Genomic DNA, 57671 nt, shown 5'->3' on the forward strand with positions numbered 1-57671 from the left:
GTCTTGCGGATCCACCCGGAGTCGTCGATACCGGTACCTCGACCCACGACCGCCACGGGTTCGCTGTCCGTCAGGGCGGCGATGAGCACAGTGGCGGGTGTGGTGTTGCCGATGCCCATGTCGCCGGCGATGAGAAGGTCTGCGCCCCCGTCGATTTCCTCGTCCGCGATCGCTCGGCCGGCAGCGATGGCCTGGAGGGTTTCCTCGTTCGACATGGCGTCTTCGCGGTCGATGGACCCGGAAGACCTGCGTACCTTGTGGTTCGAGACGGCCGGATCGGTATCGCCGTCCACCGCGATGTCGACGACGCGAACGGTGGCGCCGGCAACCTCGGAGAGGACGTTGACTGCCGCGCCGCCCCCGAGGAAGTTGGCGACCATCTGTGCGGTCACTTCCGGGGGATAGGCGGAGACACCGTTGCGGGCGATTCCGTGATCACCGGCGAAGACGACGACGCGAGGTCGAGCGAAAGCATGTGGAGGACAAACTCCTTGGCATGCCGATGCCCAGCCGGCCAGAGCCTCCAGTCGGCCCAGTGAGCCGGCCGGCTTGGTCAGGTCACGCTGACGTGCGTCGGCCTGCGCGCGCACGTCGCGGTCGGGCGGGGTGACAGGTTCGAAGTCGGCGCTACTGGCAGGCGCGACGTCAGGGTTGGATTCTGGGTCGGCAACTGGATTCGCCCCTGAATTGGCCCCTGAATTGGCGTCGGTACTCACATCGTGCCTTCCGGTTGTGCAGCAGTATCTTTCAAGACGAGCGGTAACCCTGCAACCACTAGTACGACACGATCGCACACCGCGGCGATACGAGCGTTGAGAGTGCCGATCTCGTCGCGGAACAATCGTCCTGACCGGGTCTCGGGAATCACGGCCAAACCTACTTCCGGGCTGACCAGTACCAAGGATCCGCGGTAGTTCTCGACGCCGGCGACAAGGCTGTCCGCAGCGGGCGTGATGGTGCCGCGCGGTGCGTCCCAGGCGCTCTGACGGTCCAGTTCCGTGGTCAGCCACGTTCCCAGATCGTCGACCAACGTCGCTGTGTGTGAATCGCTTTCGAGCTGCGCCGCGAGGTCACCTGCATCCGCGGTCTCGACGGTCGACCAGTGAGAAGGCCGTCTGCTCCGGTGCTGATCGATCCGGCTTTCCCAGTCGGCGTCGGAGTTATCGCGCTTCGCTGTCGCCAGGTACCGGATCGGTGCCGAATCTTCGGGTAAGTGGCCTGCACAAACCAAATCCTCGGCGTGCGCGGACTTACCAGACCGCGCGCCGCCGAGGACCAAAGTTCTATACGTGTTCGTCACACTCAGATTGCGTCGCCCGGCCCCACACGAGGCTTCGGTGCGCGCAGCTTACGGATCTGCGACGCGCGAACGAACGCGTACCAGCCGAGCTTGAATCCGCCGTCGGTGCTGTCGGGGAAGCGCTCGGCGACGCGGTTGTTGATCATGCGTCCGAGCCAGATGCCTTCACCGACCATGAAGAGCATCATCACGAGCATTGCCAGCGTGACGATCTGCTGGAGTGCGGGCGTGACGAACATCGTCATGATGAGGATCAATGCGAGCGGCATGAACAGCCCGACGAGGTTGCGGCGAGCATCGATGAAGTCGCGGACGTAGGCGCGAACCGGGCCCTTGTCGCGGGGGAGCAGGTACTTGTCCTCGCCGGCGAGCATGCGGGCGCGGCGGTCTGCCGACGATGCGCGACGCTCGGCGGCTTCGGCCTTGCGGTCCTCCTTGGATCCGCGGGTCGCCTTGCGGCGGGCGCGGGCTTCCTTCGCGGTCAGCGGGGCAGGCGCAACCGGGCCACGCCTCTTCGCCTCGGCGTCACGACGCTTGGGTGTTGGGCGGCCCTTGCCCACCTGCTCGATGGGCGCCTCTTCGGAGGCCGAGGATGCCTCAGTGCCCTCGACGTCACGTTTGTCGGAGTTGTCTGAGTCACCGCGGCGTAGCAATTTCACACCTCCAGGCTATTGGATAAGTGCACGGTCTGGGAAACCGACCTCGGTCTTTCTGAAAATCACAATCGCGCAAGACGCTCAAACGCTCGAGAAACCGAAACATCGGGGTCATTCGGCACTCTTAGACTTCGGCTATGCGAGTAATAGTTGCTCCAGATTCATTCGGCGAGACCCTGACCGCCGTCGAGGCGGCCGAGTCCATTTCTGCCGGTTGGCGACGCGGCCGACCCGATGACGACGTCGTCACCGCGCCACAATCCGACGGGGGACCGGGATTTGTCGACGTCTTGGCCGCGGCAGGGGGCGACATCCGGTCCGCGCGGGTGTCCGGTCCGTTGACCGCGGGCGTCGACGCGAAGTGGCTGCTCGATTCGGGCACGGCGTACATCGAGTCGGCCGAAGCAGTCGGGCTCGGCCTGCTCGGAGGTCCACCGACGCGTGCGAGCGCACTCGCCGCGCACAGTCGCGGTGTCGGAGAACTGATCGCGGCTGCGCTCGAGGAAGGCGTGAAGACGATCGTCGTCGGACTTGGTGGGAGTTGCTGCACAGACGGGGGACGTGGACTGGTGGAGGCGTTGGGCGGCCTGGAGGCTGCAACGGCGGCTGCGGCGGGCGTTCAGTTGGTCGCGGCCACCGACGTCGAACACGTACTTCTCGGCGAGCACGGTGCGGCAGCGGTGTTCGGCCCGCAAAAAGGCGCCGACGCCGAGGCAATCGCCGTCCTCGAAGCGAGAAACGCGATGTGGGCAGAACAGTTGGAGTCCATCAGCGAGAAGGGAGTGTCGGATCTTCCTGGCGCCGGCGCCGCAGGTGGTATCGGTGCTGCGCTGTTCGCGCTCGGTGCGCAGCGGCGATCCGGGGCCGACGTCGTCGCCGATCGGACCGGGCAGGCAGCGCTATTGGCGTCTGCCGACCTGGTGATCACCGGCGAAGGCAAGTTCGACCACCAATCTCTGCGAGGCAAACTCGTCACAGCGCTCGCTTCGGCCGGGGCAGCGCACGGCGTTCCGACGCTCGTCTTTGCCGGCCAGGTGACGCTCGACGAGGCGGACTATGCGTCGACCTCGATAGTCGCGGCGGAATCGGTGACAGAGTTCGCGGGTTCGGTGGAACGCGCGATGAACGAAGCGTCGGCGTGTCTCGAGGGACTCGCCGAACATACGGCGCGCGAATGGAACATCTGGCGCGGTCAACAGAGCGCAGGATCCACCAGCGTCGACGCGCCGTTGCCGTGACGGGAAGACCGGATAGGATGAAGACGAATCGCACCCGGTAAGGACTGGCGGGAATAAGTCGGCAGCGGCGTACCGTTGAAGCGTTCACGGGTTGGTACGAACATTAGGGAGAGCCCATGACTGTGCAGAACGAGACCGCCACCCACGGCGTCAAGATGACCGAGGCCGCATCCGCCAAGGCGAAGGCACTCTTCGATCAGGAGGGTCGCGACGACCTCGCGCTGCGTATCGCAGTGCAGCCCGGCGGCTGTGCCGGACTGAAGTACCAGCTGTTCTTCGACGACCGCACGCTCGATGGTGACCTCACCGTCGACTTCAACGGCGTCAACCTGGTTGTCGACCGGATGAGCGCGCCGTACGTCGAAGGTGCGTCCATCGACTTCCTCGACACCATCGAGCAGCAGGGCTTCTCGATCGACAACCCCAACGCAACAGGCTCCTGCGCCTGCGGTGACTCGTTCAACTGAGTCCGTCGATCACAACTCAATTCGCAAACAACTGACGCGGAACCGACATTCGGTTTCGCGTCAGTTGTCTGTGGTGACTCGTACCCAGGCGGTTCCGATCTGACGGCTCGGGTGCCAAAGACGGCGCTACGGGCAGTAACGTGAACTTTTGCTCCTCTTTCATTCTTGTACTCACTTCGCTGAAAGGCCACGATCCGTGACTATTGCGGTAACCGGTTCCATTGCCACCGACCACTTGATGCGCTTTCCCGGCCGCTTCGCCGATCAGCTCCTCGCCGATCAGCTCGCCCACATTTCGCTGAGCTTCCTGGTGGACGACCTCGTGATCCGCCGCGGCGGCGTCGGCGGCAACATCGCCTACGCAATGGGCGTGCTCGGTGGGTCGCCGCTGCTCGTCGGTGCGGTCGGCGCGGACTTCGCCGAATACCGCACCTGGCTCGAGGACAACGGCGTCGATTGCAGCGCGGTCCGCATCTCGGACAAGGCACACACCGCGCGTTTCGTGTGCACCACCGACGAGGACATGGCGCAGATCGCGTCGTTCTACCCCGGTGCGATGAGCGAGGCCCGCGAGATCGAACTCGCAGCAGTGGCCAAGACCGCGGGTGCACTCGATCTTGTACTGGTCGGCGCAAACGACCCCGAAGCAATGGTTCGCCATACCGACGAATGCCGCCTGCTCGGAATCCCGTTCGCAGCTGATCCGTCGCAGCAGCTTGCCCGCCTGTCCGGTGACGAGGCCAAGGCCCTCATCCACGGTGCGAAGTACTTGTTCACCAACGAGTACGAGTGGGGTCTGCTTCAGCAGAAGACGGGTCTGAGTGAGGAAGAGATCCGCGCACAGGTCGGCATCCGCGTCACCACCCTCGGCTCAAAGGGTGTGGAAATTGTTGATGCCGAAGGTAATTGGGTGCGTGTCGACGTAGTGCCCGAGACTGGCAAGGTTGATCCGACGGGTGTTGGCGACGGCTTCCGCGCGGGCTTCCTGCTCGCACACGGCGCTGGTCTGAGCTTCGAGCGTGCCGCACAGCTGGGATCTCTGGTTGCTGTGTTGATCCTCGAGACCGTCGGAACCCAGGAGTGGGTGTTCAATCGCGACGAGGCCCTCAAGCGCCTCACCGAGGCGTACGGCAGCGCGGCAGCGGACGAGATCGCGACGATTCTTCCGAAGTAGGGGCTCCGCCCCGTGAGTGGTTGAGGAGTCCGGAGACTCCCTAACCGCTCACGGGGCCGAAGGCCTAGATATTGACCGGGTACACCGGTTCCTGGATCTGCGGCACGATGCGCTTCTCCACGAAGATTCCGTGCCAGACCATGAAGGTCAAGACGGTCCACAGGCGTCGGCTGTGGTCCGAAACGCCCTCGCGGTGATCGTTGAGCATCTTCACGACGGCCTGCTTGTCGAAGATGTGGTCGGTTCCCGACTCTTCGATCTGCAGATGTGCCCAGTCGAAGAGTTCGGTGCCGCGAAGCCAGTGGCGCAGGGGAACCGGGAATCCGAGCTTGGCGCGGTGCAGAACATGGTGCGGCACAATGCCTTCCAAGGCCTGACGCAGCGCGTACTTGGTTGTGTCCTTCGTGATCTTCTGATCGAGCGGAACGCGTGAGGCGACGTCGAAGACCTCGGGATCGAGGAACGGCACACGCAGTTCCAGCGAGTTGGCCATCGTCATCTTGTCGGCCTTGACGAGGATGTCGCCTCGCAGCCACGTGAACAGGTCGAGATGCTGCATCCGGGCAACCGGATCCCAGTCCCGAGACTGCGCGTAGATCGGCGCGGTGACGTCCTGGTGAGTCCATTCGGGTCGGAAGTCGCGCAGGACGGCGCGAAGCTGAGCGTCGTTGAAGCTACGAGCGTTGCCGTAGTAGCGCTCCTCGAGCGTCAAGGAACCGCGGTTGAGCAGACTCTTGCCGCGAGTGCCGTCCGGGATGCGTTCGGACAACTTGCCCGCGGCCCGACGCAATCCCTTGGGGAGGTACTCGAAAGGCTTGAGCGACAACGGTTCACGATAGATCGTGTAGCCGCCGAACAGCTCGTCGGCGCCCTCGCCGGACAGCACCACCTTGACGTGCTTGCGAGCTTCCTTCGCGATGAACCACAGCGGAATCAACGCCGGATCGGCCACCGGGTCGTCGAGGTACCAGACGATCTCGGGAATGGCAGCGGCGAACTCGGCGGGGGAGACCACCTTGACGACGTGCTTCGCGCCGATCGCTGCGGCGGATTCTGCAGCAACGTCGACCTCGGAATAGCCCTCACGTTCGAAACCTGTCGTGAAGGTGATCAGGTTGGGGTTGTGACGCATCGCCAGCGCCGCGATGGCAGTGGAGTCGATACCGCCGGACAGGAACGAACCGACGGTGACGTCGGCGCGCATGTGCTTGGCAACCGAATCTTCGAGTGCCTCGGCGATTTCCTGGTAGCGCGCCTTCTCCGTGCCCGGCGCAAAAGGCTTGGCCGGGAACTTCGGCGTGAAGTACCGCGTGAACGTGGGCTCCTCGCCCGGACGCACTCGAGCGAAGCTGCCCGATTCCAGGCGTCGGATCTGCTTGTGCAGTGTTTCCGGCTCCGGTACGTACTGCAGAACGGTGTAGTGCTCGATGGCGCGCGGATCCAGTTCGGTACCGATGCCGATCAGATCGGTGAGTTCGAGCAGGCTCTTCTTCTCGCTGCCGAACGCGGTGCCGCCGGCGCCGGTCGCGATGAACAGCGGCTTGATACCGAACGGATCGCGCGCGATGAACAGCTCACGTGTGTCGGTGTCCCAGATCGCAAACGCGAACATTCCGCGCAGGCGCCGGACTGCATCTTCACCCCAGTAGTGGAATGCAGCGACGATGGCTTCCGAGTCGCCCTCGGTGAAGAACTTCGCGTCGTGATCCTTGACCAACTCGGCGCGAATCTCCAGATAGTTGTAGATCTCGCCGTTGAACGTGAGCGCGTAGCGCTCCGGATTCTCCGGCGGGCCCCAACGCAGCGGCTGGTGGGAATGAGCGATGTCGATGATCGCCAGGCGGTTGAACCCGAAGACGAGGTGGTCGTCGTTCCACGTCCCGTGTTCGTCCGGCCCGCGGTGACGAAGGCAATGCATCGCCTGGTCGACCCGCGAGACGGCGTCCTCGCTGGTTCCGCCAGATGTCAGTAGCCCGAGCAGTCCACACACAGCGTCCGGTTCCTCGATTCAGAATTTTTTGTACAGAAGGCTCCCGGACACGAGTGTCGGGGAGAGGTCAACGAACTCTTGTCGAAAGTATGCCGCAGATCGACGTCTCTGCCGATCGCGGCGGAACGAATCGACGTGATGTGCGTCGCCCAAACGACCTGAGCCGTTCCTGAGCAGCACCTGAGAGAGCTGTGTGACGTCCGCCGCGACACGGGCGAGGACCCGAGGATGGATAGCGCCCGGCTTTGGTCTACGCTGCGTAGTAATTGGGCCTTCCCTCCGGGCATGCCCTAGTTGAATTTTGTGGCGATCAGGAAGGCGTGAACGTGGCGCAAGGTCGGATCCTTCGGCGAGCGGGGCTGGCAGTATCTCTGGGCATTGCTGCCTTGCTGCTGTCGGGTTGCTCCATCGACAACGAAGTGCTTCGTTTCGGGTGGCCTTCGGGCATCACCCCGGAGGCGACGCGCATGCGTGAGCTGTGGACGTGGTCGGTTGTAGCCGCCCTCGTCATGGGTGTGCTGGTGTGGGGGTTGGTCTTCTGGGCCGTCATCTTCCACCGTAAGAAGAAGGACTCGCCGGAATTCCCGCGTCAGACGGCATACAACGTGCCGCTCGAACTCGGTTACACGGCAGTTCCCTTCGTCATCATCGCGGTTCTCTTCTACTTCACCGTCATCGTTCAGAACCATGTTCTGGATAAGACGGACAACCCTGACGTCGTCGTAGACGTCACGGCCTTCCAGTGGAACTGGAAGTTCGGCTACCGCTCCATCGAGTTCGGTGACGGTTCCGCCAAGTACAACGGAATCGACGTCGAGGCCGAAGAGGCTGCCAAGACCGAGGGCTCCACTGTCAACGATCACGGCGAAGAAGTTCCCGGCCCGATCCACGGCAACAGCACCGAGGACCTGAGCTACCTGCACTACGACAAGATCGAGACCGTCGGCTCCAGCCAGGAGATCCCGATCCTCGTTCTGCCCACCGGCAAGCGAATCCAGTTCGAACTCGCTTCCTCGGACGTCATCCACGCATTCTGGGTGCCCGAGTTCCTGTTCAAGCGTGACGTTCTCCCGAACCCCAAGGAGAACCACTCGGACAACATCTTCCAGATCAGTGAGATCGAGAAGGAAGGCGCGTTCGTCGGGCGTTGTGCAGAAATGTGTGGCACGTTCCACGCGATGATGAACTTCGAGGTTCGTGCGGTTTCGCCGGAGGACTTCGCCAAGTACATCGAACTGCGCAAGGGTGACGCGGAGGGCAATGGTGGTCTGACGACCGCTGAGGCTCTGCAGGCAATCGGTCAGTCGCCGGTGGCTACGTCGACCACGCCGTTCAACACCGACCGCGAGTACCGTCAGGCAACCGTCGCCACTGCAGGCAACTGAGCCGGCCAGCCTCTTCACTGAACAAGGACAAGTGCTGATATGAAGATCGAAGCCAAGCTCTTCGAGATCCTGACGATGTTCTTCATTCTCGTCGCGATCATCTACGGAGTGTTCACCGCTCTGTCACGCACAGGTATCGAGTGGGCCGGACTGACGGCCATCGTCCTGTCTGCAGGTCTGACGCTCATCGTGGGTACCTACTTCCGCTTCGTTGCTCGTCGTCTGGACACCCGTCCCGAGGACTACGACGACGCTGAAATCTCGGACGGTGCAGGAGAACTGGGCTTCTTCAGCCCGGGTAGCTTCTGGCCGATCCTGCTGGCCGCCGCTGCTGCACTCGCGGCAGTGTCGCTGGCGTACTTCCAGCCGTGGCTCATCGCAGTCGCAGTTGTCTGTGTGCTGGCCGCAGCTGCCGGCCTCGTGTTCGAGTACTACACCGGACCCGAGAAGCACTAGTTTCACCTGCACTCGAACAGAGGCGCCGAATCCATCCGGGTTCGGCGCCTCTGTTGTCGTTGATGCAGGGTTGTCGTTGGTGCAGGGTTGTCGTTTGTGCGGGTGTAGGACGAGCGTGCGAAGTATCAACCGCTGTCTGTCAGTCGTGGAGCAGGTATTCGAGGTCGTAGCGGTGTAGACCATCGACTACCTCGAGCTCGAGAGTGCCCGAGATACCCTTCAATTCGCCGGTTCCGGAGCCCGGCACGATCTCGTACAGGAGCTTCTGTGTTCCGTCGATCATCTGACCGAACTGCTGCAGGGCGAACGACCCCACCGCTTCCTCGACTTGCCCGGTGACAACTTCCAACGCGACGTAGCCGGCTTCACCGTGTGTCGGGTCGCCGGCGGACAGCATGAGGCCGGACGACGTACCTTCGATGCCGCCGACGAATGTCTTGTCGAACTCGAAGCGGCCGACGCGTCCGGCGAGCTCAGGATCGGCAGGGCGGAGATCGATCTCGAAGGTGCCGCGCGCATGGGATGTCATGGTCCGAGTATCTCACCAGGCGGCAACGCCTCGTGGGGACTCTCGAGAACGTGCAACACTTCGCCTATGATCCTCGAACATGCCGTCCTGCAGGTCGATCCGGCGCAGTCGGCGCAATTCGAGTCCGCGTTCGACGTGGCCCGCGCCATCATCTCCGAGGTTCCCGGATTCATCAGGCTGCGGCTCTCGCACTGCGTGGAAGCGCCGGAACGGTACCTCCTGCTCGTCGAGTGGGAGGACTTGGAGTCACACACCATCGGGTTCCGTCGGTCCGCGGGTTACGAGAAGTGGCGAGAACTTCTCCATCACTTCTACGAACCGTTCCCGACGGTCGAGCACTATTCGTCCGTCTTCGAGGTCTGAGATTGGGCGTACTGCCCTTCATACCGGCCGCACACGGCGAACTGGGGGAGTGGTAACACACTTTAGTGGTTCTCCAAACTGAATCGCGCAGAGAACGAGTGAGGCCCCGAACCGGAATCCGGTTCGGGGCCTCACTGGTCAGCTGTCGTTCTTAGTGGAGTTCTCCACTGGAACCATCGGACTTGCCGTTGGTTCGGTTCTGGTAGTCCAGAAGGATCTGAAGCTGCTCGTGCTCAGCTTCGTGATGAGCGGCTTCGAGAGCCTCGCTCTCCTCGACCGGGTCAGCGGTGATCAGGCTACCGCTACCGGGCTTACCGGCGAGGCCGAGCTTGTTCATCTTCTTCGGGACAGCTGCACCCTGGTACTCGAGCGGGATCGGGTGTCCGTGCTCGTCGACGGGGCCGAGCGGCTGGTGGATCTCGATGTACTGGCCGTTCGGCATCCGCTTGATGATGCCGGTCTCGATGCCGTGCTCGAGGACTGCACGGTCACTGCGCTGCAGGCCGATGCAGAACCGGTACGTCACGAAGTACGCGATGGGCGGAAGGAGAACCATGCCGATACGGCCGATCCACGTCATTGCGTTCAGTGAGATGTGCAGGTGGTACGCGATGATGTCGTTGATGCAGGAGATCGTGAGCACCAGGTAGAACGCGATGGACATTGCACCGATAGCGGTACGGACCGGCACGTCGCGCGGGCGCTGCAGGATGTTGTGGTGAGCGTCGTCTCCGGTGAGGCGCTTCTCGATCCACGGGTACGCGATCAACAGTGCGAAGACGAGGCCCATGATCAGGGCGACGGCGAACACAGCGGGGATCGTGTAGCGGTTGAACAGGTAGATCTCCCACGCCGGCCACAGTCGAGCAAGGCCGTCCGTCCACATCATGTAGATATCGGGCTGGGAACCAGCCGAGACCTGAGACGGGTTGTACGGACCGATGTTCCACACGGGGTTGATCTGGAACAGACCACCGAGCAGTGCGAGCACACCGAAGGTCATGGCGAAGAACGCGCCACCCTTCATCGCGAAGACCGGGAGAATACGAACGCCGACGACGTTCTGTTCCGTGCGGCCGGGGCCGGGGAACTGCGTGTGCTTCTGGTACCAGACCAACGCGAGGTGGCCGGCGATCAGGGCCAAGATGATGCCCGGGAACAGCAGCACGTGCGCGACGTAGAGGCGCGGAATGATGAGGTCGCCGGGGAAGTCGCCGTCGAAGATCAGCCAGTGCATCCAGGTACCGACGATCGGGATACTCATCGTGATACCACCGAACGCAGCGCGGAGGCCGGTGCCCGAGAGCAGGTCGTCGGGGATGGTGTAACCGAAGAAGCCTTCGAACATCGCCAGGATGAGCAGCAGGCAGCCGATGACCCAGTTCGCTTCACGCGGGCGACGGAATGCGCCGGTGAAGAAGATGCGAGCGAGGTGAACGATGATCGACGCCGCGAACATCAGTGCAGCCCAGTGGTGAATCTGGCGAACGAAGAGACCGCCGCGCACCTCGAAGGAGATGTTGAGGGTGGTCTCGTAGGCGCGAGACATCGTGACACCGCGTAGCGGCTGGTATGCGCCCTGGTAGACGACGTGTGCCATCGACGGATCGAAGAACAGCGTCAGGAACACACCGGAGATCAGCAGGATCACGAAGCTGTAGAGCGCGATCTCGCCGAGCATGAAGGACCAGTGCGTCGGGAAGACCTTGTTGATCTGCCTGCGCATGCCTGCAGCGAGGTGGTAGCGGGAGTCCATAGCCTCCGCTTGTCCAGCCGCTGCCGCGCTGATCTTGGACGGTTTGGTTGTTGTTGTGGTCACGGTCGACGCTCCCAAAATGCCGGGCCGAGTGCTTCGATGAAGTCACCGTCGGCGACCAGGAAGCCCTCTTCGTTCACTGTAATAGGCAACTGCGGAAGTGCGCGAGCAGCGGGACCGAAGATCGGCTTGCCGTAGGTCAGTGCGTCGAACTGCGACTGGTGGCAGGGGCACAGAATACGGTTGCTCTGCTGTTCGTAGAGCGAGGTGGGGCAACCCAGGTGGGTGCAGATCTTCGAGTACGCGAAGTAGTCGCCGTAGTTGAAGCTTTCCTGGCCCTTGCGCTTGGTGACACGCGCGGTGTCTTCCGTGCGCAGGCGGATGAGCATCACCGAGTTGCGAATGCCGCGAAGTGCTGCGAGCAGAGCATGCTCGTCGCCACGATCGGACTCGCGGAACGGGAAGACCGTTTCCATCGATCCGGCATCGAGATCTTCCGGGCGAACGAGGACGATGTCCTCGGGACGGCCGGTGTCACGACGCAGGTAGATGGTCTCGCCCGGGTAGTTGGGGGTCCAGCCGGACACCCACAGGGGTGAGTCGTCGCCCTTGGCCCACGGGTTCTTGATGAGTCCGCCGAGAGGCATGACCATCATGACGCCGAGTGCGCCACCACCGAACATCAAGCTGCGCTTGATGGCCTTGCGGCGGGGGAGGGTGGACGTATCGAGGGTGTCGCCGAGTTCGGCAACGATCGTGCGACGATCGACCTCTGTGGAACCACCGTCGTGGCGGTCCTGGATCGAAACCTCTTCGGGGATGAACTTCTTCGTGAACTGAACGGCACCGATACCGACGCCGAGGATCGCCAGACCCATGGTCAAGCCGATCAGCGGGGTGTACAGGCTGTACTTGCCGTAGTTCTCGTCACCGGCGCCGGCGTACTCCCAGGGCCAGAACAGGTAGATCGCGATGAACGCGATCGCCGAAACGCCGGCGAGGCCGAACCAGAAGGCGACGTTGCGCTCTGCGCGCTTCTCCGCCCTGGTGCCCTTTACCGACCAACGATCACGGCGGTAGACGACGTCGACGCCATCGAGATTGGTACCCAGCTTGACCAGGTCGTCGCGTGACATCGCGTCGAGCTCTTCATCTGTGTACTTCTTAGGCGTATCGCCGCCATGCTGGCCAGCGTCGCTCATGACCTTGCTCCGATCCACAATGCTGCACCGACGACAGCGATGATTCCGACGGCCCACATGGCGAGACCCTCAGAGGCCGGACCGAGGCCACCGAGCCCGTACCCACCGGGGTCCTTCGACTCGCCCGACGACTTGACGTAGGCGATGATGTCCTTCTTCTCCTCGATCGTCAGCTGACGATCCGAGAACTTCGGCATGTTCTGGGGGCCGGTAACCATGGCAGCGTAGATCTGCTGCTCGCTGGCCGGATCCAGGACCGGGGCGTACTTGCCCGAGGACAGTGCGCCGCCGCGGCCGGTGAAGTTGTGGCAAGAAGCGCAGTTGAGCCGGAAGAGCTCACTGCCGCGTCCGATGTCGCCACCGCGCAGCGAGGACTGGGCGATTTCGCCGTTCTCGTCGCGGATGAGCGTCGGGCCGCCGCCGTTGGCCTGGATGAAAGCGCCGAGGGCATCGGTCTGCGCAGCATCGAACTTGGGGTCCTTGCGTGCAGCCTGGGCCTCGTTGCGAGCTGCGGGCATACGACCAGAGGAGACCTGGAAGTACACGGCTGCTTCGCCGACGCCGATGAGGCTGGGACCGCGGTCCTGCACGCCCTGCAAGTTCGCGCCGTGGCACGTGATGCATGACGTGTCGTAGAGCTGCTTGCCTTCACGAATCAGAGCTGCTGAATCGTCACTGGCGGTCGCAACCTGCGGAGCTGGTGTCAACGCCGAAGCGAGGAAACCTGCGCTGATCAATCCCATCATCAATACGAGCGCGCCGGTAACGCGCCGGCGGATTTTCCGCTGGCGACGCGACTTCGCGGCATTCGCTGAGTTATCGGATGCGGGAGGGGGGGATGAACTCATCTGTATCCCTTTGGTATGTCGGGACGGAACTGGACGTCAGGGGCTGCCTGGGGCGTACAGCTGATTAACGGATGAAATAAATCGTGGCAAACAGCGCGATCCACACGATGTCGACAAAGTGCCAGTAGTACGAAACAACGATCGCGGCGGTGGCCTGGGCGGGCGTGAACTTGCTGACCCGGGTACGTGCGATCAAGAAGACGAAGGCGATGAGACCGCCGATGACGTGCAAACCGTGGAAGCCGGTGGTCATATAGAACACCGAGCCGTACACGCTGCTCGAAATCGTGGTGCCCTCGTGCACAAGGTGGTAGTACTCGTAACCCTGGCCGGAGACGAAGAACGCCCCCATGATCAAGGTGATGGTGTACCAGCGACGAAGTCCGAAGACGTCGCCACGCTCAGCCGCGAAGACACCCATCTGGCAGGTGAACGAAGATGCGATCAGCACCAAGGTCACCGGCACGGCCAGATACAGGTTCAATTCGGTTGGCTCCGGCGGCCAATTTCCGTTCGCCTGAGCTCGTGCCACGAAGTACATGGCAAAGAGCCCTGCGAAGAACATGAGCTCACTTGACAACCACACGATGGTGCCAACGCTGACCATATTCGGCCGGTTCAGCGAGTGCACGCGTTGGGTGATTGCCGATCCTGAAGTCCCTACTGCGCTCGTCACAGACAGAAGTATGACGCTTCGTCGTAAGAGACGACCACTCGGGTCCACCATCGGCGCGTCGCTCGGCTCGAGTTCGCGGGATCGGGCGGCGAACGCGCTGGTGGCGTGGTCGGAATATGCTGGCGCGATGGCAGCTACACACAAGAGTAGACCGTGGTTCCTGAGAATTTTCGGCACAAAGATTCCGACGCCGCTCGACGCGGGGCGGTCGGATCTGGTCGTCGTCGCCGAGGGCTTCGACGACGCCGAGGCGAGTTCGACCGCTCTCGAACGTGCCGGCTCCACCGAGCCGAAGTTCCGGGCGGAGTCCGAAGTGGTTCTGCGGCACCATCTGGACCTGCCGGAGGGTGCCGTTGTCGATGCCGAGAACATCGTCGCCCAGGACGGCTATGTGCGAGGCGTGAGTCGGCCCGAGGACGTGGCGCAGGCGGCCGAGAATTCGGTTCGCGTCATCTTCGAGCGTGTCCAGGTGCTGGACGCCCTGCATTGCTCCCAGGAGCGATCTCGAATGGCCGGTCTGGCCCAGCGACTGGGTGGTTCGGTAGCCGGGTGGGATGCGCTTCAGCCCCCAGCCCTTGCGGAGGCGACACCCAAGCGCGGCCGCCGAAAGTCCTGAGCGGCCCTATTCGGTGTCCTCGCTACCTCACTGACTAGGCTGCGAGGGTCATCGGCAGCACAAAATGACAGCACGTAATGACAGCACAAAAAGACAGCACGAAACGACAGCACGAAATCCAGCCCACATGAACGACAGGGGACCAAGGCACTATGGCCGGCACCGACGCATCCAACGCCGTGAACGTCGATTCGAGTGCAGTGGTGCGGTCCTGGCCGATGATTCTCGGATTGCTCACGGACGGCAGTGACTTGTCGGAAGCGGACTCCCGTTGGGCGATGGGCGAGATCATGTCGGACAACGCCACTTCCGCTCAGATCGCAGCTTTCGGCGTCGGGCTGAAGATGAAGGGCGAAACTCCCGCGGAGTTGGAAGGGCTCGCTGCCGCGATGCTCGAACACTCCCGGCGCGTGCCGGTCGATTCCGACGTCGTCGACATCGTCGGTACGGGTGGTGACCGCTCCAACACCGTCAACATCTCGACGATGGCCTCGATCGTGGTTGCCGCGTCCGGTGTGCGAGTTGTCAAACACGGCAACCGCGCTGCTTCATCCAAGAGCGGCGGAGCCGACGTGCTCGAGGCGCTCGGCGTTCGCATCAACCTCGGGCCGGAGCAGGTGGCGAGGTGCGTCGAAGAGGTCGGCATCGGCTTCTGCTTCGCGCCGGTCTTCCATCCCGCACTGCGCTTTGCAGCGGTGCCCCGCAAGGAAATCGGCATCCCGACGGCGTTCAACGTGCTCGGTCCACTGACCAATCCGGCTCGCCCGCGCGCCGGCCTGATCGGGTGCGCATTTCCGAAGCTGATCTCGGTTGTCGCGGGAGTACTTGCGCAGCGCGGCAATTCGGCGTTGGTGGTGCGCGGAGACGACGGACTCGACGAGCTGACCACCTCCACGACTTCGACGGTCCACATCGTCGGCGGCGGAAGTGTGCGAACCGTCACGTTGGATCCGCGTGATCTCGGAATCGACCGCGTTCCTCTCGAGGAGTTGCGCGGAGGAGACGCCGAAGTCAACGCCACGGTCGCGCGAACGCTGCTCTCCGGGCAGAAGGGCCCCGTCCGGGACGCGGTCTTGCTGAATGCGGGAGCAGCCATCGCGGCATTCAACGGTGTCGGCGACGACCTGGAGGGTGCGATCTCTGCCGGGATGGACGCCGCCGCTGCCGCGATCGACAGCGGCGCGGGCGCTGAACTGCTTCACAAGTGGGCGGCACTCACCGCCGATCTGGCTGACCGAGCCTGATCGACGTCAGTCGAAAAGGCGTCGATCAGGCTCGGTCGACGGGCTACTCGCCCAGAGAGAAACCGGCTTCGACGTCAGCGCTGGAGAACGACTGGAATGCAATGTGTGTGGCGGTTCGGAGAACGCCGGGCACCTTGTTGATTCCCCCGGTGACCACGTCGGCGATCTGGGCGTGGTCACGTACTTTCACGATGGCGATCAAGTCGACGTCACCTGCGCACGAGTAAACCTCGGTCACTCCGGACAGGTCGGCGACGGCCTGAGCGGTTTCCGGGATCCGGGCGGACTCGGCGTGAATCATGACGATGGCGTTGATCATTTCTCTCCTCGATTTCCCGGCGGGTTGTGATGACCCGGTGGTTTCGATCGAGCTTAGGGGTGCCGCCCCGCCGTTACGTCATCGATGTTCGGATTCGGTACCGGCTCGCGCGAGTCGGCACCAGGCTTCCCACTTGCCGGCGCCGCCCACCGGTTCGACGTAGCCGGATGTCGCCGACACGATTCGGACACCGTCCGATCCGAGCCATCTGGCGATCAGTCCCAGTTCTTCGGGCGAGGCGCCGCGAAACGGGGCGTCGTCCGGCAACACGGTTTCGGCCGCCGCTGTGATGGCGTCGACGACGGGCATCGGGTGTGTTCCGCGCCCGGCGAGTCCCGCGGAGGCGAGCCGTCCGGAGCGGATCACGGACAGCTCCCAGCCGCCGTCCCCCGTGGGGCGGGCGAGAACGAGTTGTTCGATCGCCGCGACTGCGGCGAGCCGCTGTGTGCGCCGCACTGCGGTAGCGACTGCGACGGTTCGGTCACGCAGACGAGCAGCATTCTCGAACAACGCGTGTGCGGACAGCTCGTCGATCCGCGCCTGCATCTTTTGTAGAGGAGCGTCGTTGGTCCCCCGGAAGAAACCACGCACAGCCTCAGGGGCCGCCGCGTAGTCCTCTGCAGTGATTTCCGGGGCCCAGGAGGCCGGACACGCTCCCAATTCGCGAGCGGGGCAGTCAGGGCCGTGGACGGCGCCGCGCCCCAGTCGCTTGGTGCAGGTGCGTAGACGACTGAACTCTGCGACCGTTTCGGCGACGTCTACTGCATCGGCGCGAGAGGTGAACGGGCCGATCGAATCGGCCGTCGGCGTGCGAACCACGGACAATCTCGGGAATGCCTCGTCCGTGATGGTGATCCACCAACCGCGCTTGGGAAACTTGGAGCGGCGGTTGTACGGCGGCGCATGCGCGCTCAGCAGGCGCAGTTCGCGGACCCCGGCTTCCAAAGCATGCGCGCACTCGACGTGGTCGACGCGAGTGGCCAGCGCGACCATTTCCTTCATACGGCCGCGCGTCTCCGAACCGGTGAAGTAGTTGCGGACGCGGCGTCGTAGATCGGTAGCAGTTCCTATATAGAGGGCTTCGTCCGAAGGACCTCGGAAAAGGTAGACGCCGGGGTTTCTCGGCAGGTCGGCGGCAAAGGACCGTTTGGCCCGTTGATGCGAGGAAATATTGGGCAGGTAGTCGACGAGTTCGCTGTAACTGTGGACGCCCTGGTTCCCGACCCTGTCGATCAGTCCGTGGAGGACGTCGACGGTCGCACGCGCGTCGTCGAGAGCCCGGTGCGTCGGCTGGGTGGTCACTTGGAAGAGATGGGCGAGTGCGGAGAGCTTCACCGAAGGTGCTTCGTCGCGCGTGAGTACCCGTCGGGCGAGTTTGACGGTGCACAGGACACGGAATGCCGGCCACGGGCGTGCGCTGCGTGACGCCGCTGCTTTGAGGAAACCGATGTCGAACGGCGCGTTGTGTGCCACCAGCACCGCGCCCTCGGCGAACTCGAGAAATGCAGGCAGGACACGCTCGATCGGCGGTGCGCCGATCAGCATGGCCGTGGTGATTCCGGTCAGCTCGACGATGTACGGCGGAATCGACCGGCCGGGGTCGACGAGTGTGGCCATTTCACCGAGGACCTCGCCACCCCGGATCTTGACGGCGCCGATTTCGGTGATGGAGTCCTGGTCGGCGCTTCCACCTGTGGTCTCGAGGTCGACGACGACAAATGTTGTCTCGCTCAGCGGTGTGTCCAACTCGTCGAAGCTCAGTTGCCGCCCGACGTCGAATTTCTCCCCGTCGGAGAACAGGGGCGGAGACGGAAATTCTCGGGCCGAGGCGGGACTCACATCGCAGACAGTAGAAGGACCCCCCGACAGGAATTGGCGAGTGCTGACGCGGAATCCGGCTCACTCCGACTTCCATTGGGAAAGCAGCGGATTGACCCCCGACAAAAGTATGAGAGACGAGGATCACACTTGCGGTGGGAACTCGCGAATGCGGCCTCGCACCTACTTGCCGGTAGGGCGATTCGTGAGGTTGTTGCTACGACGATCAGCCGCCGGAAATGCTGGATTGATCGAAACAGGTTCTAGTTTCAAGTAATCGGCGTTGAACTGCATGGAAGATCGGATTGTCGGGTTTGGTGACCCTTGCCAGTGGGTAGCAAGCGCAGGTTTGCGGGCCAGGTGAGCCTCGCCGAACAGACCTGTTGTTATCTCTTCGTGACCCGTTGGGAGTATCGCGGGCGCGGCAGCACGATTTCCGGCGAATCGGGCGCGATTGTCACGAAGCGGTCGACATCGTCGCGATCATTTCGTAACCTTCCTGAGACCTAACGAAGTCTTGCCGGACCAAACAGGACCGGCATCGTCAGGAACCGCCTAATCGGGATCTCCGCGAGGAACCCGAACCGGGAACCCAAGTTTCCACTGGGGTGAATCCCGCCTGGGGTGCAGCACGCACGATCGCTGCAGACCACGCGGGTAGGGCTGATCTTCCCAGCCCGAACCCGTCAGCTAACTCGGTCGGCGGATGAATGGAAGAAATGGAGCACCCCTTAAGTGGCGTCACAGAGTTTCAAGCGTTCAGCGCAGTTGGCAGTAGCCGGCGCGCTCGCAGTCGGTGCATTTGCTGCCACCGCTGCACCTGCCTCGGCAGACCCCATCACGATCCCCGGCGTCGGCACCTTCGAGGTTCCGGGCGTTTCTATTCCTCAGTTGCCGGTCATCCCGGGCATCACCGACATCGCACCGGCCGCACCGGCCGCTCCCATCTCCAGTGTTGGTGAGCAGGCAGTTCGCGCCGCAGAGAGCAAGCTGGGCTCCCCGTACGTGTACGGCGCATCGGGCCCGGACGCATTCGACTGCTCCGGTCTGGTCCAGTGGGCATACAAGCAGGCCGGCCTGAACCTGCCTCGCACGAGCTACGACCAGGCTGCAGCCGGCGTTGCCGTTGCACAGTCCGATCTCCAGGTCGGCGACGTGATCTCCTTCTACGGCGGATCGCACTCGGGCATCTACGCCGGCAACGGCAATGTCATCCACGCGTCGACCGCTGGTCAGCCCGTGAAGCTCGCACCGGTGTCCTCGATGCCGTACGACGGCGCTCGCCGTTACTGATTTCTGATCACGCTCGACGGCTGTCTCCGGTAGGCAGTCGGAACGATCCGCCGCTGCAAGGCGGCGGAGCTCGGGGGAGCTCCGGATCTTCGAATGTGGGCCTCGAATCTTCTGATTCGAGGCCCACATTTTTGGTTTCTCGACAATCCGCCGGTACTTCACCCCGACACGCCTACCGGCGAGTAGACACAAACGTATGCCGTTCCGTAACCTTACCGAGACATTGCGCGGCCGAGACAGGTACTGTGGATAGTTGACAGCCAGCTAACAGATCGTCGACCGGTCCCGGTCGACGTCGCTTCATCGAGACGGAGAGTTGCATTCCGTGGTTTCATCGAAAAACAACAGTCGAGTACGCGCCGCATTTACAGTGGGAGTGCTGGCGTTCGGACTCGTCGCAGGGCCTTCGATGCAGGCCGGTGCCGACCCCGTCATCACCAATCCGACCGAGGCACTCGACAAGCTGGGTGAGCTCTCCCGGGTATCCGAGCAGACCAACGAAGCGCTGCACAACGCGCAGATCGATCTCGACGCGAAGCTGGGCGTCGCAAACGATGCGGACGCGCGATCGGCAGCCGATCAAGGCCTTCTCGACGCGGCTTCGGCACGCGTCGCCGAGTTCGCTCCGGCGGTAAACCGCATTGCCACAGCGAATTACCAGGGTGCGCGGACCAATCGCCTATTTGCTTTGATGGTGAGCGATTCGCCGCAGCAGTTGCTCGATCAGATGTCCGCGCTCGACGTGATCTCGAACGACGCCGCAGTGCAGGTCTCCCAGTTCAACCAAGCTACTGCCGATGCGCGTGCTGCCTCGGAAGCGTCGAAGCGATCGGCCGAAGAGGCTCGAACCGCCGCCGATCAAGCCCGTGCACTCAGTGACGACTTGCAGCGCAAGCAGAGTGAACTGCAGACGCAGATCGCCGATGTGACCAAGGCATTCCAGAACCTCACCGATGCCGAGCGTAACCAACTGAGCGGTACGCCTTTCCCGCCGGACGTCGATCTCAGCAAAATTCTAGCTAACTTGACGCCAGGTTCCGGCGCCGCGGCGCTCCAGGCAGGCCTGACCCGTATCGGTGATCCGTACGTCTGGGGCGCAACCGGCCCGAACGAGTTCGACTGCTCAGGTCTGGTGGTCTGGGCCTACAAGCAGATCGGGAAGTCTCTGCCCCGTTCGAGCCAAGCGCAGGCGCAGGGCGGTGTTCCGGTCTCGAGGGACCAACTACAGCCCGGTGACGTCGTGACTTTCTACAGCGACAACTCGCATGTCGGTATCTACGCCGGCGACGGAAACATTCTGCATGCGTCGACGTTCGGCGTCCCGGTAAAGGTTCAGTCGATGGCAGGCATGGAGTTTTCCACTGCGCGTCGTTACTGACGGCTTGCTACGTCCAGGCGACGTGTGGCCAGCCGCCGTGAAGCGTCGAGTCCAGTTCTCCTACACTCGGCACCGTGCCGACTGAACCGATGACGACGCCCGACGTCGGCGCAGATCGAAAACGCCGTTGGGAGTACCCAGCTCTAGTGGCACTCGGTGTTGCCGTGGTGCTCGTTCTCGGATTGACGATCTTCCTGACGAACAGGTCCGATTCCGACGAAAATGCAGCCAGCGAGCAGGATGCCGAACGAACCGCTCAGGTACAGGCCTTTCTCGATGCCTGGGCTGCGGCGCAGATGTCCGACGATCCATCAGGGCTGGCGAAGTTCGTCGACGATGCCGCCGCACCCGGTGTGCTCGAAGCGGAAATTCGACGAGCCACCGCAGCGGGAGCGCTCGACTTCTCCGACTGGGGATACGAGATTCCCAGCGGCGGCCTGACTCCGGCGCCGCGAACCGGTGCGCCGGACGGAGACGTCGAAGTATGGAATGCGCAAGTCCTGTTGCGGTACGCCCTCGACGGCGTCGACGCGTTACCCACTCGCAAGGGCGTGTCCATGACGCTAGCGAAACGCGGTGATCAGTGGTCGGTTCTTGCTGACGGGGCGATCGTCGGACTGGACGGAGCCCGAACGACGGGCGAATCCTGGAACGGCCCTTGGGACTTCGGCCCGCTGGCCGTCGCCGAAAATTCTGCGGGTAACGCGCTGGTGATCGGGCATCCGGGTCAGCAGGCGTTTGTCGATGCCTTGGCGTCCGATGTGGACTCGGCCATCGAGAACACGACGCAATTGTGGGGTCCATGGTGGTCCGAGCGAGCGGTGCTCATGGTGGCTGGATCGGCGGAGGAATTCACCGCACTGGTCGGCTCCCATCACGACGGCGCTTCGATTGCCGCAGTGTCGGTCGCGGATGCGACGGCGGACGGGTCTTCCGACGTGAGCGGCCAGCGGGTGGTTTTCTCGCCTGCCGCGGCTTCGAGGTTGACCGACATCACCAGGCGAACGGTGTTGCGCCACGAACTCATGCACATAGCCGCCCGATCGAAAACCCGTGACGGGTCACCGATGTGGGTGTTGGAAGGGTTCGCCGAATACGCGGGCAACCGCGGATCCTCGCGGGCCTGGGGCGAGATCGCGCCGACTCTGGCAGCAGCGGTACGCGCCGGCGACACTCCTACTGAGTTTCCGGACGACACGCAGTTCGGCGGTGTACCGGTCGTGAGTTCACTGGCGTACGAATCGGCGTGGTCGATCAACGCGTACATCGCTGATCGATTCGGAGAGGCCAAGCTGACCGACCTCTTTCGGGCCCTGGCCTCCGGAAAGATGACGGCCGAAGACCTCGACTCGCGGATCCGAGCGGTGCTCGGCGTCGGAACCGAGGAACTACGAACCGGATGGGTCGACTGGACCAACAGCCATCTGGGCTGAGTAGTCGGCGGTTCGGTCGTTCGCGGCGCTGTCGTCCGTAACTGCGAGGTGACCTTGTCACGTCTCGACGAACCGGGTGCCCTACGGTGGACGGATGCGCCGGACCCTCTTGGTGACCAATGATTTTCCTCCTCGCCCCGGAGGTATTCAGTCCTATCTCCACACGTTCGCAGGGCACCTGCCGGCGGACAAGTTGGTGGTGTACGCGCCGCGGTGGCGGGGCGACTCGCACAAGAAGTTCGACGCGGCACAGCCTTTCGAGGTCGTTCGGCACCCGACGACGCTGATGCTGCCCTCGCCTTTTGTCGCTCGTCGGGCCGCGAAGCTGGTCAAGAAGCACGACTGTGAGTCGGTCTGGTTCGGTGCGGCGGCGCCGTTGGCATTGTTGGCGCCGGTTGTTCGGCGCGCCGGGGCGAGCCGAGTGATCGCGAGCACCCACGGCCACGAGGTCGGATGGTCGATGATTCCCGGTGCGCGGCAGTCGTTGCGCGTGATCGGTGACCACACGGATGCGGTGACGTTTGTCAGCAAGTACACCCGTGGACGGTTCTCGGCGGCTTTCGGCCCGCAAGCGGCACTCGAGCACCTGCCGTCGGGCGTCGACACGTCGGTGTTCCACCCGGACTCGGTCGCCCGGCCAGAACTGCGCAAGCGATACGGGCTGGGGGAGCGGCCCACGATCTTGTGCTTGTCGCGGCTCGTGCCCCGCAAGGGACAGGACATACTCATCAAGGCGCTTCCGGCCATTCGCAAGAGCATCGACGGGGCGGTACTGGTGATAGTCGGCGGTGGGCCCTACGAAGACCACCTCCGTCAACTGGCGCGTAAAACCGGGATGGACGATCACGTCGTCTTCACCGGCACGGTGCCCGCCGCGGAGTTGTCGGCTCACCACACGATTGCCGACGTGTTTGCGATGCCGTGTCGTACCCGAGGCGCCGGCTTGGACGTCGAAGGATTGGGAATCGTCTACCTCGAGGCTTCGGCGACCGGCGTTCCGGTCATCGCCGGGCGCAGTGGTGGCGCCCCGGAAACGGTGCAGCAGAACAAGACCGGGCTCGTGGTCGACGGCACCTCGGTTCGTGACGTGGCCGAATCGGTGATCGAGGTTCTGTCCGATCGTGATCGAGCGGCCGCGATGGGAGCAGCCGGCCGGGCGTGGGTTGCCGAAGAATGGAAGTGGGACACGCTCGCTTCGAAGCTGCGCAATCTCCTCGGCTGAGCTACGGCGGACTCGAACGCCAACGGCCCGCACCGAATCCGGTGCGGGCCGTTCACTGCGGCGGAGACCTACTTGCCGGAAAACTACTTGGCGTAGATCTTTTCGATGTCGGCGGCAAAGCTCTCGTGCACGACGTTGCGCTTGAGCTTCATCGTGGGCGTGAGTTCGCCTGTGTCCTCGGAGAAGTCGACCGGAAGAATGCGGAACTTCTTGATCGCCTCGGCGTGTGAGACGAGCTTGTTGGCCTCGTCGATGGCGTCCTGGATTTCACCGACCAGTTCGCCGTCCGAGACCAGGTCGGCAGCTGTGGTTCCCGCGGCCTTGTTGTTGCGCTCGTTCCAGGCGGGGAGAGCCTCGGCGTCGATGGTGATGAGAGCGCCGATGAAGGGCTTCTGGTCGCCGACCACGATGGCCTGGCTGATCAGCGGATGGGCTCGAAGGGAATCTTCGAGCTGAGCGGGGGAGACGTTCTTGCCGCCTGCCGTGACGATGATTTCCTTCTTGCGTCCGGTGATGGTGATGTAGCCGTCCTTGTCGACGGTGCCCAGGTCGCCGGTGTGGAACCAGCCGTCCTCGATCGACTCGGCGGTCGCCTTCTCGTTGCGCCAGTAGCCGGTGAAGACCACGGGTCCCGAGAGGAGGATCTCGCCGTCTTCGGCAACGCGAACAGAGTTGCCGGCCAAGGGCTTTCCGACGGAGCCGACCTTCTGGGCGCCGATGGTGTTGACGGCGAACGCTGCGGTTGTTTCGGTCAGTCCGTAGCCCTCGTAGATCGTGACGCCGATACCTCGGAAGAAGTGGCCGAGTCGAGCGCCGAGAGGTGCGCCACCGGAAATGGCCAGCTGGCACTGTCCACCGAGTGCAGCGCGCAGCTTCGAGTAGACGAGCTTGTCGAAGAGGGCGTGCTTGGCTTTGAGGACGATGCCGGCGCCGCCCTTGTCCTGGGCCTCGCTCCAGGCAACCGCAGTGTCTGCGGCCGCGTCGAAGATCTTGCCCTTGCCGTCGCCGTGCGCCTTGGCACGTGCGCTGTTGTAGACCTTCTCGAATACACGCGGCACCGAGAGGATGAAGTCGGGCTTGAACTCACCGAACGTCGGAACGAGGTTCGGGATGTCGCTCGTGTGCCCCAGCGTTGCACCGGCATCGAACGACGCGATGCTGACTGCGCGAGCGAGAACGTGCGCGAGCGGCAAGAACATCAGGGTGCGAACACCGGGAGTCTTGAGCAGCGTGCCGAGGTTGGAGTCGAGGATGCCCTTCGACTCGGCAATGAGGTTGGAGTGCGTCAGCTGGCAACCCTTGGGTCGGCCTGTGGTGCCCGAGGTGTAGATCAGGGTTGCGGGATCGGAGGCCTTCAGTGCGGCGTCGCGGGCGCGGACGTCCTCGTCGGAGATGTCGGCACCCAGTGCGGTCAGTTCCTCGACAACACCTTTACCGCCCGCCGCGGCATCGATCTGGTAGACCGAGCGGAGCGCGGGTGCGGCTGCAGCGACATCCTTCACGGTGGCGGCGTGCGTGTCGTTCTCGACGATGAGGTCGATTGCCTCGGAGTCCTCGAGAATCCAACGAACCTGCTCGGCTGCGGAGGTTTCGTAGATCGGAACCGTCACGCCACCGGCTGCCCAGATTGCGTAGTCGACGAGCGGCCATTCGTAGCGAGTCGCCGACATGAGGCCGACGCGGTCGCCCTGCTTGACGCCGATCGCGATGAGCCCCTTGGCGACGGCCGTCACCTGAGCGGCGAATTCGCCTGCAGTGACATCGACCCATGCATTTCCGACTTTGCGCTTGTAGACAACCGCCGCCGGCTTCGTCTTCGCGAAGGCGAAGACCGAGTCGACCGCGGAGGCATCCTCGGGAATGGTGAACGTCTGGGGTGCGCTGAACTCAGGCACGAAATACCTCCGACACTGCGAAATACTGACGAGTAGGGTTTTCGTCTCCTACTGTAGTCGCATGTCCGACGCAGTTGTGGCCAGGCTTACAGTCTGTCCGGTATGCAGTGGTGCGACACCCCTCGACGCTTCGCCGACGCGATATGTGAAGCTACTTCGGTGAGCAGCATTCAGGTCGCAGACCAGACTTTCATCGCCGCCCCGCCCGAGCGGGTCGCCGAACTGTTGTCCTCGCGTGCGCGGTGGCGTCGCTGGTTCAGTGATCTTGCGCTCGAAGTCCGGGAAGATCGTGGCCCCGCAGGATTTCGCTGGGGAGTGTCCGGTCAGCTGGTCGGCACCATGGAGGTGTGGCTCGAACCGGTCATGGACGGGACGATCGCGCACTACTTCCTGCACTGTGAACCGGTCGGCGTATCCCCGTCCGATCTGGCGAGCCTCGACCTCGCCGGGATGAACCGAAAGCGTCGGGTCGACGGCAAGGTCATGTCCTTCGAGCTCAAGCGCGAACTCGAAGCAGGGCGTGCCGCCGGAGTGGCACCGGACTGATAATCGAAGCAGTGCAGGTTCTGGACTCTTGACGAAGGAAGGTAGCGCAGTCGTATGGCCGAGAAGACCAAGGGGTTGATCAGCATCGACGCCCCTGCCGACGCCGTGATGAACGTCATCGCCGATTTCGCGCAGTACCCCGAATGGGTGGCCGCGGCGAAGTCCGTCGAGGTGACGGCGCCGGGGCAGGGCGGCCGCGCGGACCGAGTGCGTTTTGTCCTCGACGCGGGAATGGTGAAGGACACCTACGAACTGCAGTATTCGTGGGCGCCGGACGGTATGGCGGTGAGCTGGGAGCTGATCTCGGGTGAGATCCAGAAGTCCCAATTCGGTTCGTACACACTCGAGCCCGGCCCGAACGGCACCACGTCGGTCACCTACGAGTTGACGGTCGACCTGACCATTCCGATGATCGGTCTGTTCAAGCGCAAGGCCGAGAAGATCATCACCGACACAGCTCTGAAAGAACTGAAGAAGCGAGTCGAGGGCTGAGTGCCGGAGCAACGATCGCGCGTCCAACTGTTCGTCGGTAAAGGCGGAGTAGGCACGACGACGCTTGCCGCAGCGACTGCTGTGTCGGCTGCGGCCGACGGGGCGAGAGTGCTCCTGGTGTCGATCGATCAGGCAGGTTCTCTCGCGGACGTCCTGGGCGTGCCGAATCCGCGAACGACGACGTCTCTCGCCGAACACCTCGACGTCCGGCATCTCGACACTTCGGCGCTCCTCGAGGAAAAATTCCGAGGATTGTCGGGATTGATCGATGCTGCAGGAAATTTCGGAGCGGGAGATCACGAACACGGTTCGTCGTTCGAGGGGTTGGAACCGGAAGAGTTGACGGGATCCCTGGGCGTCCAGGACATACTCGGGCTCTCCGAGATCGTCGACTTCTCGGACAGCGGCGACTACGACCTGGTGATCGTGGACTGTCCGGCCGCAGCCGAAGCGCTGAGGATCCTCGGGTCGCCGTCGATGGTGTCGGAGTATCTCGAGCGATTGTGGCCGCGGCACAGGCGGATGGTCGCCGTGACGGGCACGGACATGCGATTGCTTTTGCTCGTGTCCGTCATCGAACGGGTGCTCGCGTCGGTGGATCGAATCGCAGTGCACCTCTCGGATCGGGAGAACACCAGCGTGCGTGTGGTGACGTCGGCGGATGGCGTGTCGGTCGCGGCGACTCGTCGGACGTTGTCAGGGCTGGCACTCGCAGGATTGCGAGTGGACGAGATTGTGGTCAACAACCTTGTCCCGCAGTTCAACTCGCCAGCAGAGGAGGGCGTCGACGATTCGCCGGCGGCGCTGTGGCTCGCTTCGATCCGGGCGTCACAAGAACTCGTCGTCGACGAATTGCGTGGATCAACCGATGGAATGTCCGTCACAACGGTCGAACGCGCCCGCGTCGAACCGGTAGGGTTGGCGGCTCTGGGCGAGATCGCGGCCACGTTCGCGGGTGGAACGGGCACGGATTCGGGCACTTTCGACACCGTCGACACCGTCGACACCGTCGACACCGTCGACACCGTCGACACCGTCGACACCGTGGACAACATCGTGGTCTCGTTGGAGTCGGGGGCCGGAGTCGATTCGGTGTACGTGATGCGGATGTACCTTCCGCTCGTGGATCCGTCGTCGTTGTCGTTGGGCCGGGTGGAGGACGATGTGCTGGTGGGAGCAGACGGCGTGCGACGCAGAGTTCGTTTGGCGTCGGTGCTGCGTCGTTGTGTCGTGAACGGGGCGGAGTTGGACGGCAGTTACCTGATCATCCGGTTCAGCCCGGATCCCGCGGTGTGGCCGGTATGAGCGAAGAGCACGAGCGTCTCGTCGCGGAATTTCGCGCGCTGGCGGATACCGTTCTGACACGTCTGGAACCGATGTTGCAGAAGGCTGCCACAGCATCCACCGGCGCAGCATCCACTGCCACGACGGCCACCGACCTGGGGGACGACCCCGGTTCAGCGGACGCGCAGCCGGTGTTCAGCGGCTGCAGTTGGTGCCCGGTGTGCGCCCTCGCTGCACTGGTTCGCGGTGAGCACCACGAACTGCTGGCATTTCTCGCGGGTCAGGCAGCAGCATTCCTTGCGTTACTTCGCGAGATTCTCGACGAATTTCTCGGGGGGCCGCCCGGCCCGGATCGTGGACCTGACAGTGGTGCGACGACGTCAGGGGCCGAGCGAGCTCGGACGGCTGCATTTGTCCCGATCAACGTGACGGTCAAGGACTGACTTAGTACCCCGGGTAGAACGAACGGCGCGCGTTGAGCACAATCGACACAATGGTCACCGACGCACGAGTCACCGATACAGGGTGCGCACTCCAGCGGGCGCCGCTCGCGCGGGAATTGTCGCGATGAGCGCGCGCCGCTTGAAAGCGGTCTCCGACCCCACCATGGACGACATCTTGACGGTCGGCATCGACGTCGGCGGGACGAGCATCAGGGCCTCCGTCGTGGACGTGGACGGACAAGTGCTCGAGATGATTCAAGCTCCGACCCCGCAGTCGGCCAGAGCTCTCGAGGACGGCCTGGATCGCGTCGTGCGCGAGTTGGTCACCAGGCACGAGGTATCGGCTGTGGGGTTGGCGGTCGCCGGCTTCATCACGTCCGATCGAAGCTCGGTTCGGTTCGCCCCGCACTTGCCGTGGGTGGATGCGCCGGTCGGAAGCGACCTGAGCAAGCGACTCGGACTGCCGGTCGTTCTCGAGCACGACGCCAACGCAGCAGCATTCGCGGAACATCGATTCGGCGCGGCCGCAGGGGGCCGCAATGTCGTGATGGTGGCAATTGGGACCGGAATCGGCGGCGCGCTTCTGATCAACGGTGAGCTGTACCGGGGGAGCCACGGCGTCGCCCCCGAACTCGGCCACATCCAGGTCGTGCCAGGCGGGCGGCAATGCGCGTGTGGCAAACGTGGGTGTTGGGAGCGTTATTGCAGCGGAACGGCACTCGTGGACACGGCAATCGAACTGCTTGCCGCCGACCCGGCCGCGTCGACGGTTCTGGCGCGTGAGGTAGCGGTGGATCCGGGGTCCCTCACCGGTCGTCGGATCGCCAACGCCGCGCAGGACGGTGACCCACTCGCGCTGGCGACCATCGCCGAGTTCACCCGTTGGCTGGCCGTCGGACTGGCGATGGTCGGCGACGTCTACGACCCCGATCTGGTGGTGATCGCCGGCGGCGTCGCAAGTTCGGCCCCACTGTTTCTCGACGACGCCCGTGAGCAGTACGCGACATTGTTGACGGGCGCGAAGCACCGCCCGCTGGCACGAATCCGTTCGGCTCAGCTGGGCGAAGCTGCAGGGATGGTCGGCGCCGCAGCCCTGGCTCGCTCGGTAGTGCCTCAGGATCTCGATGGGGTCGACGGCGCTGGAACCACATCTGCCGGACTGTGATCGGCGCGATCCTGGCGGGGCGTGTGTAGCGGGGGTTACGGGTCGGCAGTAAGGTCGTACTCAGCGAAATTCAGTTGTGAATGGGAGGGACGCCGTGTGGTATTGGCTCTTCAAGTATGTGTTGCTGGGGCCGATTCTCTGGCTGCTCGGGCGTCCGACGGTCAAGGGTCACGAGAACATTCCGACTGACGGAGCGGCCATCCTGGCGAGCAATCACCAGGCGGTTCTGGACTCGTTCTACCTTCCGCTTCGCGTCAACCGCCGCATCACGTTCCTTGCCAAGAGCGAGTACTTCACCGGTTCCGGCCTGAAGGGCGCTTTTCAGAAGTGGTTCTTCACCGCGGTCGGTCAGGTCCCCATCGACCGAACCGGCGCGGACGCCGCGCAGGATGCTCTCAACGCCGGTCTCAAGGTTCTCGGTTCTGGCAGTCTGCTGGGCATCTACCCCGAGGGAACGCGTTCACCTGACGGTCGCCTCTACAAGGGCAAGACCGGAATGGCGCGCCTCGCGCTCGAATCGGGTGTCAAGGTGATCCCGGTTGCGATGGTCGGTACCGACAAGATGAATCCGATCGGCTCACGGATGTGGCGCCCAGCCAAGGTCACCGTCATCGTCGGCGAACCCATCGATTTCTCCCGCTTCGAAGGCATGGGCGGAAACCGCTTCGTCGAGCGCGCTGTAACCGACGAAGTGATGTACAAGCTGATGAAACTCTCCGGCCAGGAGTACGTGGACATCTACGCGGCGAGCCTGAAAAACCAGGCGCCCACGAAATCCGAAGTTGCCGTCGACGTTCCGTCGGAAAACGGCGAGTCGGTTGTTGATCTCGTCGCCTCCGCCGAGTCGAAGGAAGCCTCGAAGACCGACAAGGATTCGGTCCCGGACGCACAGGCCAGCTAGAGATTTCCCACACCTGCCGCACGCGCATTGGCTCCAGGGCCTGCGCGTGCGGCATAGTTTTCGGACGTGCGCTACTTCTACGACTGTGAATTCATCGAAGACGGTCGAACCATCGATCTCGTGTCCATCGGCGTTGTCTGCGAGGACGGCCGGGAGTACTACGCGGTCTCGACGGAGTTCGATCCCGCCCGTGCCGGTAGTTGGGTGCGCAAGAACGTGCTGCCGAAGTTGCCGCAGCCGTCGTCGCCGCTGTGGAAATCCCGCGAGAAGATCCGCGACGACCTACTGAAATTCTTCGTTCCGCGCCCGATGGTCGTTCCGGAACTCTGGGCGTGGGTCGCCGCCTACGACCACGTCGCGCTGTGCCAACTGTGGGGCGATATGACCGAACTACCGCAGTCGATGCCGCGCTACACCCGCGAACTGCGACAGTTCTGGGAAGACAACGGCAGTCCTGCCCTCCCGTCAGCGCCCGCCGACGCGCACGACGCACTAGCCGACGCCAGGCACAACCTCGTGAAGTTCGACGCGATTTCGGCAGCACGTTCACTTCGCTGACCCAGGTTTCGGTGCGCGAGAAGTGTCCCGATTGGGCTGCGATCGAGAGCCTGTGTGACGCGCCGACGGGCGAGCGAATATCCTGTAGAGGTGAACTGGACTGTCGACGTGCCGATCGACCGCTTGCCCGAACTCCCGCCGCTGCCTGCCGGACTGCGTAAGCAGCTCGACGAGGCGCTCGCGAAGCCCGCTGCTCAACAGCCCTCGTGGCCCGCTGACCAGGCGGCTGCCATGCGGACTGTGCTCGAGAGCGTGCCTCCCATCACGGTGGCCAGCGAAGTCGAGGCGCTGCAAGAGCGTCTCGCGCAGGTCGCGCGTGGTGAGGCATTCCTGCTCCAGGGCGGTGACTGCGCCGAGACATTTGCGGACAACACCGAGCCGCACATCAAGGGAAACATCCGCACGTTGCTGCAGATGGCCGTCGTGCTCACCTATGGTTCCTCGATGCCGGTCGTCAAGGTCGCTCGCATCGCCGGTCAGTACGCCAAGCCGCGTTCTGCCGACATCGACTCGCTGGGCCTGAAGTCCTACCGCGGCGACATGATCAACTCACTCGTCGCTGACGAGGCAGTCCGCGCGCACGATCCTTCACGTCTGGTGCGTGCATACGCCAACGCCAGCGCCGCGATGAACCTGGTTCGCGCACTCACCGGCGCCGGCATGGCCGACCTGCACAAGGTGCACGACTGGAACCGTGAGTTCGTCGCAGCGTCTCCCGCCGGCGCACGCTACGAGCAACTCGCTGCCGAGATCGACCGCGGCTTGCAGTTCATGAACGCGTGTGGCGTCACCGATCCGAGCCTGCACCAGGCACAGATCTTCGCCAGCCATGAGGCTCTGGTTCTGGACTACGAGCGCGCGATGCTGCGTCTCGACAACGACAGCGATCACCCCAAGCTCTACGACCTCTCGGCTCACTTCCTCTGGATCGGTGACCGCACCCGTCAGCTCGACGGCGCGCACATCGCCTTCGCCGAGTTGGTGTCCAACCCGATCGGTCTCAAGATCGGTCCGAGCACGACGCCGGAAATGGCGGTGGAATACGTCGAGCGCCTCGACCCCACCAACAAGCCGGGTCGACTGACCTTGATCTCGCGCATGGGTAACGGCAAGGTCCGCGACCTGCTGCCCGCGATCATCGAGAAGGTCCAGGCCACCGGCCACCAGGTCATCTGGCAGTGCGATCCGATGCACGGCAACACGCACGAAGCCTCCACCGGATACAAGACGCGCCACTTCGACCGCATCGTCGACGAGGTTCAGGGCTTCTTCGAGGTCCACAACGGTCTCGGCACGCATCCGGGTGGCATCCACGTCGAGCTGACCGGTGAGAATGTCACCGAGTGCCTCGGCGGCGCACAGGACATCTCCGACCTCGATCTCGGCGGTCGCTACGAGACGGCGTGCGATCCGCGACTGAACACGCAGCAGTCGTTGGAGCTCGCCTTCCTCGTGGCGGAGATGCTGCGAGGCTGACACCTCGCCCGTGCTGATTCGCCGGTAACGCCCTCACCCGCTCGCGCAGGTGGGGGCGTTCGCTATTTCGTGAATCGCGTGACAAATCGGCGCTGCCACGGCATTTCGACGGCGCGAGGTGAGTAGTGTGCGCGAACGTACGCGGTGGCGTCCTGACTCGACACGCCGTCCACGATGGCGAGAGCGGCCAAAGCAGTTCCGGTGCGGCCGTATCCACCACCGCACGCGATCTCGACTCGTTCGGTTTCCGAACGCACCCACACTTCGTGCAGAGCGCTGCGCAGCGCAGCCGGATCGCTCGGCAACCAGAAATCCCGCCAGCGGACCCACACCGAATCCCACTCGGTAGCGGGAGGTTCCTTACCGGTCAGATAGACGCCGAAGGTAGGGAGAGGCCCGGAAGGAAGTGGATTGCGGAGTCCTCGACCCCGGATCGATCGTCCCGACGGCAGGTCGAGTATCCCTAAGCTCTCGGGTTCCCATGTGACCATGAATTCAGACTAGGCCGAAGCGGACTGTCAGGGAATTGCGACGACGCTGATGTCGGTGCCCTTGGCAACGAGGTCGTTTTTGACGCTCTGGCTGATGATGACCGAGCTGTCGTTCTGAGTGAGCTGACGCACGGTGATCTCGAGGCCGAGGCGGCCGAGTTCTTCGCGTGCGGAGGAGACGGAGCGGCCGATCAGCGAGGGAACCTTGACGGAGTCGGAGATCAGGAGAACAACGGAGGTGCCGGCGTTGACCGAGGACCCGACAGCGGGATCGGTGCCGATCACATTGCCGCCCTCGACGGCGTCGTCGAACGTAGTTCTGGTGGTACTGACGGAGATGCCTACCTTGTCGAGGGCTGCGCGTGCAGCGTTCTCGGACATGCCCTTCACATCGGGAATGTCGACTGGCGGTGACCCTTTGGACGTGATGACCTTGACCGAAGAGCCAACGGCAACTTCGGTTCCCGGTGCCGGGTCGAGGGCTGCCACACCGCCGATCGGGATCTTGGAACTGAAGGTGTCCCCACCGTCGACCGCCACGAGGGTGCGGTCGGAGAGTTGTGCGCCCAACGCCGTGACGTCGCCGCCGGCCGGAATGGGTGGGACCGTCGGACGCCCGAGCGAAGTCAGGAGCGCGACGGTCGAGCCTTTGGTGACCCTGGATCCGGAGGCCGGATCTGTCCCGATCACCGTGTCGATGGGTTGGGCATCGGAGTACTGACCCTGGACGTCGGGAGTGAGCCCGGCGTCCTGCAGGGCGGTGACCGCAGTGTCCTTGGTCAGCCCGTCGATCGAAGGAACGGCTGTGTAGCGGCCCGAGCCCATCCACCATCCGCCGAAGCCCAATGCAAGCGCGAGGACCGCGATGACGAGTAGCCAGATCAGGGTGGCTCGCCGCGATTTGCGTCGTGCCTCGACAAAATGAGCATGCGGATCGTGGGGCCCCAGTTGGTCGTCGCCGAAGTCGGTACCGTCGTCGAAATCCGAGTCGCCGTCGACCGTCGCCGGACGAGCAGTTTGAGCGGTGACCGCGCGAGTGTGCTGGATGCCGCCAGGGGGAGGGGAGCCCGTGCCGAGCGCCGTGGTGGCTGCGGCAGCAGGGGCAACGCCGGACGCCAACACCGTCGTGGCAGCAGGGTTCGGGCGCGCAGCAGAGTTCGGGCGCGCATCCGCGGGGGGCGCCGGCGCCGGTTGTGGCCGTGCCGGGGCAACCTGCGCGCTTTGGTGCTGGGCGCTTCGGCGCGGCGCCGGAACGCGATACGACGGAAGCTCCAGTTGTTCGCTCACGCTGCGAAGTGCAGCTGCCATCTCACCAGCGTCGGCGAAACGATGTGCCGGCTCGCGATGAGTGGCTTCGGCAACCAGGCGATCGAACTGCGCCGGTACACCGGGGATGCGGGAACCGGGGCGCGGGACATCGTCGTGGATGCGTTGGTAAGCGATGGAGAGCGACGTATCTCCGGTGAAAGGGGTTGTACCGGTGAGAAGTTCGAACATCAGCACGCCGGTGGAGTAGACGTCGCTTCGAGTGTCGGCAATTCCGGACGTCACCTGTTCCGGCGACAGATAGGCCGCGGTGCCGAGGATCACGCTGTTGGATGTGGTGGTTGCTGCCGCGGCCGCACGCACCAATCCGAAGTCGGCGATTTTCACTTCACCGGTGTCGGAGATGAGGATGTTCTCCGGTTTGACGTCACGGTGAACCAGTCCCGCTCGGTGCGCGACCGCCAGCGCGTCCAGGACAGGCGCTACGACCGCTGCAACGGCGTGAGGCGGCATCGGTCCGCGCTCACGGAGGAGTTCGCGCAAAGTTCCACCGTCGACGAGTTCCATCACGAGGAACACGTGATTGCGATCGCTGCCCTGGTCGTAGACGGCCACCAGGGCCGGATGCTTGAGCCGGGCCACGGCCCTGGCCTCGAACTCGAAACGAGTCAGGAACGCTGGATCACCGGCGAATTGCGGGTCCATCACCTTGATCGCGACAGGTCGATCCAACCGTGTATCGAGGCCTCGATACACGGTCGACATACCGCCGCGCGCGATCGGTGCGTCCACTCGATAGCGGCGCTCGAGCATTTCGCCGATCAACCCTCGACCTCCGTAATGACTGTTCCTCCGTATTTACGATCTGCGTGTTTACGATCTGCGTGTTTACGATCTGTGTGGTGGCTATCAGTAAGTAAGTGGTTGTGTGCGGCGCAATGGCCCCCGCCGTACGGGCGCCGATTCACGGTCACCGCGCATTCCCGGTTACTGATACGCCGCATCCCGTCCATCGTAGCCAGCGATACCGACGCGGAAGTCTCGAGAACGTCACAGAGCGTATTGGCCGAACCGGAGCGACGGTTTCGAGCACGCCGCCGGGCGGTACACAGCGGGCACGCCGGACCGGATAAACTTCCCGCGGTGAGCGCGATTCCTTATTGTGATGATGTCCTGGATTCTTCGGTTTCCCTGTTCCAGCTGGTGGATGTGGCGAAGAACGTCGGGTTGCCGGTGAGCAAGGTTCACCAGTTGCTTCGCGATCACAAGATCGTCGCAGTCAAGCGTCACGGTGTTCTCGGTGTTCCCGAAGTGTTCTTCGGCGAGGACGGCCAGATCGTCAAGTGGCTGCCCGGTCTCCTGGCGGTATTGCACGACGGGGGCTACACCGACATCGAAATCCTTCGCTGGCTGTTCCTGGCCGACGATTCCCTGCCTGGTCGCCCGGTAGACGCACTGCATGGCGATCTCGCACGTGAGGTCATCCGCCGCGCGCAGGCGATGGCCTTCTAACTCGCCGGCTTTCCGACAACTCACCCACTGCGCATTCAACCGCGCCGGTTTTTCGCCGCATACGTAGCCGACCGGACGAGACCGGGCGCTGCGACCCGAAGCCGCGTGCGTCCGGGAACGGAAACTCGTCGATGCAGTATCCGGAAGTCGGCGCGCTCGACCTGATCGAGAATTGCTCCGTACAACACGAAAGCTGTGTGAATCGACGGCTGGACCCGCCGGTCGAGCATCGGGATTCCGGATTCGGCGGACCGATACCGCCCTCGCGTCACGGCAATGAAGTGTGCCAGCGCGCGCTTGACGCGAACGTCCACCGTTCCGGTTCTGCGCCCGTGCTCGAGCATCTCGATGTCGACGCCAAATGCGGCGAACTCGCTTGCCGGTAGATACAGGCGTCCGCGGTCGAGGTCTTCACCGACGTCGCGGATGAAGTTGGTCAGCTGAAACGCCTCACCGAGATTCGACGCGGGCACTACGGCCTCCTGCTGCGGAACGCTCACTCCGAGAATCGGCAGCATCTGCAAACCGATGACCACGGCCGAGCCGTACATGTACTCGCCCAATTCGTCCATGGTGTTGTAGACGGGTCGAAACTTCGCCGTGTCGGGGGCGTCCATCCGCATGGACTCGAAGAAGGCTTCGAAATATGCACGAGGAATGTCGAACATCTGCACGGCGTCGGCGAAGGCCGGCAGCACACGGCTCAGGTCCGAAGGAATCGTTGCCGGGAGTTCACGTATTCCAGCGGCGTCCAGCGCCGTGAACGTCGCACGTTCGACATCGGCGAGGACAGTGCCGCGTTCGTGCGGACCCGACGGTTCGTCCACGACGTCGTCGACGATGCGAGCAAATGCGTAGAGGGCGTGAACTGCGCGGCGTCGTGGCTCGGGTAATAACCGCGCGGCCAGAAAGTACGTGCGGCCGTGTTCCTTTGTCACGCCCTCGCAGAATCCGTAGGACGCGGACAGTGCGTTCATGGCCTGTGGATCACGCGGATCATGACGTCGAGGTCGCCGAGGCTGGTGTAGAGACTTCGGCCGGTTTTTCATGACGCCGACCACGAAGTCGGAGTGGGTCTTCCGTCTGTAGGGACATCGCCGCGATCACCGCGGCGAAGATAGCCAGAGCCACATGCGGGAAGGTGTACAGGCCGATGGATCCGTCCGGCTGGAACACGAGCATCAGCCAGGTGGACAGGCCGGTCAGTACAGCGAGGGTGGTCGGCGACATTGCAAAACCGGCCGCTACTGCCAACGGCCAGGAGTAGTACCAGGGGAGTGCGGCAGGGGAGAGAACGACGATGGCGACCATCACGATCACGATGCCCATGACGGCGTCGCGCTCGGTCTTGCGGTAGCGCCACCACACGACGGCGATGATCGCGATCAACACTACTGCCGAGATGGTCCGCGAGACTTCGAGGATGTCGTTGAAATGGTCACCGGCGAACCAGGAGGTGGCCATGGTTCCGATGTGCGCCACGATCGTGGGCAGCGAGAGCCAGTTGATGATCTTTGCCGAGCCGGAGAGTGCCGTCGTCCAGCCGAGGCCGACGCCGGCAATCAGTGAGGTGGATCCGAGTACCGCCACGAACACGGCAAAACCAGCACCCGCCGTCTTGACGAACGACCGGATCGGTGACGCCGGTTCGCGGCCGGCGGCCGCGGCATCCTCCCTCTCGTGGATCATCCAGATCCAGACGATGAACGGGAGCGCAACGCCCGCGGTTGCCTTGATCGCGACGGCGAGTGCAATCAACCCTATTCCGAACAGATGCTTACGTTCGAGAGCGAGCGCGATGCCTGCGGCCATGAGGCCGACCATGAGCATCTCGTTGTGAACGCCGCCGATCAGGTGGATCAGGACGAGGGGATTGAGTACGGCGAGCCACAGGGCGATCGAGGTGTTTCCGCCGAGCTTCGTCGCGAGATGGGGGACGGCCCACATCATCAGGGCGAGTCCGGGGAGCATCGTGATCCGCAACAGCATCGTGCCGGCGATGACGTTCTCACCGGTCAGACGAACGATGGCGTCGGCGAGGAGAAGGTGAACCGGCCCGTACGGAGTAGTCGTCGTCGTCCACACGTTGGAGACGTTGTCGAGCAGGATGCCCGGATTGACGACGGGGCCGACGGCGTACGGGTCGAAGCCGTTGCGCAACAAGGCGCCTTGTGCCAGGTAGGAGTAGGCGTCACGGCTGAACATGGGAACCGCGAACAGCAGTGGAAACGTCCAGATCGGGACGACGTAGCGCAGACCGCGCAGCGAGACGTCACCGCGCAGAGTCGAGCGGCCCAGTCGAACCCAGGCGCCGATCATGCAGAGAACACCGATCCACACGATTGCCGCCGACAGGATCGATCCGTGTCCGAAACGTAGCCAGGACAGATGCATCGACTCGAGCAGCGGATCCTGGCGCCGGACGCTGCCGGCACCGAATCCGCCGAAAGTGATCATGACTGCGCCGAAGAAACCGAGCAGTGCACTGTGACCTTCGGGAGTCCGAAGGAAATTGGCGGCCCTTAGGTGCCACGGTATTTCAGTGGCTGCGGCAGAGGACGTCATCGGTGCAGGTTCCTCCCCCGAGGAGATCGGTGTCGATCGGCGCGTGCAGCGCCCGAGTCGGTGAATCGTGGATGAATGGTCGGTTACGAGGGGCTAGTTTAGTTGCTCGCACGAGTGCCCACCGCGCTGGCTCGCTCGCGTGTACCGGTAATACGTTCGGCGGCGAGCCGACCGGACAGCAGAACGGTCGGTACTCCTACCCCCGGAACGGTTCCCGACCCGGCGAGAACGACGTTGTCGAAGCCGCGGGCGAGGTTCTTGCGTCGGAACGGCCCCGTCTGGGTGAAGGTGTGTGCCGCCGCGAACGGGCTACCGGCGGCCATGCCCTTCTCGAGCCAGGTCTGCGGGGTGTCGACGTGATCGATCTCGAACGACTCGACCAGTCCCGTGTAACCGCGTTCCTGCAGCGTGAGGAGGATTTCGCGGACGTAGGGCATGCCGAGAGTCGACCAGTCGAGCGGCGCACTGTCCAGATTCGGGCACGGCGCGAGGACTGACAACGGTTCACGGATCCGGCCGTCTCGCGAGAAGGCCAAGCCCGGATCGGTCTGTGCCGGTCGGGTGACGAGCAGTGACGGATCACTCATCAGTTGCCCGCGGCCGCGGCGTGCCGTGATCTCGGCGAAGGTACGCTTCCACGCCTCGCCGAAGTCGATCATGTGGTGTCGCTGCGCGGGCCATCCGTCGGCGACCGCAGAGGAAACAGTGCCGTGAATCACGACCGCGGACGGCGATGTACGCACTCGGCGCGGGCGGATTCGGGTATGAGGGCGCTGGAGCGAGTCCGTGACGGCCATGTCGGGAGTGAGGACGGCGGCGTCACAGTGGAAGCGCTCACCGCCGCGTGTGTGAACGGCTTGCACGCGCCGATCGCTCACTTCGAGGCGTTCGACAGTGCGGCCGAGGTGCAGAATTCCACCGGCCTCGGTGAAGGCGTCGGCCATGGACTCGGCGATCGTGCGCATCCCGCCCTCGGGGAAGTAGACGCCGAGCGAGGTATCCATGTGGGCGATCGCCCCGTACACCGCGAGGGCTCGAGACGGAGCAACGCCCGCATACAGTGCTTGGAAGGTGAAGATCCGCCGAAGGCGAGGGTCACGGATCTTGCGATCCACCTGCCCACCCAGTTTCCCGAATCCTCCCAGCGCGACGAGTCGGCTCAGATCCTTGACCGCGGCACGCGAATTGACCAGTCCGAGGGGAGAATCGAAGTCGGCGTCCATGAAGCGATCGAATTCGGCGTCGAAGATCCGGTTCAGCCATCGGCGCAGCACGCGGTATCGCTGCGCTTCTTCCGGCCCGCAGACGCGGGCTACTTCGGCAGCCATGTCTTCGGGATCGGCGTGAACGTCGAGAGTAGTGCCGTCCGCGAATCGCGCGTGGTACGTCGGATCGAGCTTGTGCACAACGAATTTGGGGTTCGTCGAGTCGGGGTCGGCGCCGACGGCGGCAAGGGCGTTTTCGACGAGTTCGGGCATCGTGAGCACCGTGGCGCCGTTGTCGATGCTGTAGTCACTGCCTTCGTAGATGCCGACTCGTCCACCGACCGAGCTGTTGCTCTCGAGAATCGTGACTTCGCGCCCGGCGCCCCGCAGATACAACCCCGCAGACAGTCCGGCGAGTCCGGCGCCGACGATCACCACCCGATCGGTCGGCGAGCTGACAGTTCGAGTGCGGTGCACGTCTGCCACGGTCAGTAGCTTCGCTTCGTGGCCGCGATCGCCATGTCGGTGAGACGAGCCTTGGCCTCAGCCGTTGCTGTGCTTGCGCCGAGAGCGTTCGACGCTGCCTCGACGAGGGTGTCGATCTGCGTTTCGACGTCGGTGACGGCGCCGAGATCGGTCATCACCTCGCGCAGGGTGTCCACTTCGGTGTCGGTGAGCTCGGTGCCGATTCCGTTGCGAAGTAGTTCGGCCGCCGCCGGGTCCGCGGCGTCGGCGCGGGCGAGTGCCATCGCGAACAGCACAGTCCGCTTGCCTGCAATGAGATCGTCGCCCGAGGGTTTGCCCGTGACGGACGGGTCTCCGAACACTCCGAGTAGGTCGTCGCGAAGTTGGAACGCGATGCCGATGTCGGTTCCGAACGTGCGGTAAGCGTCGATCAACTCGGCGTCAGCACCGAACAGTGCGGCGCCGACGTGCAGTGGGCGTTCGATCGTGTACGCGGCGGTTTTGTAGCGGTTGACCCGCATGGCCGCCTCGACGGTTTCGTCACCGCGGGCTTCGTTGCTGATGTCGAGGAACTGGCCACCGAGCACCTCGGTGCGCATTGCCGACCAGACCGGGCTGACCCTTGCGGCTGCCTCGGGGCTGATCCCGGATTCTCGGATCATGTCGTCTGCCCAGGCCAACGCCAGGTCGCCGAGAAGAATGGCGACGGCCTCGCCGAAGTGTGCGGAGTCGCCGCTCCACTTCTCGCCGCGGTGCTGGTCCTCGAATTCGACGTGAACGGTCGGGAAGCCGCGCCTGGTCGTTGAGGCGTCGATGATGTCGTCGTGGACGAGCGCGCAGGCCTGCACCAGTTCGAGGGCCGCGCACGCACGAATCACGGCGTCCGCGTCGCTCCCGTTCGGGTCGCCTCCGGCGCCGAGCCAACCCGTCCAGGCGAACGACGGCCGGACCCGCTTTCCCCCACGCAGGACGAAGGCCTCGAGGGTATCGACGGCCTTCTCGTATCCACCGCCGATGTTCGAGACGAGTTCGCGACGTGAAGCGAAGAAGTCGCGGAGCGCTCCTTCGAACACGCCTGGCAGTTCGAGTGAGGTCGGATGCGGTGCGGTGTTGGTCGAACTCTGTCCAACGCGCGCGGTTCCTGCGGACAGGGTGGCCTCCAAGATCGGTATGTTCTCGCGCCGGAGGGTTACACGGAAGCGAGCTTGGAGCCCAGCTTAGTGGGGGTTGGAATCAACGGCGGGTCGGGCCGTGAACTGCGTGATCCTGACATTCGGGATGCGCAGTCCTGGGCGATGAGCTTGTTTGCGGCTGGAAAACATATGCTTGACCGGTGACATTCGATCCAGTCAGGGGCCGCTCCAGCGAGGGGTGGGCCACCCGAACACCGTCGATCGTCGATCGGATCGCTTCCTCGACAGGTAGCCGCATTCCGTTCTCGGTCGAGTTTTCGCCGCCGCGCGACGCCGACGCCGAAGCGCGTCTGTGGCGTGCGGTGCGTACCTTCGAGCGGCTCGGACCGGCATTCGTCTCGATGACGTACGGCGCAGGTGGGTCGACGCGCGATCGGACGGTACGCGTCACCGGTGAACTGGCCGAAGAGACGACCCTGCTGCCGGTTGCTCACCTGACTGCGGTGTCGCACAGCACCGAAGAACTTCGTGCCATGGTCGGTGCCTACGCCGATCGTGGGATCAGCAACATCCTCGTATTGCGCGGCGATCCGCCCGGCGATCCGCTCGGCGAGTGGAAGAAGCATCCCGAAGGCGTCGAGTACGCCGAGGAACTCGTGCGGATGGTCCGAGACCTGGGCGACTTCCACGTGGGTGTGGCGTCGTTCCCCGAGGGCCACTACCGCGCTCCGGACTTGGCATACGACACGAAGTACCTGGTGTCGAAGCTGCGTGCTGGCGCGGAGTACTCGATCACGCAGATGTTCTTCGACGTGGAGGACTACCTGCGTCTTCGTGACCGGGTCAGTGCGTACGACGCGGAACAGGGCGCCAAGCCGATCATCCCGGAGATCATGCCGGTGACCTCGCTGCGTTCGGTGAGGCGCATGCTCGAACTGTCGGGCTCGTCGCTGCCACCCGCCCTCGAACGTCGATTCGACGCCGCGGCCGGAAGCGGTCCGGAAGAGAACCGTGCCGCGGTCCGTGAACTCGGTATCGATCTGGCCACCGAGATGGGTGAGCGGTTGATCGCCGAAGGAGCTCCGTGCTTGCACTTCATCACGTTGAACTTCGCGCGTGCAACGAGTGAGGTCCTCGAGCGCCTCGGTCTCACCCCCGACACCTCGGTCGGGACAGCGCAAGCCGTCTGATCTTCGGTTGCCCCGCTCGACGACGATCGAGTGGGCAACCGCCAGGCGCTACTTCGTCGTGTTTCTCGGATTCTCGGTGTCAGCTTGCTTCGTGACCGGTGGCTTTGCGACAGGCGCCTTCATCGCTGGCGCTTTCGAGGCGGGTGCGCGCTTGACCGGTGCGCGATTGCGCGCCATCCAGGCCAGCGCGCCGACGACGATTGCGACCCCGAGCGTCAGTCCGGCCATGATGCCGGCCCAACCGGCGAAACTTCGAGTGCTGGGATCCGCATAGTTGACCTCGGCACGCATCGTCGACACCTCGCCGGCAGGCAACGTCCACGACACCCGGGAATCACCGTCCCGGGTTCCGTTCGTGGTGCCCACCCGTGCCGGGAATGCGATGCTGACCTGGACGTCGGCGCCCTGGGCTGGCAGCGTCTTCAGGTCTACCTTGCCGTCGAGTGTGACGGTGTCTCCCGAGCGCTTGAGGGTGAGCTGGAAAGAGCCGGATCCCTCCGCGTACATCGAACTCAGCTGGGCGACGTCACCGAAAGACAAATCGCTGAAGAAGGCCTGACTGCCGACGTAACCGTCCTTCTTGTACTCCTGGACCCGTACTTTGTCCTCCAGTGAGGAAGGCGGGGTCAGCTGGGGACCCTTGTCTGCCTCGTCCGCAGGTATCGCGGCGGCGACCACCTGACCCGACACACGATCGTTCGCGGACACGCCCATCGACACCTGCACGCGGATGCATCCGGCCAGCAAGGGAACCAACATCAGGGCGAGCGCGGCAACCGTCAGGAAGCGTTTCCGACTGGTCGGCTTGGCGGCGGGATCGGTGGACTGTTGCACACTGGCCATCGTGCCAGCCGTGGCTTAGCCAGTCACCGAGGCGGGGGCGTGTCGGCGGGTGAAGTTCGGCGGGTGACCTTCACGACCTGGCCGAACGACGCATCCAACGACCAGTCGCACCCCGGCGGCTGTCGGACAGTGCGATTCGAGCGGCGCTGCGACCACTGGCTCCGGACACACCACCACCGGGATGCGTCGACGCACCGGTCAGGTACAAGCCGTCTGCTCCCGGAACGCGATGCCTCGACAGTTCCGGAAGCGGTCGCCACAACATCATCTGATCGAGTGACATTTCGACGTGCATGACATTTCCGCCGATCATCCCCAATTCCGACTCGATGTCGCGGGGAGTCTGAATGAAGCGGTCGAGGACGGAATCAGCGAATCCGGGCGCGACGGCCTCCATCTCGCGGACGATCCGGTCGGCCTCCGCCTCCGCGACCGACGCCCAATCACGATGCCCGCTGAGGCGATACGGTTGCCACTGCGACCACAGCGTCACCTGATGTCGACCGGCCGGGGAGATCGTGGGATCGATTCCGCTGAAACTCATTCCGAGAACCGCAGGGCGAGGAGGAAGTTCCCCCGCCAGCGCTGCGCCGTGTGCAGTGCGCAAGTGGGCGCGATCGGAAACGAGCAATTGCAATCCCGACGTGCTTTCCTGCGTCGTGGCATCGCCGCGGTAGGACGGAAGCGCCGATGTTGCCAGTCGCAGTACCGCGCCGATACCGGGGCCTACCCTGATGCGGCGACGCCATCGTTCGAGCGTCTCGCCGTCGAAGCCGCCGCGGCTCAGGAGTTCTAGCGTGGTGAGGATGTGGCACCCGGCAATTACCTTGCGAGCGTGAATCTCTCGACCGTTCTCGGTCGTGGCGGTCCAGTGATTCGAGTTAGGGCGGATCGACGCCACTCCGTCACCGAGTGAGATTGCGGCGCCGTCGACAGCCATGCGGGAGGCCAACGCAGCGCTCAGCGCGCCGCTCCCGCCGACTGCCCGACCGGGGGGCAAGACGTGCATGAGTGCAGCGAAGCCGACCATCGGAGCGGTTCCCGGTTCCGACATCGGAGGCCCGGACTGGGCGCCGAACCACGCCAACGCAGCCTTGAGTGCCTCGCTGTCGAAATACTCGTCCAGCAGTGCGTCGCCGGGCGCGAGGAACTGCCGCGAGAGTTCGCTGTTGCCGCGTGCGGTGGCGAGACCTCCGAACGCACCGATCAGGTTCGATCCGGTGGGCGGCGCCGAAAACGCTTTCATGACGTGTCGACTGCGCTCCGACCAGACTGCGACGAACCGCCGGTACGAGTCGGCGTCCTTTGTCCCGCAAGCTCGTTCGATGGACCGGCAGGTTGCGTCGAGGTCGCGGTGAAACACGATGCCCGGCCCGTCGGTGCCCGGGGCAGGCGGCGCGAACGCCCACGGGTCACAGTCGATGTAGCGCAGCCCGTGCGCGGCGAGTCCGAGTTCCTCGATGATGCCGCTGTGTCGAATCATGAGGTGCGCCGACGACCCCCGGTCCACCTTGTATCCGGGAAATCGCTCGACGGTCGAGACGGCGCCGCCGAGAACCGTGTCCTTCTCGAGCACCTCGACCGACCAACCCTCGCGTGCGAGGTAGGCGGCCGAAACGAGCGCGTTGTGTCCGGAGCCGACGACGACGGCGTCGAGAAGTGCGCTCACAGCGGCAGTCCGCGGCCGAGGACCGCGAACGGTCGGTTGTCGCCGGCAAAACGAAATCTGCGGAGCACGTCACGAAAGCCGAGGCGACGGTACAGCCGCCAGGCACGGTTGTCCTCGTCGTACACCTCGGGGGTCGACAACAGAACACTGCGTTCGGGTCGCTCGGCGAGGAGGTGGCGCAAGAGCGATTCGCCCAACCGGTGACCTTGTCCGTTCGGATGCACGTGAAGTTCGGTGAGTTCGAAGTAGTCGCTCAGAATCGCATCGATCTCGCTCTGGGGGCGACCCGAGCGCCGAAGCCCGTGCAGAACCTGCTGATGCCACCACTGGTCCGGGCTCCCGCGATACCCGTAAGCGATGCCCACCAGTGGCAGATTTTCGTGCGACGGTTGCTGGGGAACGGCCAATGCGCCGACGGCTTTCCAGCCAGGCCGGTTCGCATGCTCCTGCCACATCGGTGCGCGATGGAACTCGGTTCCTCGCGGATAGTCCATCGCTGTGACGTACACGGCCAGTGCCTCGTGGAGTCGACTCGCGAATTCTTCGCGGTCGAGGTCGACCGTATGTGGTGTCCAGGCGATCTGCGGGTCGACCGGTCTCACCTCTTCTCTTGACGGCGTGTCGGTGGGTGCAGTTATATTGAATAGGTCGAACAGATGTTCGATGTGGGTGATCCGGAGATGCCCGAAGGGAAGCGGGCATCTCCGGCCCACCTGGTCTTGGATCCTTACGGTGCAGGAGGTGCCCCGATGTCCGAGCGTGTGAAGCCTGAACGTGTGAATTCCGTACGAACTCTTCCTGCCGAGTTGTCGAGTCCGTCGGATGGCGCAATCTCTCGATTGCCGATGTCGGCGCGGCGGTCGTTCGGTGCGACGGCCACCAGCCACGGCAGTGTTCAAGTGGGAAAGTCCGGTGTGGCATGGGGACTGCTTCGGAAGGCCGATGCGCTTCTGGAGGAAGCGATCGGGGCAGGCGATCCTGCCGACCGGTTCCGGTGTGCTTACCTGGCGGCGCTGCGTGGTGCCGGGGCGGTGTTGGCAGCGACTCCCGCCGGTGCCGGTTCGAAGCGCAAGCGAACCGGCAACGCATGGGTCCTGATGGACGCCGCAGCGCCCGCGTTCGGTGCGTGGTCGAAGTTCTTCGCGGGGTGGTCCGCTACGCGTGCGGCCGTGGAAACCGGTGTGTCGATCGTGATCACAGACTCCGATTCCGACGCATTTTTTGCCGAGGTCGGTCGTTTTCTCACCGCAGTCGAAGATTTCATCCGTCAGGACACGTCCGCGCATTTGCAAGCGTCGTGAACAAATGGTCCGTCCCGGCAGTCATTTCCGGGGAAATTCCTGGTCTGCGCGGGCAAATGGAGCCGAATCGGGGCCCTTCGGCACGAATACGTACGCTTGTGGCGGAACTCGTACCCGGAGTTGGTGGTCCGAGACCTAAACTGCTCGTATTATGAAAACAGGTAATCGTCCAAGTTGATTACCCGCCGCCTCACACCGTGAGGTGGTTGCCAAACTTCCAGTGCCGGGGGAGGTACCGTGCCACTCTCCGAGCACGAGCAGCGCATGCTCGATCAGATCGAGAGCGCTCTTTATGCCGAAGACCCCAAGTTCGCCTCCAATGTGAGGGGCGGCCGTATGCGGGCGCCGTCGAGTAGACGGCGATTCCAAGCTGCGGCTCTATTCGTGCTGGGTCTGGTCCTGCTGATCGCGGGGGTTGCCCTCCCGCTCAAGCCGGGCGGTTTTCCGATCATCAGCCTGTTCGGTTTCTTGTTCATGTTCGGCGCAGGGGTGTTGTTCCTCTGGGGTGGTGGACGTAAGTCCGCAGCAGCTGCCGACCCCGCTTCCGAAGGCGGCAATCATCCTTCCGGTCCGCCGGGCAGGGGTACCGCCGGTGGTTCCGGACGGGGACGCGGCCGGAAGTCCGGCGGCGGATTCTCGTCGCGGATGGAAGATCGATTCAAACGCAGGTTCGAGCAGGACTAGCTCTCCCGCCCTTCTTCGGGGCTAACTTCGAGAGTGATGCAGTTCGGACATGACGCCCTTTGCAGGGCACGAACGACCACACGTGTGGCGGTCGGCAACCAAGGTTGCCGACCGCCACACGCATTGGTGTGGGTGTCGTCCTGTGCGCTGGCGGGGTTACCGGCGAATCAGTGACGCGCGAGCGAATCACTCGTCACCCTGGCTACCCGTAGACGTGCCCACGGGCTTCCTCCACTTCGCTCCACCCGGTCCTCCACTTTCCCCCACCCTGGCCGAACTGCCACGCTCGACCAGACCTCGTCCAGCTCACGTCTATTCGAAAACCGTGCTTGTACTGCGATTTTGTCCGGGGGGAGCGACAAATCGTGGCGTGAAGGCTCGATATGACGGTGGTGTGGGCCGGGACACGGTTGCAAATTTCCCCCACGTCTCCCCACCTGCGCTGACCTGCTATTTATCAGCAAATGATGCTGAATAGGGACCATGTGCTCCTTGTTTGTGGGGGAAAGTGGGGTACTGTGGGTTCGGGCGGAGAGCTGAAGCACGATCCGCTCGATAGGGAGGGTTTCAGCGCAAGCTCGCAGGAGGTGTCGAGTGTTCCTCGGTACCTTCACGCCGAAGCTCGACGACAAAGGTCGGCTCACGTTGCCGGCAAAGTTCCGAGACGAACTGGCAGGAGGATTGATGATCACCAAGAGTCAAGATCACAGCCTCGCCATCTACCCCCGGGACGAGTTCGTCAAGCTCGCTCGAAAGGCAGCGGCAGCTCCACGCAATGATCCGGCAGCTCGGGCGTATGTACGTGCCCTGGCCGCCGGCACAGATGAACAGCACGCCGATGCCCAGGGGCGAATCACCCTCTCGGCTGATCATCGGCGTTACGCAAACCTGTCGAAGGAATGCGTAGTGACCGGCTCCGTCGATTACCTCGAGATCTGGGATCTAGCAGCCTGGGAGAGGTATCTCGGAGACAACGAAGAGGACTATTCGCAGGCAACAGGCGAATCTCTCAGCGAGATCGTCTAGGCGAAGAGCCCCCGGCGAATGCCGCGAGGCCTCTGCCCGGAAAGACCCTGACGCACTTCCCCAGCGCCAGGTTCTCCTTCGGGCAGGGACCTCGAAGCATTCGCCTTCTCGAACAGTCATCGCCTTCTCGGAAAGTCAGCAACTTTTCGAAAAGTCATCGGAAATCATGAAAGTAGGAGCCGGAGCAATCATGGTGGATCACGAGGTGAACGAACCCTCGGATGCCGATGGCTTCGCACACGTCCCTGTACTTCTACATCGCGCCGACGATCTTCTCGGCCCTGCCATCACAGCTGTCGGTGACGGTGGTGCGGGCGCCTACATGATCGATGCGACGTTGGGGCTCGGCGGCCACTCCGAATTCTTCCTCGGCAAGTACCCGGGCCTTCATCTCATCGGTCTCGACCGCGACACCAATGCACTCCGTATCGCTTCCGAGCGTCTGGCGCCCTTCGCAGACCGAACCACGTTCGTGCACACCACGTATGACGGGATCGAAGACGCGCTCGAACAGGCCGGTCTGCCGTCAACGGAGTCGGTTCACGCGATCCTCTTCGATCTGGGTGTGTCGTCGATGCAACTGGACGAAGCCGACAGAGGTTTTGCGTACTCGATCGACGCCCCTCTCGACATGCGAATGGATCAGACGGTCGGGCTGACCGCGGCCGAGGTTCTCAACACCTACAGTCACGGCGACCTTGCTCGCATTCTGAGCACGTACGGCGAAGAGAGGTTCGCCGGAAAGATTGCGTCCGAGGTCCTTCGGCAGCGTGAGCGTGAACCTTTCACCACCAGTGCAGCTCTGGTCGAGTTGCTCTACCGGACAATCCCGGCAGCCACGCGACGTACCGGTGGACACCCGGCCAAGCGCACCTTCCAAGCGCTGCGGATCGAAGTCAATGCCGAGTTGGACTCGCTTCGTGCAGCGGTGCCTGCCGGGCTCGACGCACTGGCAGTCGGTGGACGAGTGGTGTTCATGTCCTACCAGTCGCTCGAGGACCGAGTTGTGAAGGCGGAGTTGGTTCCCCGCTCCAAGTCCACCAGTCCTGAAGGTCTTCCGGTCGAGTTGCCGGGAATGGGACCGGAATTCCGCATTCTCACCCGTGGCGCAGAACGCGCGTCCGAGCAGGAAATCGAAGAGAACCCACGATCAGCTCCGGTGCGTTTGCGTGCCGCAGAACGCATTTCCAGGAGGCGAGCATGAGTGGTCAGGGCAAATCCGGTGCAGCGCAACGCGCATACGAGAAGCGCACCGCACGGGCGGCTGGTCGGACCGGAACTGCCGCTGCTGCCGACCCGTCGATCTCTCCTCGGGCGATGCTCAAGGGACGAGTACCGTTCGTGGCCTCCGTCATCGGACTGCTGTCGATCGGTCTTGCGGTGACTCTGCTGCTGACCACTCGCGCTGCCGAGGATTCGTACCAACTCAGTGATGCGCGTGCTTACAACCAGTCTTTGGTCGAGCAGAAAGCAGCGCTCGAACGTGACTTCCAGTCGCGTAACTCGGCTCCGGAGTTGGCAAATCAGGCCAGCGCTCTCGGCATGGTTCCGGCCAAGGATCCTGCACGCCTGGTGGTGCATCCGGATGGTTCGGTCGAGGTCGTCGGAACGCCGACTCCCGCGACTGCCGGAGCTATGCCACCGCTTGATGCGCCCACGTCGGTCCCCGCACCGACCTCGACGCCACCGCGCACCACGCCGCCGGTAGTCCCAGGAGCCACGCCGAGCGTTCCGAATAACACGCGAAACCTCGCGCAGAGTGAACAATTGGTTCCTGTGATCCCCACAACGACAGCACCCGCCACCACGACGGCGGTGCCTGCTCCGCCTGAGGAACGTCGGTGAGTCAGAACCCCCGTAACAACCCCGGTCGGCGTCCGCGCCGCTCGGCTACCGCCTCCTTCCCGTTTCGCCAGCGAGTCGGTCGTATCACGATGTGTGGTGCGCTCGCCGTTGCGGCATTGCAGCTCTTGTGGATTCAGGGCATCGATGCGCCGAGTCTGGCCGCGGAGTCCGCGAATCAGCGAACCACGACGCAGGTCGATCCCGCCGTACGCGGCTCGATTACCGACCGCAACGGAAACCCTCTCGCGTTCACCATGGAAGCCAAAGCGCTGACCTTCCAGCCGGTGCGGGTGCGCAAGGAACTCGAGGAAGCGCGTGCCAAGAGCATCGAGCAGGGTGCCGAGGGCGACAAGCAGGCACCGGAAGTCAGCGATCGCCTCGCCGAGATCGCAGCCGGAATTCACGCCAAGCTCGGCGATACCGTTCCGGAAAAAGACTTACTTCAGAAGATGAACAGCAACGAGACTTTCACCTACCTCGCGCGCAGCGTGGACCCGGCAGTTGCGGCCGAGATTTCGGACAAGTTCCGGGAGGTCGGCCTCGAGCGACAGGACATCCGCGAGTACCCCGGCGGTTCCCTGGCCGCGAATCTCGTCGGCGCGACCGGTTGGGACGGGCACGGGTTGCTCGGCCTCGAAGATTCGATGGACTCCACGCTCGCCGGAACCGATGGATCCGAGACCTACGACCGCGGTTCGGACGGGGCTGTGATCCCCGGTAGCTGGCGTGACAAGCAACCGGCCGTCAACGGTTCGGGCGTCGAACTGACCATCGATTCGGATCTCCAGTTCTACGTTCAGCAGCAGGTTCAGATCGCCAAGGACAAGTCGGGCGCAAAGAACGCTTCCGTTGTGGTCATGGACTCCAAGACGGGGCAGGTGTTGGCCATGTCCAACGACAGCACCTTCAACCCCGCGATCGGCATCGACAAGAACGCGCCGACAGTCGAAATGGGCAATCCGTCGGTCAGCACACCGTTCGAACCCGGATCGGTGAACAAGATCGTCACCGCTGCAGCGGCCATCGAGGACGGTAAGACAACGCCGGACGAAGTTCTGCAGGTGCCGGGCAGCATCACGATGGCCGGCGCCACGGTCAAGGATGCGTGGGATCACGGTGTGGCTCCGTACACCTCTACCGGTGTGTTCGGAAAGTCCTCGAACGTCGGCACGCTGATGCTCGCTCAGCGAGTGGGCGAGGATCGCTACGCAGACATGCTGAACAGGTTCGGCCTCGGACAACGCACCGACGTCGGACTTCCCGGCGAGAGCGCGGGCAGCGTTCCGAGCCGCGACCAGTGGTCCGGCGGAACCTTCGCGAACTTGCCGATCGGTCAGGGTCTGTCGATGACAACCCTGCAGATGACGGGGATGTACCAGGCTATTGCCAACGACGGTGTGCGAATTCCTCCGCGGATCGTGAAGTCGACTGTCGATTCTTCCGGCGCTCGAACCGAGACGCCGCAACCCGAGGGCGTCGAGGTGGTCAGCGCCCAGACAGCCGCGACCGTTCGGGACATGTTCCGATCGGTCACTCAGGAAGACACGGGTAACCAACGAGGAACCGGTGTTGGCGCGGGCGTCGAGGGATATCAGGTCAGCGGCAAGACGGGCACCGCGCAGCAGGTGGATCCCGCGTGCAAGTGCTACTCCAACTCCAACTACTGGATCACCTTCGCGGGAATCGCGCCGGCGGACAACCCGAGATTCGTGATCGGAATCATGCTCGACGCCCCGGTTCGCGGCGTGGACGGCGGCGGCGGTCAATCGGCAGCGCCGTTGTTCCACAACATCGCCTCGTGGATGTTGCAGCGTGACAGTGTTCCGATGTCGCCGGACCCCGGTCGCAAGTTGGTGTTGCAGGCGGACTGATTGCGGGGTGTGGGGTCCGACACGGTCTTCGGGTTAATCCCGGACACGGTAATCTCAAACGCCGCAGTAATCTCATTCATTGCAGTGCGCCGAACCTTGCTGGCGCTGCGATCGCCATAGAACAACGACAGACCAACGACCGCCGTAGACCAACGACAATTCCCAGGAGTCGAGTGACAGTGCCGAATCGTTTGCAATCGTCGAACTCGGACGGCGCTCCCGGGACGCGTCCGACACAACCGGTTGCTACCGCGGTCACGGCGCTGTCCGAACTGTCCGGGGCTCGCCTCGAATGGGTCGGACAACCGGGATCACAGTCACCGGAGGTAGTCGTCAAGGGCGTCGACCTGCGTGCGCAGGGAATCGTGACCGATGACCTCTTCGCTGCTCTGCCCGGTGCCAGGACGCACGGCGCTCAGTTCGCCGTCGACGCTCTGGGGCGCGGTGCGACCGCGATCTTGACCGACCAGGCCGGCCTGGAATTGATCGAGGCCGCTGACAAGGCGCCCGACCGTCCCGTTCCCGTTCTGGTTCATCCGAATCCGCGGGACGTGCTCGGCGAGATCTCAGCGGAAATCTACGGCCGACCTTCAGAGAAGATGCAGGTTGTCGGCATCACCGGCACGTCCGGTAAGACCACGACGTCGTACCTGCTCGAAGCAGCGATTGCCGGAGCCGGCCGCAAGCCCGGCCTGGTGGGCACCATCGAGACTCGCATCGACGGCCGCCGGGTCCCCAGCGCGCTGACCACGCCGGAAGCTCCACAACTGCATGCTCTGTTCGCCGTGATGGCGGAGCAGGGGATCGACACCGTCGTCATGGAGGTGTCCAGTCACGCGCTCGCTCTCGGACGCGTCGACGGCATCCGCTTCGACATCGGCGCTTTCACCAATCTTTCGCAGGACCACCTCGATTTCCATCGGGACTTCGAGGATTACTTCCAGGCCAAGGCTCGGTTGTTCGATCCCGAGTCGACGGTGCGAGCCGAGCATGCCGTCGTCTGCGTCGACGACGTATGGGGTCGACGGATGGCCGAGTTGGCCGCGACCGACGAGAGCGATGCAGTGACCACGGTCTCGACCTCGACGGCCGAGGCCGAATGGAAGGTCGGTGCAGTCGAGGTTGCCGAGGACGGCTCACAGACTTTCGAGTTGGTCGGGCCCGACGGACAATCATGGCCGGTCTCGCTTCGCCTCCCCGGGCGATACAACGTGGCCAACGCTGCGCTGGCGCTGACCGTCAGTTTTGCTGCCGGCCTCGACCCGGACGCCGCTGTTCGAGCGCTCGGCAATGTGGATGTCCCCGGACGAGTTCAGCGGATCGACCGTGGACAGAGCTTTCTCGCTGTGGTCGACTACGCGCACAAGCCGGCAGCGCTCGAAGCCGTGATCGCCACGCTGCGCAACCAGGTTCCCGGCCGAGTTGCCGTGGTGGTCGGTGCGGGCGGGGATCGCGACGCCGGCAAACGGACTCTCATGGGCGAAGCGGGTGCGCGAGGTGCAGACCTGCTGATCGTCACCGACGACAACCCCCGTACCGAGGATCCGGCGAAGATTCGTGCTTCGGTGATGCAAGGCGCCATGGACGTGCCCGAATCCGAACGCGGCGAGGTTCGTGAAGTGGGGGACCGGGCGACCGCGATCGAGCAAGCGGTCCGGTGGGCACAGCCAGGAGATGTCGTCCTGGTGGCAGGCAAAGGCCACGAGGTAGGTCAAGAAATCGACGGGGTCAAACACCCGTTCGACGACCGCGAGGTGTTGGGCGAAATGATCGGCCGATTCGCGATCAACACAGCACATGGAGGCAAGTAATGATCCCGATGACGCTCTCTCGGATCGCCGAGATCGTCGGAGGAACCCTGCACGACGTCGACGATTCGTCGACGCAGGTGACTGGAACCGTCGAATTCGATTCGCGCAAGGTCGGTCCAGGTGGGCTTTTCCTCGCACTACCCGGCGCACGTGTCGACGGCCATGATCACGCGGAAGCTGCGGTGGCGGCAGGCGCCGTCGCGGTACTCGCGGCGCGGCCGGTCGGAGTGCCGGCGATCGTCGTTCCTTCGGTGCCGAACGACGGTCCCAGTGCGGTGATGCTGCTCGAACACGACACCGACGGATCCGGGGCCGCAGTCCTGCACGCCCTCGGTCTTGTGGCCCGAGCAGTCGTCGACGAACTGGCAACTGACGGAACAGCAACTGATGGTGGGCTGACGCTGGTCGGTGTCACCGGTTCTGCGGGCAAGACCTCGACCAAGGACCTGATTGCAGCGCTGTTGCGTGAGCGCGGTGAGGTGGTTGCGCCGCCCGGATCGTTCAACAACGAACTGGGTTTGCCGTGGACGGTCCTCCGCGCGGACGCGAAGACTCGCTTCCTGGTCCTCGAGATGTCGGCACGCGGGGTCGGCCACGTCGGCGAGCTGACCGAGATTGCGCCACCGAAGATCGGCGTCGTTCTCAACGTCGGTACCGCTCACCTCGGTGAATTCGGTTCGCGTGAAGCGATTGCTGTCGCCAAAGGTGAACTGGTGGAAGCACTCCCGTCGGCGGCCGACGGTGGAGTCGCGGTCCTGAACGCCGACGACCGCATGGTCGCCGCAATGGCGAGCCGGACCAAAGCCCGGATCGTATTCGTCGGCCAGTCGGAAGACTGCGACGTTCGGGCGACCGACGTGGTCGTCGACGATCAGGCCAGGGCTTCCTTCACGCTGAACTGTTCGCAGGGTTCGGCGCGTATTCGCCTGGCCGTGCACGGCGAACATCACGTGAGCAATGCCCTTGCCGCTGCGGCTGTCGCACTCGAGAACGGCCTCGCGGTTGAAGACATCGCGCGTGTCCTCGAGGGCACGAAGGCAGCGTCCGCGAGGCGAATGGAAGTCACCGAGCGCGCCGACGGCGTCACCGTTGTCAACGACAGTTACAACGCCAACCCCGATTCCATGCGCGCCGCCCTCAAAGCGTTGGTGTCCATGGCACGATCGGATCGGCACTTCGGGCGTCGTAGCTGGGCTGTGCTCGGTGAGATGGGTGAACTCGGGCCGGAGTCGGTGGTCGAGCACGACGCGATCGGTCGCCTTGCCGTCAGGCTCGACGTCAGCAAGTTGATCGTCGTCGGAACGGGCCGCACCTCACGTGCGATGCATCAAGGAGCGGTGATGGAGGGGTCGTGGGGTGACGAGTCCGTCGTCGTGCCCGACGCAGCTGCGGCAATCGCCATCCTCGAAGCAGAACTCGAACCCGGCGATCTCGTACTGGTGAAGGCCTCCAAGTCGGTTGAACTGTGGACGGTCGCCGAAGCGATTCTGGCCGCAACGCCAGGCGCCGACGGCGAGAACACCGGCAGCGAGAACACCGGCAGCGAGAACAACACTGGTGACGAGAACACTGACGGCGAGAACAGCGGGGATTCGCAGTGATCCAGATTCTTCTCGCCGCAGGCATCGCGCTCGCGGTCTCCATCATGCTCACGCCGATCCTGATCAAGGCGTTCTCGAAACAAGGTTTCGGGCAGGAGATCCGAACCGAAGGTCCGGCCAGTCACCAGGCCAAGCGCGGCACTCCCACCATGGGCGGCGTCGCGATCCTGACCGGAATCTGGGCCGGCTATCTCGGCTCGCACCTCATCGGTCTCGGCATGGACAACGCGGAGGGGCCATCGGCGTCCGGACTCCTCGTTCTGGGTCTGACCACAGCTCTCGGCGGAGTCGGTTTCCTCGACGACTTCATCAAGATCCGCAAGCAGCGCAATCTCGGACTGAACAAGACAGCGAAGCTGGTCGGACAGTTCGTCGCAGCAATTGCCTTCGGTATCTTGGCCCTTCAGTTCCGCGGTGACGACGGGCTGACTCCGGGCAGTGTTCATCTGTCGTACGTTCGTGACATCGCCACCGTCTCTCTCGGTTCCGTGGTCTTCATCGCGTTCTGCTACCTACTGGTCAGCGCCTGGTCCAATGCCGTCAACCTGACCGACGGCCTGGACGGTCTGGCCGCCGGGGCGATGAGTTTCGTTCTCGGCGCCTACGTCATCATCACGTTCTGGCAGTTCCGCTACTCGTGTGAGACCAACCCGGGCAAGGGTTGCTACGACGTCCGCGATCCACTCGATCTTGCGGTGCTCTGCGCGGCCGGCGCCGGCGCGTGCATCGGCTTCCTGTGGTGGAACGCCGCACCCGCCAAGATCTTCATGGGCGACACCGGTTCTCTTGCCCTCGGCGGCATGCTCGCGGGGTTGTCGATCACCACCAGCACGGAACTGCTGATGGTTGTCATCGGCGCACTGTTCGTCGCGGAGGCCGCGTCGGTGGTGATCCAGGTAGCGGTGTTCCGGTCCAGCCGACGGCGGGTGTTCCGAATGGCACCGTTCCATCACCACTTCGAACTCGCCGGGTGGGCTGAAACCACGGTGATCATCAGATTCTGGTTGCTGGCGGCTATCGCGTCGGCAATCGGATTGGCACTCTTCTACAGCGAATACCTCGCAGCGCTCGGAGGCTGAAAACCATGACCAGCTCAGCGGATTCCGAGAACGATCTGTCCTGGCTCCGCGGTACGCGAGTGCTGGTCGCCGGTGGGCGGGTATCCGGTCAAGCCACCATCGAGCCTCTTGTCGCACTCGGCGCCGTCGTGACGGTTGCCGATTCGACTCTGGACTTCGCGGAGCGCTGCGCCGAACTCGGCGCGGACATGGTGACCACCACCTCGATCGAGGATGCCCCGGATTCGATCACCGACTACGGGCTCGTTGTCACCAGTCCTGGCTTTCGTCCGGATGCACCGATCCTGGCAGCCGCCGCCGGTCACGGGATTCCCATCTGGGGAGACGTCGAGTTCTCCTGGCGCGTCGACCACAGCGGGCACTTCGGCGCGCCGCGCAAGTGGCTCGTCGTGACGGGGACCAACGGAAAGACCACGACGACGTCGATGCTGGCCTCGATTCTCGACGCCGCCGGAGTTGTCGGCCGCGCCTGCGGGAACATCGGACTGCCGATTCTCGACGCGCTCGCCGAGACGTCGCCGCGTGTGGAGTACCTCGCTGTCGAACTGTCCTCGTTCCAACTGCACTGGGCGCCTTCGGTGCGTCCAGATGCCGGCGTGGTCCTCAACGTCGCCGAGGATCACCTCGACTGGCACGGCGGAATGAGTGCCTACGCCGAGGCCAAGTCGCGGGCATTGAGTGGAAAGGTCGCGGTGGTCGGCCTCGACGACGCAATCGCGTCCGAGCTGGGAACTCGCGCCACTGCAGACAAAGTCACCGGGTTCAGATTGGGTGAACCGGGCGAAGGAGAACTGGGTGTCGACGGGGGATACCTTGTCGACAATGCGTTCGGCGATCACGTCCGCTTGGCCGAAGCGGCGTCCATAGATCCGGCCGGCCCGGCCGGCGTCATGGACGCGCTGGCCGCTGCCGCCTTGGCGCGGGCACTCGGATTCGACGCTGGCGTCGTCGAGCGCGGACTGGCCGCACACAAGGTCGGCCCACACCGCGGGGCCCTGGTCGGCCGTGTCGGCTCCGTTGTGTACATCGACGATTCCAAGGCCACCAATCCGCACGCGGCCAGACCGTCGATACTCGCGCACGATCGTGTCGTCTGGGTTGCAGGCGGTCTACTCAAGGGAGCAAGCGTCGACCAGTTGGTGAGCGAAGTCGGCCCGAGACTCTCCGGCGCTGTCCTTCTCGGCCGTGACGCTGGTGTGATCGAGGACGCGCTCGCGCGACACGCGCCCGATGTTCCCGTGGTGCACGTGATGTCGGGGGACGATGCAGTGGTGAGCGAAAACAGCAGCAACTCGACTCTCACCATCCGGCTGCCGTCGGGTGCCGACGCGGATGCCGTCATGGCCGCAGTGGTAGTCGAAGCTGCCGAATTGGCATCCCCGGGTGACGCCGTCGTACTCGCGCCGGCCGCCGCGTCCTTGGACATGTTTGTCAGTTACGGGCATCGCGGTGACAGCTTCGCCGCCGCAGTAGCCGCGCTGCCCGATCCGTATACAGATTCGCCTGGCGAAGCCGGGAACCTGCGATGACCAAGGGTCCCAAGACCCGAATCGGTGCCTGGTTGGCGCGGCCGTTGGCGTCGTTCCACCTGGTGGTGACGATTGCCACGATGTTGACTGTCTTGGGGCTCGTGATGGTTCTGTCGGCGTCGAGCGTCGAGCAGTACGTGTCCGGCGGCTCGGCATATTCGTTGTTCACCCAGCAGTTGATCTTCGCGATTCTCGGGGCGGTGCTCTTCTACGTCGCGCTGCGGATTCCGGCGAGAGTGCTCCGGCAGTATTCGTTTCCGCTGTTCGTCGTCGTGCTGATCATGCTGGTACTCGTCCTGATTCCGGGAATCGGCACCGAAGCGCAGGGCGCGCGTCGCTGGTTCAACGTCGGCGGATTCTCGGTGCAGCCCTCGGAAATCATGAAGGTCGCGTTGGCGATCTGGGGCGCCCATCTGTTGGCCTCGAGGCGAGCGGACGACCGATCCGTGAAGTCGATCCTGA

54 protein-coding genes and 1 riboswitch (2 of these 55 only partly in view) are annotated in these 57671 nt (G+C 63.7%); of the genes, 33 read left to right on the forward strand and 21 right to left on the reverse strand.

Going from position 1 to position 57671, the window contains the following annotated elements; genetic code table 11:
- The 3 genes from cobT to ACFT1A_RS17525 all read right to left on the reverse strand — a co-directional run.
- Positions 1 to 590, reverse strand: the 5' portion of a protein-coding gene (gene cobT, locus ACFT1A_RS17515) for a nicotinate-nucleotide--dimethylbenzimidazole phosphoribosyltransferase (RefSeq protein WP_378448043.1). It extends 469 nt beyond the left edge of the window; only the first 590 of its 1059 coding nucleotides appear in the window; its start codon is at positions 588 to 590; its stop codon lies off the left edge, out of view.
- A 122-nt stretch (positions 591 to 712) separates the two neighbouring features.
- A complete protein-coding gene (gene cobU / locus ACFT1A_RS17520; RefSeq protein WP_378447996.1) occupies positions 713 to 1300 on the reverse strand; it encodes a bifunctional adenosylcobinamide kinase/adenosylcobinamide-phosphate guanylyltransferase in 588 nt (195 codons plus the stop codon).
- A 2-nt stretch (positions 1301 to 1302) separates the two neighbouring features.
- Entirely contained in the window at positions 1303 to 1959 is a 657-nt protein-coding gene (locus tag ACFT1A_RS17525; RefSeq protein ID WP_007730051.1) for a DUF3043 domain-containing protein, read from the reverse strand.
- 134 nt (positions 1960 to 2093) lie between these two features.
- Here ACFT1A_RS17525 and ACFT1A_RS17530 point away from each other — a divergent pair, with 134 nt between their 5' ends.
- From ACFT1A_RS17530 to ACFT1A_RS17540, 3 genes are all read left to right on the forward strand, one after another.
- Positions 2094 to 3194, forward strand: a complete 1101-nt coding sequence (locus ACFT1A_RS17530) for a glycerate kinase (RefSeq protein ID WP_378447997.1) — start codon at positions 2094 to 2096, stop codon at positions 3192 to 3194.
- Between the two features lie 116 nt (positions 3195 to 3310).
- The gene (locus ACFT1A_RS17535) at positions 3311 to 3661 is read left to right on the forward strand and encodes an iron-sulfur cluster assembly accessory protein (protein WP_007730053.1); all 351 of its coding nucleotides are present in this window, start codon (positions 3311 to 3313) and stop codon (positions 3659 to 3661) included.
- Positions 3662 to 3857: 196 nt separating this feature from the next.
- Positions 3858 to 4835 carry a carbohydrate kinase family protein gene (locus tag ACFT1A_RS17540; RefSeq protein ID WP_317554523.1) on the forward strand — a complete coding sequence of 326 codons (978 nt, stop codon included), beginning with the start codon at positions 3858 to 3860 and terminating at the stop codon, positions 4833 to 4835.
- A 64-nt stretch (positions 4836 to 4899) separates the two neighbouring features.
- Here ACFT1A_RS17540 and asnB read toward each other — a convergent pair whose 3' ends face one another.
- Positions 4900 to 6825: an asparagine synthase (glutamine-hydrolyzing) gene (gene asnB, locus ACFT1A_RS17545; protein WP_003941790.1), complete on the reverse strand. Its 1926-nt coding sequence runs from the start codon at positions 6823 to 6825 to the stop codon at positions 4900 to 4902.
- A gap of 320 nt (positions 6826 to 7145) precedes the next feature.
- Here asnB and ACFT1A_RS17550 point away from each other — a divergent pair, with 320 nt between their 5' ends.
- Together ACFT1A_RS17550 and ACFT1A_RS17555 are read left to right on the forward strand one after the other, a co-directional pair.
- Complete coding sequence (locus ACFT1A_RS17550) at positions 7146 to 8210, forward strand: cytochrome c oxidase subunit II (protein WP_378447998.1); 1065 nt, start codon at positions 7146 to 7148, stop codon at positions 8208 to 8210.
- 39 nt (positions 8211 to 8249) lie between these two features.
- Complete coding sequence (locus ACFT1A_RS17555) at positions 8250 to 8666, forward strand: cytochrome c oxidase subunit 4 (protein ID WP_003941723.1); 417 nt, start codon at positions 8250 to 8252, stop codon at positions 8664 to 8666.
- A 139-nt stretch (positions 8667 to 8805) separates the two neighbouring features.
- Here the strand turns inward: ACFT1A_RS17555 and ACFT1A_RS17560 are convergent, their stop codons facing one another.
- Positions 8806 to 9195, reverse strand: a complete 390-nt coding sequence (locus ACFT1A_RS17560) for a DUF3224 domain-containing protein (RefSeq protein WP_378447999.1) — start codon at positions 9193 to 9195, stop codon at positions 8806 to 8808.
- Between the two features lie 66 nt (positions 9196 to 9261).
- On the opposite strand from ACFT1A_RS17560, the gene ACFT1A_RS17565 reads away from it, so the two are divergent.
- Positions 9262 to 9558 carry an antibiotic biosynthesis monooxygenase family protein gene (locus tag ACFT1A_RS17565; RefSeq protein WP_378448000.1) on the forward strand — a complete coding sequence of 99 codons (297 nt, stop codon included), beginning with the start codon at positions 9262 to 9264 and terminating at the stop codon, positions 9556 to 9558.
- Positions 9559 to 9709: 151 nt separating this feature from the next.
- On the opposite strand, the gene ACFT1A_RS17570 is transcribed toward ACFT1A_RS17565, so the two are convergent.
- From ACFT1A_RS17570 to ACFT1A_RS17585, 4 genes are all read right to left on the reverse strand, one after another.
- A complete protein-coding gene (locus ACFT1A_RS17570; RefSeq protein WP_378448044.1) occupies positions 9710 to 11314 on the reverse strand; it encodes a cytochrome bc complex cytochrome b subunit in 1605 nt (534 codons plus the stop codon).
- A gap of 59 nt (positions 11315 to 11373) precedes the next feature.
- Positions 11374 to 12516, reverse strand: a complete 1143-nt coding sequence (locus ACFT1A_RS17575) for a ubiquinol-cytochrome c reductase iron-sulfur subunit (RefSeq protein WP_020908103.1) — start codon at positions 12514 to 12516, stop codon at positions 11374 to 11376.
- Positions 12513 to 13364, reverse strand: a complete 852-nt coding sequence (locus tag ACFT1A_RS17580) for a cytochrome c (RefSeq protein WP_020908102.1) — start codon at positions 13362 to 13364, stop codon at positions 12513 to 12515. The genes ACFT1A_RS17575 and ACFT1A_RS17580 overlap by 4 nt, the downstream gene beginning before the upstream one ends.
- Positions 13365 to 13428: 64 nt before the next feature.
- Entirely contained in the window at positions 13429 to 14040 is a 612-nt protein-coding gene (locus ACFT1A_RS17585; protein WP_020908101.1) for a heme-copper oxidase subunit III, read from the reverse strand.
- Between the two features lie 127 nt (positions 14041 to 14167).
- Here ACFT1A_RS17585 and ACFT1A_RS17590 point away from each other — a divergent pair, with 127 nt between their 5' ends.
- The gene (locus tag ACFT1A_RS17590) at positions 14168 to 14656 is read left to right on the forward strand and encodes a hypothetical protein (RefSeq protein ID WP_378448001.1); all 489 of its coding nucleotides are present in this window, start codon (positions 14168 to 14170) and stop codon (positions 14654 to 14656) included.
- A gap of 152 nt (positions 14657 to 14808) precedes the next feature.
- Positions 14809 to 15900 carry an anthranilate phosphoribosyltransferase gene (trpD, locus tag ACFT1A_RS17595; protein ID WP_378448002.1) on the forward strand — a complete coding sequence of 364 codons (1092 nt, stop codon included), beginning with the start codon at positions 14809 to 14811 and terminating at the stop codon, positions 15898 to 15900.
- A 43-nt stretch (positions 15901 to 15943) separates the two neighbouring features.
- Here trpD and ACFT1A_RS17600 read toward each other — a convergent pair whose 3' ends face one another.
- Positions 15944 to 16219 carry an Lrp/AsnC family transcriptional regulator gene (locus ACFT1A_RS17600; RefSeq protein ID WP_003941677.1) on the reverse strand — a complete coding sequence of 92 codons (276 nt, stop codon included), beginning with the start codon at positions 16217 to 16219 and terminating at the stop codon, positions 15944 to 15946.
- A gap of 78 nt (positions 16220 to 16297) precedes the next feature.
- Complete coding sequence (locus ACFT1A_RS17605; RefSeq protein ID WP_378448045.1) at positions 16298 to 18019, reverse strand: DEDD exonuclease domain-containing protein; 1722 nt, start codon at positions 18017 to 18019, stop codon at positions 16298 to 16300.
- A 560-nt stretch (positions 18020 to 18579) separates the two neighbouring features.
- A riboswitch (cyclic di-AMP (ydaO/yuaA leader) is annotated at positions 18580 to 18758 on the forward strand.
- Between the two features lie 14 nt (positions 18759 to 18772).
- Here ACFT1A_RS17605 and ACFT1A_RS17610 point away from each other — a divergent pair.
- The 4 genes from ACFT1A_RS17610 to ACFT1A_RS17625 all read left to right on the forward strand — a co-directional run bounded on the left by ACFT1A_RS17610 (position 18773) and on the right by ACFT1A_RS17625 (position 23363).
- Complete coding sequence (locus tag ACFT1A_RS17610; RefSeq protein WP_151531771.1) at positions 18773 to 19330, forward strand: C40 family peptidase; 558 nt, start codon at positions 18773 to 18775, stop codon at positions 19328 to 19330.
- A gap of 325 nt (positions 19331 to 19655) precedes the next feature.
- On the forward strand, positions 19656 to 20708 hold the full coding sequence (locus ACFT1A_RS17615) for a C40 family peptidase (protein WP_378448003.1): 1053 nt from the start codon (positions 19656 to 19658) through the stop codon (positions 20706 to 20708).
- Between the two features lie 74 nt (positions 20709 to 20782).
- On the forward strand, positions 20783 to 22141 hold the full coding sequence (locus ACFT1A_RS17620) for a peptidase MA family metallohydrolase (protein ID WP_378448004.1): 1359 nt from the start codon (positions 20783 to 20785) through the stop codon (positions 22139 to 22141).
- A gap of 94 nt (positions 22142 to 22235) precedes the next feature.
- The gene (locus tag ACFT1A_RS17625; protein ID WP_378448005.1) at positions 22236 to 23363 is read left to right on the forward strand and encodes a glycosyltransferase family 4 protein; all 1128 of its coding nucleotides are present in this window, start codon (positions 22236 to 22238) and stop codon (positions 23361 to 23363) included.
- A gap of 83 nt (positions 23364 to 23446) precedes the next feature.
- On the opposite strand, the gene ACFT1A_RS17630 is transcribed toward ACFT1A_RS17625, so the two are convergent.
- A complete protein-coding gene (locus ACFT1A_RS17630) occupies positions 23447 to 25258 on the reverse strand; it encodes an AMP-dependent synthetase/ligase (RefSeq protein ID WP_378448006.1) in 1812 nt (603 codons plus the stop codon).
- Between the two features lie 159 nt (positions 25259 to 25417).
- Between ACFT1A_RS17630 and ACFT1A_RS17635 the strand changes: the two genes are divergently transcribed.
- The 8 genes from ACFT1A_RS17635 to ACFT1A_RS17670 all read left to right on the forward strand — a co-directional run bounded on the left by ACFT1A_RS17635 (position 25418) and on the right by ACFT1A_RS17670 (position 32123).
- A complete protein-coding gene (locus ACFT1A_RS17635) occupies positions 25418 to 25804 on the forward strand; it encodes a polyketide cyclase / dehydrase and lipid transport (protein WP_378448007.1) in 387 nt (128 codons plus the stop codon).
- Positions 25805 to 25858: 54 nt separating this feature from the next.
- Entirely contained in the window at positions 25859 to 26296 is a 438-nt protein-coding gene (locus ACFT1A_RS17640; RefSeq protein WP_378448008.1) for an SRPBCC family protein, read from the forward strand.
- Positions 26297 to 27601, forward strand: coding sequence for an ArsA family ATPase (locus ACFT1A_RS17645; RefSeq protein WP_378448009.1), 1305 nt, complete (start codon positions 26297 to 26299; stop codon positions 27599 to 27601).
- The gene (locus tag ACFT1A_RS17650) at positions 27598 to 28023 is read left to right on the forward strand and encodes a hypothetical protein (RefSeq protein WP_378448010.1); all 426 of its coding nucleotides are present in this window, start codon (positions 27598 to 27600) and stop codon (positions 28021 to 28023) included. Before ACFT1A_RS17645 ends, ACFT1A_RS17650 begins: the two co-directional genes overlap by 4 nt.
- A 124-nt stretch (positions 28024 to 28147) precedes the next feature.
- Positions 28148 to 29188: an ROK family protein gene (locus ACFT1A_RS17655; RefSeq protein ID WP_378448046.1), complete on the forward strand. Its 1041-nt coding sequence runs from the start codon at positions 28148 to 28150 to the stop codon at positions 29186 to 29188.
- Positions 29189 to 29282: 94 nt separating this feature from the next.
- Positions 29283 to 30089 (forward strand): lysophospholipid acyltransferase family protein, encoded by an 807-nt coding sequence (locus ACFT1A_RS17660; protein WP_378448011.1) that lies wholly within the window; start codon positions 29283 to 29285, stop codon positions 30087 to 30089.
- A gap of 66 nt (positions 30090 to 30155) precedes the next feature.
- Positions 30156 to 30647: a polyadenylate-specific 3'-exoribonuclease AS gene (locus ACFT1A_RS17665; protein WP_003941683.1), complete on the forward strand. Its 492-nt coding sequence runs from the start codon at positions 30156 to 30158 to the stop codon at positions 30645 to 30647.
- Positions 30648 to 30737: 90 nt separating this feature from the next.
- Complete coding sequence (locus ACFT1A_RS17670) at positions 30738 to 32123, forward strand: class II 3-deoxy-7-phosphoheptulonate synthase (protein WP_007730070.1); 1386 nt, start codon at positions 30738 to 30740, stop codon at positions 32121 to 32123.
- A gap of 62 nt (positions 32124 to 32185) precedes the next feature.
- Here the strand turns inward: ACFT1A_RS17670 and ACFT1A_RS17675 are convergent, their stop codons facing one another.
- A complete protein-coding gene (locus ACFT1A_RS17675) occupies positions 32186 to 32614 on the reverse strand; it encodes a protein-tyrosine phosphatase family protein (protein ID WP_378448012.1) in 429 nt (142 codons plus the stop codon).
- Between the two features lie 27 nt (positions 32615 to 32641).
- Positions 32642 to 34705 carry a Stk1 family PASTA domain-containing Ser/Thr kinase gene (pknB, locus tag ACFT1A_RS17680; RefSeq protein ID WP_378448013.1) on the reverse strand — a complete coding sequence of 688 codons (2064 nt, stop codon included), beginning with the start codon at positions 34703 to 34705 and terminating at the stop codon, positions 32642 to 32644.
- Between the two features lie 318 nt (positions 34706 to 35023).
- On the opposite strand from pknB, the gene ACFT1A_RS17685 reads away from it, so the two are divergent.
- Entirely contained in the window at positions 35024 to 35392 is a 369-nt protein-coding gene (locus tag ACFT1A_RS17685; protein ID WP_230813547.1) for an Rv2175c family DNA-binding protein, read from the forward strand.
- 35 nt (positions 35393 to 35427) lie between these two features.
- On the opposite strand, the gene ACFT1A_RS17690 is transcribed toward ACFT1A_RS17685, so the two are convergent.
- From ACFT1A_RS17690 to ACFT1A_RS17705, 4 genes are all read right to left on the reverse strand, one after another.
- The gene (locus tag ACFT1A_RS17690; RefSeq protein ID WP_378448014.1) at positions 35428 to 36369 is read right to left on the reverse strand and encodes a phytoene/squalene synthase family protein; all 942 of its coding nucleotides are present in this window, start codon (positions 36367 to 36369) and stop codon (positions 35428 to 35430) included.
- A 19-nt stretch (positions 36370 to 36388) separates the two neighbouring features.
- A complete protein-coding gene (locus ACFT1A_RS17695) occupies positions 36389 to 37957 on the reverse strand; it encodes an alpha-(1->6)-mannopyranosyltransferase A (RefSeq protein ID WP_378448015.1) in 1569 nt (522 codons plus the stop codon).
- A gap of 98 nt (positions 37958 to 38055) precedes the next feature.
- Positions 38056 to 39648, reverse strand: coding sequence for a phytoene desaturase family protein (gene crtI / locus ACFT1A_RS17700; RefSeq protein ID WP_378448016.1), 1593 nt, complete (start codon positions 39646 to 39648; stop codon positions 38056 to 38058).
- Between the two features lie 2 nt (positions 39649 to 39650).
- Entirely contained in the window at positions 39651 to 40790 is a 1140-nt protein-coding gene (locus ACFT1A_RS17705) for a polyprenyl synthetase family protein (RefSeq protein ID WP_378448017.1), read from the reverse strand.
- Positions 40791 to 40960: 170 nt separating this feature from the next.
- Here ACFT1A_RS17705 and ACFT1A_RS17710 point away from each other — a divergent pair, with 170 nt between their 5' ends.
- Positions 40961 to 41950 carry a methylenetetrahydrofolate reductase gene (locus tag ACFT1A_RS17710; protein ID WP_020908084.1) on the forward strand — a complete coding sequence of 330 codons (990 nt, stop codon included), beginning with the start codon at positions 40961 to 40963 and terminating at the stop codon, positions 41948 to 41950.
- Between the two features lie 48 nt (positions 41951 to 41998).
- Here ACFT1A_RS17710 and ACFT1A_RS17715 read toward each other — a convergent pair whose 3' ends face one another.
- The 3 genes from ACFT1A_RS17715 to ACFT1A_RS17725 all read right to left on the reverse strand — a co-directional run bounded on the left by ACFT1A_RS17715 (position 41999) and on the right by ACFT1A_RS17725 (position 45064).
- Positions 41999 to 42793, reverse strand: a complete 795-nt coding sequence (locus ACFT1A_RS17715) for an LppM family (lipo)protein (protein WP_378448018.1) — start codon at positions 42791 to 42793, stop codon at positions 41999 to 42001.
- Positions 42794 to 42863: 70 nt separating this feature from the next.
- On the reverse strand, positions 42864 to 44462 hold the full coding sequence (locus ACFT1A_RS17720; RefSeq protein WP_378448019.1) for a phytoene desaturase family protein: 1599 nt from the start codon (positions 44460 to 44462) through the stop codon (positions 42864 to 42866).
- Positions 44459 to 45064, reverse strand: coding sequence for a GNAT family N-acetyltransferase (locus tag ACFT1A_RS17725; protein WP_378448020.1), 606 nt, complete (start codon positions 45062 to 45064; stop codon positions 44459 to 44461). The genes ACFT1A_RS17720 and ACFT1A_RS17725 overlap by 4 nt, the downstream gene beginning before the upstream one ends.
- A 147-nt stretch (positions 45065 to 45211) precedes the next feature.
- Between ACFT1A_RS17725 and ACFT1A_RS17730 the strand changes: the two genes are divergently transcribed.
- The 11 genes from ACFT1A_RS17730 to ftsW all read left to right on the forward strand — a co-directional run.
- Entirely contained in the window at positions 45212 to 45763 is a 552-nt protein-coding gene (locus ACFT1A_RS17730) for an SAV_6107 family HEPN domain-containing protein (protein ID WP_378448021.1), read from the forward strand.
- 237 nt (positions 45764 to 46000) lie between these two features.
- A complete protein-coding gene (locus ACFT1A_RS17735) occupies positions 46001 to 46447 on the forward strand; it encodes a DUF3040 domain-containing protein (protein WP_283304387.1) in 447 nt (148 codons plus the stop codon).
- Between the two features lie 594 nt (positions 46448 to 47041).
- Complete coding sequence (gene mraZ, locus ACFT1A_RS17740; RefSeq protein WP_003941779.1) at positions 47042 to 47473, forward strand: division/cell wall cluster transcriptional repressor MraZ; 432 nt, start codon at positions 47042 to 47044, stop codon at positions 47471 to 47473.
- A 190-nt stretch (positions 47474 to 47663) separates the two neighbouring features.
- Positions 47664 to 48677, forward strand: a complete 1014-nt coding sequence (rsmH, locus tag ACFT1A_RS17745; RefSeq protein ID WP_230813526.1) for a 16S rRNA (cytosine(1402)-N(4))-methyltransferase RsmH — start codon at positions 47664 to 47666, stop codon at positions 48675 to 48677.
- Complete coding sequence (locus ACFT1A_RS17750; protein WP_378448022.1) at positions 48674 to 49318, forward strand: hypothetical protein; 645 nt, start codon at positions 48674 to 48676, stop codon at positions 49316 to 49318. The genes rsmH and ACFT1A_RS17750 overlap by 4 nt, the downstream gene beginning before the upstream one ends.
- Positions 49315 to 51189: a peptidoglycan D,D-transpeptidase FtsI family protein gene (locus tag ACFT1A_RS17755; RefSeq protein WP_378448023.1), complete on the forward strand. Its 1875-nt coding sequence runs from the start codon at positions 49315 to 49317 to the stop codon at positions 51187 to 51189. Before ACFT1A_RS17750 ends, ACFT1A_RS17755 begins: the two co-directional genes overlap by 4 nt.
- Before the next feature lie 179 nt (positions 51190 to 51368).
- Positions 51369 to 53000, forward strand: a complete 1632-nt coding sequence (locus ACFT1A_RS17760; protein ID WP_378448024.1) for a UDP-N-acetylmuramoyl-L-alanyl-D-glutamate--2,6-diaminopimelate ligase — start codon at positions 51369 to 51371, stop codon at positions 52998 to 53000.
- Positions 53000 to 54601 carry a UDP-N-acetylmuramoyl-tripeptide--D-alanyl-D-alanine ligase gene (murF, locus tag ACFT1A_RS17765; RefSeq protein ID WP_378448025.1) on the forward strand — a complete coding sequence of 534 codons (1602 nt, stop codon included), beginning with the start codon at positions 53000 to 53002 and terminating at the stop codon, positions 54599 to 54601. The genes ACFT1A_RS17760 and murF overlap by 1 nt, the downstream gene beginning before the upstream one ends.
- A complete protein-coding gene (gene mraY / locus ACFT1A_RS17770; RefSeq protein WP_003941699.1) occupies positions 54598 to 55680 on the forward strand; it encodes a phospho-N-acetylmuramoyl-pentapeptide-transferase in 1083 nt (360 codons plus the stop codon). Before murF ends, mraY begins: the two co-directional genes overlap by 4 nt.
- 5 nt (positions 55681 to 55685) lie before the next feature.
- Positions 55686 to 57209, forward strand: coding sequence for a UDP-N-acetylmuramoyl-L-alanine--D-glutamate ligase (murD, locus tag ACFT1A_RS17775; protein WP_378448026.1), 1524 nt, complete (start codon positions 55686 to 55688; stop codon positions 57207 to 57209).
- A protein-coding gene (gene ftsW, locus ACFT1A_RS17780; protein ID WP_378448027.1) for a putative lipid II flippase FtsW crosses the window boundary here: on the forward strand, positions 57206 to 57671 show its start. The gene runs 1013 nt beyond the window's last position; only the first 466 of its 1479 coding nucleotides appear in the window; it begins with the start codon at positions 57206 to 57208; its stop codon lies off the right edge, out of view. Before murD ends, ftsW begins: the two co-directional genes overlap by 4 nt.

Source organism: Rhodococcus sp. NPDC057135, assembly GCF_042670865.1.
Taxonomy (GTDB): Bacteria; Actinomycetota; Actinomycetes; order Mycobacteriales; family Mycobacteriaceae; genus Rhodococcus_F.

What these genes read in the sequence shown, in the direction of transcription:
- ACFT1A_RS17560 (WP_378447999.1), bottom strand. Translation starts at nt 9,195, where the DNA reads ATGACATCCCATGCGCGCGGCACCTTCGAGATCGATCTCCGCCCTGCC.
- ACFT1A_RS17555 (WP_003941723.1), top strand. Translation starts at nt 8,250, where the DNA reads ATGAAGATCGAAGCCAAGCTCTTCGAGATCCTGACGATGTTCTTCATT.
- ACFT1A_RS17675 (WP_378448012.1), bottom strand. Translation starts at nt 32,614, where the DNA reads ATGGTCACATGGGAACCCGAGAGCTTAGGGATACTCGACCTGCCGTCG.
- trpD (WP_378448002.1), top strand. Translation starts at nt 14,809, where the DNA reads ATGGCCGGCACCGACGCATCCAACGCCGTGAACGTCGATTCGAGTGCA.
- ACFT1A_RS17530 (WP_378447997.1), top strand. Translation starts at nt 2,094, where the DNA reads ATGCGAGTAATAGTTGCTCCAGATTCATTCGGCGAGACCCTGACCGCC.
- ACFT1A_RS17695 (WP_378448015.1), bottom strand. Translation starts at nt 37,957, where the DNA reads ATGACGTCCTCTGCCGCAGCCACTGAAATACCGTGGCACCTAAGGGCC.
- murF (WP_378448025.1), top strand. Translation starts at nt 53,000, where the DNA reads ATGATCCCGATGACGCTCTCTCGGATCGCCGAGATCGTCGGAGGAACC.
- murD (WP_378448026.1), top strand. Translation starts at nt 55,686, where the DNA reads ATGACCAGCTCAGCGGATTCCGAGAACGATCTGTCCTGGCTCCGCGGT.
- ACFT1A_RS17715 (WP_378448018.1), bottom strand. Translation starts at nt 42,793, where the DNA reads ATGGCCAGTGTGCAACAGTCCACCGATCCCGCCGCCAAGCCGACCAGT.
- ACFT1A_RS17640 (WP_378448008.1), top strand. Translation starts at nt 25,859, where the DNA reads ATGGCCGAGAAGACCAAGGGGTTGATCAGCATCGACGCCCCTGCCGAC.
- ACFT1A_RS17600 (WP_003941677.1), bottom strand. Translation starts at nt 16,219, where the DNA reads ATGATCAACGCCATCGTCATGATTCACGCCGAGTCCGCCCGGATCCCG.
- ACFT1A_RS17690 (WP_378448014.1), bottom strand. Translation starts at nt 36,369, where the DNA reads ATGAACGCACTGTCCGCGTCCTACGGATTCTGCGAGGGCGTGACAAAG.
- ACFT1A_RS17575 (WP_020908103.1), bottom strand. Translation starts at nt 12,516, where the DNA reads ATGAGCGACGCTGGCCAGCATGGCGGCGATACGCCTAAGAAGTACACA.
- ACFT1A_RS17535 (WP_007730053.1), top strand. Translation starts at nt 3,311, where the DNA reads ATGACTGTGCAGAACGAGACCGCCACCCACGGCGTCAAGATGACCGAG.
- ACFT1A_RS17580 (WP_020908102.1), bottom strand. Translation starts at nt 13,364, where the DNA reads ATGAGTTCATCCCCCCCTCCCGCATCCGATAACTCAGCGAATGCCGCG.
- rsmH (WP_230813526.1), top strand. Translation starts at nt 47,664, where the DNA reads ATGGTGGATCACGAGGTGAACGAACCCTCGGATGCCGATGGCTTCGCA.
- ACFT1A_RS17565 (WP_378448000.1), top strand. Translation starts at nt 9,262, where the DNA reads ATGATCCTCGAACATGCCGTCCTGCAGGTCGATCCGGCGCAGTCGGCG.
- ACFT1A_RS17750 (WP_378448022.1), top strand. Translation starts at nt 48,674, where the DNA reads ATGAGTGGTCAGGGCAAATCCGGTGCAGCGCAACGCGCATACGAGAAG.
- ACFT1A_RS17590 (WP_378448001.1), top strand. Translation starts at nt 14,168, where the DNA reads ATGGCAGCTACACACAAGAGTAGACCGTGGTTCCTGAGAATTTTCGGC.
- ACFT1A_RS17730 (WP_378448021.1), top strand. Translation starts at nt 45,212, where the DNA reads ATGTCCGAGCGTGTGAAGCCTGAACGTGTGAATTCCGTACGAACTCTT.
- ACFT1A_RS17570 (WP_378448044.1), bottom strand. Translation starts at nt 11,314, where the DNA reads ATGGACTCCCGCTACCACCTCGCTGCAGGCATGCGCAGGCAGATCAAC.
- ACFT1A_RS17650 (WP_378448010.1), top strand. Translation starts at nt 27,598, where the DNA reads ATGAGCGAAGAGCACGAGCGTCTCGTCGCGGAATTTCGCGCGCTGGCG.
- ACFT1A_RS17655 (WP_378448046.1), top strand. Translation starts at nt 28,148, where the DNA reads ATGAGCGCGCGCCGCTTGAAAGCGGTCTCCGACCCCACCATGGACGAC.
- ACFT1A_RS17625 (WP_378448005.1), top strand. Translation starts at nt 22,236, where the DNA reads ATGCGCCGGACCCTCTTGGTGACCAATGATTTTCCTCCTCGCCCCGGA.